The organism is Azotobacter chroococcum (assembly GCF_004339665.1).
In the GTDB taxonomy this organism is placed as follows: domain Bacteria; phylum Pseudomonadota; class Gammaproteobacteria; order Pseudomonadales; family Pseudomonadaceae; genus Azotobacter; species Azotobacter chroococcum.
Genome location: NZ_SMMU01000001.1, coordinates 272192 through 326891, shown reverse-complemented (window position 1 = coordinate 326891; position 54700 = coordinate 272192). Strand labels below are relative to the sequence as shown.

Annotated in this window: 58 protein-coding genes and 4 pseudogenes (1 of these 62 only partly in view); 39 read left to right on the top strand and 23 right to left on the bottom strand. The window is 64.3% G+C overall.

Annotated features, from left to right (window positions below; all coding sequences use genetic code 11):
• Together EV691_RS01530 and EV691_RS01525 are read right to left on the bottom strand one after the other, a co-directional pair.
• Positions 1-430: the start of a vWA domain-containing protein gene (locus EV691_RS01530; RefSeq protein WP_131297828.1), read on the bottom strand. 749 nt of this gene lie to the left of the window's left edge; 430 of the gene's 1179 nt are visible here — the first part of the coding sequence; its start codon is at positions 428-430; its stop codon lies beyond the left edge, outside the window.
• A 26-nt stretch (positions 431-456) separates the two neighbouring features.
• Positions 457-1302: an AAA family ATPase gene (locus EV691_RS01525; protein WP_039803479.1), complete on the bottom strand. Its 846-nt coding sequence runs from the start codon at positions 1300-1302 to the stop codon at positions 457-459.
• A 168-nt stretch (positions 1303-1470) separates the two neighbouring features.
• Between EV691_RS01525 and cysK the strand changes: the two genes are divergently transcribed.
• From cysK to EV691_RS01515, 3 genes are all read left to right on the top strand, one after another.
• Positions 1471-2448 carry a cysteine synthase A gene (gene cysK / locus EV691_RS01520; RefSeq protein WP_131297829.1) on the top strand — a complete coding sequence of 326 codons (978 nt, stop codon included), beginning with the start codon at positions 1471-1473 and terminating at the stop codon, positions 2446-2448.
• Positions 2449-2642: 194 nt separating this feature from the next.
• On the top strand, positions 2643-2780 hold the full coding sequence (locus EV691_RS23220) for a PA1414 family protein (protein WP_165493812.1): 138 nt from the start codon (positions 2643-2645) through the stop codon (positions 2778-2780).
• 80 nt (positions 2781-2860) lie between these two features.
• On the top strand, positions 2861-3466 hold the full coding sequence (locus EV691_RS01515) for a tRNA-uridine aminocarboxypropyltransferase (protein WP_131297830.1): 606 nt from the start codon (positions 2861-2863) through the stop codon (positions 3464-3466).
• A gap of 1 nt (position 3467) precedes the next feature.
• Here EV691_RS01515 and EV691_RS01510 read toward each other — a convergent pair whose 3' ends face one another.
• Together EV691_RS01510 and EV691_RS01505 are read right to left on the bottom strand one after the other, a co-directional pair.
• On the bottom strand, positions 3468-3872 hold the full coding sequence (locus EV691_RS01510; RefSeq protein ID WP_131297831.1) for a YbaN family protein: 405 nt from the start codon (positions 3870-3872) through the stop codon (positions 3468-3470).
• 9 nt (positions 3873-3881) lie between these two features.
• Positions 3882-4469, bottom strand: coding sequence for a UPF0149 family protein (locus EV691_RS01505; protein WP_131297832.1), 588 nt, complete (start codon positions 4467-4469; stop codon positions 3882-3884).
• A 238-nt stretch (positions 4470-4707) separates the two neighbouring features.
• Here EV691_RS01505 and recQ point away from each other — a divergent pair, with 238 nt between their 5' ends.
• The 5 genes from recQ (at position 4708) to EV691_RS01480 (ending at position 9765) form a co-directional block, all read left to right on the top strand.
• Complete coding sequence (recQ, locus tag EV691_RS01500; RefSeq protein ID WP_131297833.1) at positions 4708-6831, top strand: DNA helicase RecQ; 2124 nt, start codon at positions 4708-4710, stop codon at positions 6829-6831.
• A gap of 127 nt (positions 6832-6958) precedes the next feature.
• Positions 6959-7405 (top strand): MarR family transcriptional regulator, encoded by a 447-nt coding sequence (locus EV691_RS01495; RefSeq protein ID WP_089168513.1) that lies wholly within the window; start codon positions 6959-6961, stop codon positions 7403-7405.
• Positions 7406-7502: 97 nt separating this feature from the next.
• Positions 7503-7787, top strand: a complete 285-nt coding sequence (locus EV691_RS01490; RefSeq protein WP_039803495.1) for an Rdx family protein — start codon at positions 7503-7505, stop codon at positions 7785-7787.
• A 104-nt stretch (positions 7788-7891) separates the two neighbouring features.
• Complete coding sequence (locus EV691_RS01485) at positions 7892-8713, top strand: UDP-2,3-diacylglucosamine diphosphatase (protein ID WP_131297834.1); 822 nt, start codon at positions 7892-7894, stop codon at positions 8711-8713.
• Positions 8710-9765: a glycosyltransferase family 4 protein gene (locus EV691_RS01480; protein ID WP_131297835.1), complete on the top strand. Its 1056-nt coding sequence runs from the start codon at positions 8710-8712 to the stop codon at positions 9763-9765. Before EV691_RS01485 ends, EV691_RS01480 begins: the two co-directional genes overlap by 4 nt.
• A 265-nt stretch (positions 9766-10030) precedes the next feature.
• On the opposite strand, the gene EV691_RS01475 is transcribed toward EV691_RS01480, so the two are convergent.
• Together EV691_RS01475 and EV691_RS01470 are read right to left on the bottom strand one after the other, a co-directional pair.
• On the bottom strand, positions 10031-11425 hold the full coding sequence (locus EV691_RS01475) for an adenylate/guanylate cyclase domain-containing protein (RefSeq protein WP_131297836.1): 1395 nt from the start codon (positions 11423-11425) through the stop codon (positions 10031-10033).
• A gap of 166 nt (positions 11426-11591) precedes the next feature.
• The gene (locus EV691_RS01470; RefSeq protein ID WP_039803504.1) at positions 11592-11855 is read right to left on the bottom strand and encodes a DUF4404 family protein; all 264 of its coding nucleotides are present in this window, start codon (positions 11853-11855) and stop codon (positions 11592-11594) included.
• Positions 11856-12315: 460 nt separating this feature from the next.
• Here EV691_RS01470 and EV691_RS01465 point away from each other — a divergent pair, with 460 nt between their 5' ends.
• From EV691_RS01465 to rssC, 3 genes are all read left to right on the top strand, one after another.
• The gene (locus EV691_RS01465; protein WP_131297837.1) at positions 12316-13020 is read left to right on the top strand and encodes an MlaA family lipoprotein; all 705 of its coding nucleotides are present in this window, start codon (positions 12316-12318) and stop codon (positions 13018-13020) included.
• A 281-nt stretch (positions 13021-13301) separates the two neighbouring features.
• On the top strand, positions 13302-14486 hold the full coding sequence (rssB, locus tag EV691_RS01460; protein WP_131297838.1) for a two-component system response regulator RssB: 1185 nt from the start codon (positions 13302-13304) through the stop codon (positions 14484-14486).
• On the top strand, positions 14483-14965 hold the full coding sequence (rssC, locus tag EV691_RS01455) for an anti-sigma factor antagonist RssC (RefSeq protein WP_039803507.1): 483 nt from the start codon (positions 14483-14485) through the stop codon (positions 14963-14965). The genes rssB and rssC overlap by 4 nt, the downstream gene beginning before the upstream one ends.
• A gap of 55 nt (positions 14966-15020) precedes the next feature.
• On the opposite strand, the gene tal is transcribed toward rssC, so the two are convergent.
• Both tal and dusA read right to left on the bottom strand, forming a co-directional pair.
• Positions 15021-15947 (bottom strand): transaldolase, encoded by a 927-nt coding sequence (tal, locus tag EV691_RS01450; RefSeq protein ID WP_131297839.1) that lies wholly within the window; start codon positions 15945-15947, stop codon positions 15021-15023.
• 142 nt (positions 15948-16089) lie between these two features.
• The gene (dusA, locus tag EV691_RS01445) at positions 16090-17115 is read right to left on the bottom strand and encodes a tRNA dihydrouridine(20/20a) synthase DusA (RefSeq protein ID WP_131297840.1); all 1026 of its coding nucleotides are present in this window, start codon (positions 17113-17115) and stop codon (positions 16090-16092) included.
• A gap of 103 nt (positions 17116-17218) precedes the next feature.
• Between dusA and EV691_RS01440 the strand changes: the two genes are divergently transcribed.
• Positions 17219-18373, top strand: coding sequence for a site-specific integrase (locus tag EV691_RS01440; RefSeq protein WP_207390165.1), 1155 nt, complete (start codon positions 17219-17221; stop codon positions 18371-18373).
• Here EV691_RS01440 and EV691_RS01435 read toward each other — a convergent pair.
• The 3 genes from EV691_RS01435 to EV691_RS01425 all read right to left on the bottom strand — a co-directional run bounded on the left by EV691_RS01435 (position 18353) and on the right by EV691_RS01425 (position 19491).
• Positions 18353-18619 (bottom strand): pyocin activator PrtN family protein, encoded by a 267-nt coding sequence (locus EV691_RS01435; protein ID WP_131297841.1) that lies wholly within the window; start codon positions 18617-18619, stop codon positions 18353-18355. The two genes, EV691_RS01440 and EV691_RS01435, sit on opposite strands and share 21 nt — an antisense overlap.
• 85 nt (positions 18620-18704) lie before the next feature.
• Positions 18705-19058, bottom strand: coding sequence for a hypothetical protein (locus tag EV691_RS01430; protein ID WP_131297842.1), 354 nt, complete (start codon positions 19056-19058; stop codon positions 18705-18707).
• A 244-nt stretch (positions 19059-19302) separates the two neighbouring features.
• Positions 19303-19491 (bottom strand): hypothetical protein, encoded by a 189-nt coding sequence (locus EV691_RS01425; protein ID WP_131297843.1) that lies wholly within the window; start codon positions 19489-19491, stop codon positions 19303-19305.
• A 53-nt stretch (positions 19492-19544) separates the two neighbouring features.
• Between EV691_RS01425 and EV691_RS01420 the strand changes: the two genes are divergently transcribed.
• Positions 19545-19889 carry a hypothetical protein gene (locus EV691_RS01420; protein ID WP_131297844.1) on the top strand — a complete coding sequence of 115 codons (345 nt, stop codon included), beginning with the start codon at positions 19545-19547 and terminating at the stop codon, positions 19887-19889.
• 16 nt (positions 19890-19905) lie between these two features.
• Here EV691_RS01420 and EV691_RS01415 read toward each other — a convergent pair whose 3' ends face one another.
• Positions 19906-20235, bottom strand: coding sequence for a BrnA antitoxin family protein (locus EV691_RS01415; protein ID WP_131297845.1), 330 nt, complete (start codon positions 20233-20235; stop codon positions 19906-19908).
• Positions 20195-20467 (bottom strand): BrnT family toxin, encoded by a 273-nt coding sequence (locus EV691_RS01410; protein WP_131297846.1) that lies wholly within the window; start codon positions 20465-20467, stop codon positions 20195-20197. Before EV691_RS01410 ends, EV691_RS01415 begins: the two co-directional genes overlap by 41 nt.
• A gap of 381 nt (positions 20468-20848) precedes the next feature.
• Here EV691_RS01410 and EV691_RS23215 point away from each other — a divergent pair, with 381 nt between their 5' ends.
• Together EV691_RS23215 and EV691_RS01400 are read left to right on the top strand one after the other, a co-directional pair.
• Positions 20849-21139: a DUF3077 domain-containing protein gene (locus tag EV691_RS23215; RefSeq protein ID WP_165496528.1), complete on the top strand. Its 291-nt coding sequence runs from the start codon at positions 20849-20851 to the stop codon at positions 21137-21139.
• A complete protein-coding gene (locus EV691_RS01400) occupies positions 21136-21942 on the top strand; it encodes a BRO-N domain-containing protein (RefSeq protein WP_131297848.1) in 807 nt (268 codons plus the stop codon). The genes EV691_RS23215 and EV691_RS01400 overlap by 4 nt, the downstream gene beginning before the upstream one ends.
• A gap of 571 nt (positions 21943-22513) precedes the next feature.
• On the opposite strand, the gene EV691_RS01395 is transcribed toward EV691_RS01400, so the two are convergent.
• Positions 22514-23401 (bottom strand): EamA family transporter, encoded by an 888-nt coding sequence (locus EV691_RS01395; protein ID WP_131297849.1) that lies wholly within the window; start codon positions 23399-23401, stop codon positions 22514-22516.
• A 147-nt stretch (positions 23402-23548) separates the two neighbouring features.
• On the opposite strand from EV691_RS01395, the gene EV691_RS01390 reads away from it, so the two are divergent.
• The 13 genes and pseudogenes from EV691_RS01390 (at position 23549) to EV691_RS01325 (ending at position 34984) form a co-directional block, all read left to right on the top strand.
• Positions 23549-23887: a phage holin family protein gene (locus EV691_RS01390; RefSeq protein WP_131297850.1), complete on the top strand. Its 339-nt coding sequence runs from the start codon at positions 23549-23551 to the stop codon at positions 23885-23887.
• Between the two features lie 3 nt (positions 23888-23890).
• A complete protein-coding gene (locus EV691_RS01385) occupies positions 23891-24664 on the top strand; it encodes a hypothetical protein (RefSeq protein WP_131297851.1) in 774 nt (257 codons plus the stop codon).
• Positions 24665-24797: 133 nt separating this feature from the next.
• Positions 24798-25379: pseudogene (locus EV691_RS01380) on the top strand (terminase small subunit).
• A gap of 4 nt (positions 25380-25383) precedes the next feature.
• Entirely contained in the window at positions 25384-27360 is a 1977-nt protein-coding gene (locus tag EV691_RS01375; protein ID WP_131297852.1) for a phage terminase large subunit family protein, read from the top strand.
• A 238-nt stretch (positions 27361-27598) separates the two neighbouring features.
• A pseudogene (locus EV691_RS01365) lies at positions 27599-29054 on the top strand (phage portal protein).
• The gene (locus EV691_RS01360; RefSeq protein ID WP_131297853.1) at positions 29051-30181 is read left to right on the top strand and encodes a head maturation protease, ClpP-related; all 1131 of its coding nucleotides are present in this window, start codon (positions 29051-29053) and stop codon (positions 30179-30181) included. The pseudogene EV691_RS01365 and the gene EV691_RS01360 overlap by 4 nt, the downstream one beginning before the upstream one ends.
• On the top strand, positions 30178-30525 hold the full coding sequence (locus tag EV691_RS01355; protein ID WP_131297854.1) for a head decoration protein: 348 nt from the start codon (positions 30178-30180) through the stop codon (positions 30523-30525). The genes EV691_RS01360 and EV691_RS01355 overlap by 4 nt, the downstream gene beginning before the upstream one ends.
• A gap of 67 nt (positions 30526-30592) precedes the next feature.
• Complete coding sequence (locus tag EV691_RS01350; protein ID WP_131297855.1) at positions 30593-31594, top strand: major capsid protein; 1002 nt, start codon at positions 30593-30595, stop codon at positions 31592-31594.
• A complete protein-coding gene (locus EV691_RS01345; protein WP_131297856.1) occupies positions 31594-31911 on the top strand; it encodes a hypothetical protein in 318 nt (105 codons plus the stop codon). The genes EV691_RS01350 and EV691_RS01345 overlap by 1 nt, the downstream gene beginning before the upstream one ends.
• Before the next feature lies 1 nt (position 31912).
• Positions 31913-32371, top strand: a complete 459-nt coding sequence (locus EV691_RS01340) for a hypothetical protein (RefSeq protein ID WP_242672508.1) — start codon at positions 31913-31915, stop codon at positions 32369-32371.
• Positions 32368-33120 carry a phage tail tube protein gene (locus EV691_RS01335; RefSeq protein WP_131297857.1) on the top strand — a complete coding sequence of 251 codons (753 nt, stop codon included), beginning with the start codon at positions 32368-32370 and terminating at the stop codon, positions 33118-33120. Before EV691_RS01340 ends, EV691_RS01335 begins: the two co-directional genes overlap by 4 nt.
• Before the next feature lie 674 nt (positions 33121-33794).
• Positions 33795-34733, top strand: a complete 939-nt coding sequence (locus EV691_RS01330) for a hypothetical protein (RefSeq protein WP_131297858.1) — start codon at positions 33795-33797, stop codon at positions 34731-34733.
• Positions 34734-34768: 35 nt separating this feature from the next.
• Positions 34769-34984 carry a hypothetical protein gene (locus EV691_RS01325; protein WP_131297859.1) on the top strand — a complete coding sequence of 72 codons (216 nt, stop codon included), beginning with the start codon at positions 34769-34771 and terminating at the stop codon, positions 34982-34984.
• 198 nt (positions 34985-35182) lie between these two features.
• Here the strand turns inward: EV691_RS01325 and EV691_RS01320 are convergent, their stop codons facing one another.
• Complete coding sequence (locus EV691_RS01320; protein WP_131837550.1) at positions 35183-36136, bottom strand: IS1595 family transposase; 954 nt, start codon at positions 36134-36136, stop codon at positions 35183-35185.
• A 94-nt stretch (positions 36137-36230) separates the two neighbouring features.
• Here EV691_RS01320 and EV691_RS01315 point away from each other — a divergent pair, with 94 nt between their 5' ends.
• Together EV691_RS01315 and EV691_RS01310 are read left to right on the top strand one after the other, a co-directional pair.
• On the top strand, positions 36231-39515 hold the full coding sequence (locus EV691_RS01315) for a tape measure protein (RefSeq protein ID WP_131297861.1): 3285 nt from the start codon (positions 36231-36233) through the stop codon (positions 39513-39515).
• A complete protein-coding gene (locus tag EV691_RS01310) occupies positions 39516-39908 on the top strand; it encodes a hypothetical protein (protein ID WP_131297862.1) in 393 nt (130 codons plus the stop codon).
• Between the two features lie 24 nt (positions 39909-39932).
• Here EV691_RS01310 and EV691_RS01305 read toward each other — a convergent pair whose 3' ends face one another.
• The 5 genes from EV691_RS01305 to EV691_RS01285 all read right to left on the bottom strand — a co-directional run bounded on the left by EV691_RS01305 (position 39933) and on the right by EV691_RS01285 (position 42828).
• Positions 39933-40508 (bottom strand): PIN domain-containing protein, encoded by a 576-nt coding sequence (locus tag EV691_RS01305; protein WP_131297863.1) that lies wholly within the window; start codon positions 40506-40508, stop codon positions 39933-39935.
• The gene (locus tag EV691_RS01300) at positions 40505-40972 is read right to left on the bottom strand and encodes a helix-turn-helix domain-containing protein (RefSeq protein WP_131297864.1); all 468 of its coding nucleotides are present in this window, start codon (positions 40970-40972) and stop codon (positions 40505-40507) included. Before EV691_RS01300 ends, EV691_RS01305 begins: the two co-directional genes overlap by 4 nt.
• Positions 40973-41296: 324 nt before the next feature.
• Positions 41297-41605, bottom strand: coding sequence for a HigA family addiction module antitoxin (locus tag EV691_RS01295; RefSeq protein WP_090620111.1), 309 nt, complete (start codon positions 41603-41605; stop codon positions 41297-41299).
• Between the two features lie 10 nt (positions 41606-41615).
• A complete protein-coding gene (locus EV691_RS01290) occupies positions 41616-41897 on the bottom strand; it encodes a type II toxin-antitoxin system RelE/ParE family toxin (RefSeq protein ID WP_090620123.1) in 282 nt (93 codons plus the stop codon).
• 160 nt (positions 41898-42057) lie between these two features.
• Positions 42058-42828, bottom strand: coding sequence for a nuclease-related domain-containing protein (locus EV691_RS01285; RefSeq protein WP_131297865.1), 771 nt, complete (start codon positions 42826-42828; stop codon positions 42058-42060).
• A 127-nt stretch (positions 42829-42955) separates the two neighbouring features.
• On the opposite strand from EV691_RS01285, the gene EV691_RS01280 reads away from it, so the two are divergent.
• Positions 42956-43429 (top strand): hypothetical protein, encoded by a 474-nt coding sequence (locus tag EV691_RS01280; protein ID WP_207390166.1) that lies wholly within the window; start codon positions 42956-42958, stop codon positions 43427-43429.
• A gap of 125 nt (positions 43430-43554) precedes the next feature.
• Here EV691_RS01280 and EV691_RS01275 read toward each other — a convergent pair.
• Positions 43555-43821, bottom strand: a pseudogene (locus EV691_RS01275) (nuclease-related domain-containing protein); the annotation flags it as partial.
• A gap of 127 nt (positions 43822-43948) precedes the next feature.
• On the opposite strand from EV691_RS01275, the gene EV691_RS24090 reads away from it, so the two are divergent.
• Positions 43949-44080 carry a hypothetical protein gene (locus tag EV691_RS24090; protein ID WP_278250224.1) on the top strand — a complete coding sequence of 44 codons (132 nt, stop codon included), beginning with the start codon at positions 43949-43951 and terminating at the stop codon, positions 44078-44080.
• A gap of 94 nt (positions 44081-44174) precedes the next feature.
• On the opposite strand, the gene EV691_RS01270 is transcribed toward EV691_RS24090, so the two are convergent.
• Positions 44175-44987: a TIR domain-containing protein gene (locus EV691_RS01270; RefSeq protein ID WP_131297866.1), complete on the bottom strand. Its 813-nt coding sequence runs from the start codon at positions 44985-44987 to the stop codon at positions 44175-44177.
• Positions 44988-45539: 552 nt separating this feature from the next.
• On the opposite strand from EV691_RS01270, the pseudogene EV691_RS24175 reads away from it, so the two are divergent.
• From EV691_RS24175 to EV691_RS01240, 7 genes and pseudogenes are all read left to right on the top strand, one after another.
• A pseudogene (locus EV691_RS24175) lies at positions 45540-45869 on the top strand (Rha family transcriptional regulator); the annotation flags it as partial.
• Entirely contained in the window at positions 45852-46796 is a 945-nt protein-coding gene (locus EV691_RS01265; RefSeq protein WP_341352482.1) for a BRO family protein, read from the top strand. The pseudogene EV691_RS24175 and the gene EV691_RS01265, both read left to right, overlap by 18 nt.
• A 295-nt stretch (positions 46797-47091) precedes the next feature.
• On the top strand, positions 47092-47244 hold the full coding sequence (locus tag EV691_RS23550) for a PAAR domain-containing protein (protein ID WP_157731503.1): 153 nt from the start codon (positions 47092-47094) through the stop codon (positions 47242-47244).
• Positions 47245-47330: 86 nt separating this feature from the next.
• Positions 47331-50873, top strand: coding sequence for a hypothetical protein (locus tag EV691_RS01255; RefSeq protein WP_131297867.1), 3543 nt, complete (start codon positions 47331-47333; stop codon positions 50871-50873).
• On the top strand, positions 50873-51877 hold the full coding sequence (locus EV691_RS01250; protein ID WP_131297868.1) for a hypothetical protein: 1005 nt from the start codon (positions 50873-50875) through the stop codon (positions 51875-51877). The genes EV691_RS01255 and EV691_RS01250 overlap by 1 nt, the downstream gene beginning before the upstream one ends.
• 3 nt (positions 51878-51880) lie before the next feature.
• On the top strand, positions 51881-52618 hold the full coding sequence (locus EV691_RS01245) for a hypothetical protein (protein WP_131297869.1): 738 nt from the start codon (positions 51881-51883) through the stop codon (positions 52616-52618).
• Complete coding sequence (locus tag EV691_RS01240) at positions 52618-54366, top strand: hypothetical protein (protein ID WP_131297870.1); 1749 nt, start codon at positions 52618-52620, stop codon at positions 54364-54366. The genes EV691_RS01245 and EV691_RS01240 overlap by 1 nt, the downstream gene beginning before the upstream one ends.
• Before the next feature lie 153 nt (positions 54367-54519).
• On the opposite strand, the gene EV691_RS23545 is transcribed toward EV691_RS01240, so the two are convergent.
• Positions 54520-54700, bottom strand: a 181-nt coding sequence (locus EV691_RS23545) for a hypothetical protein (protein ID WP_207901101.1), incomplete at its 5' end; no start/stop codon positions are given.

Genomic DNA, 54700 nt, shown 5'->3' with positions numbered 1-54700 from the left:
CGCCCGAGCCGAACGGGCTGGTGCCGCCGGTGCCGATCCACTTGTTGCCGCCGGCGTGCCGCTCCTTCTGCTCCTCGAGGCGCTTCTTGAAGGTCTCGAGCAGTTGCTCGAGACCGCCCAGGGACTGGATCTGCGCCTTCTCCTCGTCGCTCAGCAGGCGCTCGAATTCCTTGCGCAGCCATTCCTCGGGGATCAGCGCCTCGAGCAGGGCGTCGAGGTTTTCCAGGCCCTGGAAATAGGCGGTGAAGGCCCGGTCGAACTTGTCGAAATGCCGTTCGTCCTTGACCAGGATGGTGCGGGCCAGGAAGTAGAAGGCGTCCATGTCGGCGAACACCAGCCGCTGCTCGAGCGCCTCGATCAGGTCGAGCAGCTCGCGCAGCGAGACCGGGACCTTGGCCGCGCGCATTTCATTGAACAGGTTGAGCAGCATGAACAGGCTCCCGTGGGGGTTCCGGGCTACCGGTTGGCGCGGCGGGTCATGAAAGCCAGGCGTTCCAGCAGCTGCGTGTCCTGCTCGTTCTTCACCAAGGCGCCGGCCAGCGGCGGAATGGCTTTGGTCGGGTCACGCTCGCGCAGCGCCGCAAGGTCGATGTCGTCGGCCAGCAGCAGCTTCAGCCAGTCGACCAGCTCGGAGGTGGAGGGTTTCTTCTTCAGCCCGGGGATCTCCCGCACCTCGAAGAACAGGTCCAGCGCCTCGGCTACCAGCTGGCCCTTGATACCGGGGAAATGCACGTCGACGATCTTCTGCAGCGTCTCGCGGTCGGGGAAGGCGATGTAATGGAAGAAGCAGCGGCGCAGGAAGGCGTCGGGTAGCTCCTTCTCGTTGTTCGAGGTGATGACCACGATCGGTCGCTGGCGGGCCCTGACGGTCTCGCCGGTCTCGTAGACGAAGAACTCCATGCGGTCGAGTTCCTGCAGCAGGTCGTTGGGGAACTCGATATCGGCCTTGTCGATCTCGTCGATCAAGAGGACCACCCGCTCGCCGGCCTCGAAGGCCTCCCACAGCTTGCCCTTGCGGATGTAGTTGCGCACGTCGTGGACCTTGTCTACGCCCAGCTGCGAGTCGCGCAGGCGGCTCACCGCGTCGTATTCGTAGAGACCCTGCTGGGCCTTGGTGGTGGACTTGATGTGCCAGGCGATCAGCCGGGTGCCGAGCGACTCCGCCAACTGCTCGGCGAGCAGGGTCTTGCCGGTGCCGGGCTCGCCCTTGACCAGCAGCGGGCGCTGCAGGGTGATGGCGGCGTTGACGGCGAGCCTGAGGCTGTCGCTGGCCACGTAGGTGGCGGTGCCCTGGAACTTCATCGTGAATCCTCGCGTGGGGTGGCGCCGGTGTGCGCCGGCCTGTCGTGGTTGGACAGGCGCCCGACTATAACGTGCAGGCGCCGGCACAGGAATGCCGGCCCTGGACGGCGTCTGCACGGCGACTTAGGCTTGCCCTTCTTTCGCGCATACACCAACAAGGAACGCGCCATGAGCCGCATCTATGCCGACAACGTACAATCCATTGGCAACACGCCGCTGGTCAAGATCAACCGCCTGGCGCCCCAGGGCGTGACCATCCTGGCCAAGATCGAGGGGCGCAACCCGGCCTATTCGGTCAAGTGCCGGATCGGCGCCAACATGGTCTGGGAGGCCGAGGCCAGCGGACGCCTGAAGCCCGGCATGACCCTGGTCGAGCCGACCTCGGGCAATACCGGCATCGGCCTGGCCTTCGTCGCCGCGGCGCGCGGCTACAAGCTGATCCTCACCATGCCGGCGTCGATGAGCCTGGAGCGGCGCAAGGTGCTCAAGGCCCTGGGCGCCGAGCTGGTGCTCACCGAGGCGGCCAAGGGCATGAAGGGCGCCATCGAGAAGGCCACCGAGATCGCCGCCTCGAACCCCGAGCTGTACTTCATGCCGCAGCAGTTCGACAACCCGGCCAACCCGGCGATCCACGAGAAGACCACCGGCCCGGAAATCTGGAACGATACCGACGGCGCGGTGGATGTGCTGGTCGCCGGGGTCGGCACCGGCGGCACCATCACCGGCGTTTCCCGCTACATCAAGCAGACCTGCGGCAAGCCGTTGCTCTCGGTGGCGGTGGAGCCGACCGGCTCGCCGGTGATCAGCCAGACCCTGGCCGGCGAGGAAGTCAAGCCGTCGCCGCACAAGATCCAGGGCATCGGTGCCGGCTTTGTGCCGAAGAACCTGGACCTGTCGCTGGTCGACCGGGTCGAGCGGGTCACCGACGACGAGGCCAAGGCCATGGCCCTGCGCCTGATGCGCGAGGAGGGCATCCTCTGCGGGATTTCCTGTGGCGCAGCCATGGCCGCCGCCGTGCGTCTGGCCGAGCACGAGCCGTCGCTGCAGGGCAAGACCATCGTGGTGATCCTGCCGGACTCCGGCGAGCGCTACCTGTCGAGCATGCTGTTCGAGGGGCTGTTCAGCGAGCAGGAATTGCTCCCGTAAAGGCCGCTGGAGCGTGGTGGGAGCCTGTTTCCGCTGCGCTTGCGGGCGCGCACTGCGCGGTTCGCCCCATGCTTTTTGATTCGGGTCAGGCCGTTGGGCGAAAACTGGGGCTATCCTGAAAACAAGGATGGTGCAGATTGCCCGTGCGACTGCTGCCTGAATGCCCCACTTGGTCGTAACCGGAGGAACTGGTCATGAACGCTTGGCTCAATCGTTTGCTCGCCGATCTCGCTACCCTGTTCGGTCTGGATGCCGCCGGGCGCCTGCAGCCCATTCCTCTGGAAAGCGACGAACGCCGTCGTCTGGCCGAGGAGCGCGCACGCCGCCGCTGACTGCTGCTCTGACAGGGCGCCCGCGGGCGCCCTGTTTCGTTTTCCGCCCCTGTGGCAGACTGCTCCGCCGAGGAGAGTCCATGTCACGTCCCTGTTGTTCCCGTTGTGCGCGTCCGCTGAGCCATTGCCTGTGCGCACTTGTCCCCCGATTAGCCAGCCGCACCCGGGTGCTGATCCTGCAGCACCCTGCCGAAGTATCCCATGCCCTGAATACCGCTCGCCTGGCCGGCCTGGCTCTGAGCAATGGCGAGCTGCGGGTCGGTGAGACCTTCTCCGAGCTGGCAGCGGAGCTGGCGCACGGCACCTGGCGCAGCTGCCTGCTGTTTCCCGGCGCAGAGGCCATGCCGCTGGCCGAGCTGGCGCAGGGCGGGCCGCCCCTGCAACTGATCGTGCCGGACGGCACCTGGCGCAAGGCGCGCCGGATACTTCATCTCAATCCGCCGCTGGCGGCCTTGCCGCGGGTCGCCCTGCCCGAGGGCCTGTCGTCGCGCTACCGGCTGCGCAAGGCGCCCATGGCCGGGGCGCTGTCGACCCTCGAGGCGATCGTCTGCGCCCTGAATATCCTCGAGGGGGCTGGGCGCTTCGATGCCATGCTGCGGCCCTTCGAGGCCTTGATCGAGGGGCAGATCGCGGCGATGGGGGAGGCGGTCTACCGGCGCAATCATGGCGGCGATCCGGCGGGATAGATCAGTCGGCCCGTATTGGCCGGGTCTTCTGCCTGAGGATGTAGACCGTGACCAGCGCGGCGCTGGCCAGCATGAGCAGGCGGACAGGGAGCAGCGGAATCAGGTAGCAGGACAGCAGGATGCTCGTCCACATCAGGCCGACGGCGTAGACCTTGCCCTTGAGGGGAATGCCTTCGCCGTCCAGATAGTCGCGGATCCAGGGGCCCAGCCAGGGGTGGCCGACCAGCCAGAGATAGAAGCGCTGCGAGCTGCGCATGAAGCAGGCGGTGGCCAGCAGCAGGAAGGGCGTGGTCGGCAGCAGCGGCAGGAAGATGCCGATCACCCCCAGCGCCAGGCTGAGTAGGCCGGCCGCCTGCAGGGCGTGGCGCACCAGGCGGGATCGGCTTTCGCGGACGGTCCGCGCCATTCCGCCCCCTCAGTGAGGACGCGGCTTGAGCAGCGCGGGTTTTTCCTCGGGGGCATGGCAGAGCAGGAACAGCGTGGTGAGCAGGTCCGGAATCTGCTGGATCATCTCGTCCACCAGCTTGCGGTCGTGGGCGATTTCCGCGAAGTCCGGCTGGTCCTCGAACAGGCCGGAGGCGATCATGATCGGCAGCAGCAGCTCGCTGACCTCTTCCTCGGAGTCCTCGAACCAGGCTTCCTCGCGCAGGAAGACTCCCTCCATGAAGCCGATGCACCAGCCGCGCAGGTCGGAGTCGTCGGGGGCCTCGCCCAGGTCGAGCTCGCAGGGCAGCTCGGGATCCTCGTCGCTGGCCAGCTGGCGGCCGATATGCGCCTTGAGCTGGAGCAGCGTGGACTCGATTTCCTCCCGCTCGAGGTCGCTGCGGTAGTGCGGCGGCTCGGCGAACAGGGCGTCGATCCATTCGTGTTCGGGCACGGGTTCCGGGCAGATCGACAGCGCGGTCAGATAGCCGTGGGCAGCGACATAGTCCAACGCCTCTTCATGCAGGTCGTCGGCGTCGAGAAAGGCTTGCAGGCGGGACAATTGCTCGGCGAAGGACATGGCGCGACTACCTTGAGGGTTCGGGAGGCTGGATTTTAGCCCGGATAACGCCCGGCGGCGTGCCGCGGCGCGGTTTTTTTCGTGGGCAGTCGCACGGGGGCATTCGGCCACGGCTGGAGCGGGACTGATAGCCGGCTTCCTCACGTATAATGCGCCGCTTCATACGGCTCCGTCCGGAGCCGTGCAGTCGATTCAACCCGACAGGCCGCCCGGTCTCGTTGTTCCGCTTGGAGTGTCCATGCTCGAACAGGCTCAGCGCATTCTCAAGGACGTCTTTGGTTACGACGCGTTCCGTGGCAACCAGGCGGCAATCATCGAGCGCGTCGCCCGCGGCGGCGACGCCCTGGTGCTGATGCCGACCGGAGGCGGCAAGTCGCTCTGCTATCAGGTTCCGGCCCTGCTGCGCGACGGGCTGGCAGTGGTGGTTTCGCCGCTGATCGCCCTGATGGAGGACCAGGTCGCCACCCTCGACGAGCTGGGGGTGCCGGCGGTGGCGCTGAACTCCACGCTGGGTGCCGACGAGCAGCGCGAGATCGCCGAGCGGATCCGTCTGGGCGAGATCAAGCTGCTCTATCTGGCCCCGGAGCGCCTGGTGCAGCCGCGCATGCTGGCCTTCCTGCAGCGCCTGCCGATCGGTCTGTTCGCCATCGACGAGGCGCATTGCGTGTCCCAGTGGGGGCACGACTTCCGCCCCGAATACCTGCAGCTGGGCCAGCTCGCCGAGCTGTTCCCGCAAGTGCCGCGCATCGCCCTGACCGCCACGGCGGACAAGCGCACCCGCGAGGAAATCGTCCAGCGCCTGCATCTGGAGAGCGCCGAGCGCTTTCTCTCCAGCTTCGACCGGCCGAACATCTTCTACCGCATCGTCGCCAAGGATCAGCCGCGCAAGCAGCTGCTGGGCTTTCTTGCCGAGCGTCGCGGCGACGCCGGAATCGTCTACTGCATGTCGCGCAAGAAGGTCGAGGAAACCGCGGCCTTCCTCTCCGAGCAGGGTTTTCCGGCGCTGCCGTACCACGCCGGACTGTCCAACGAACTGCGTGCCCTCCACCAGAAACGCTTCCTCAACGAGGAGGGCCTGATCATGGTGGCGACCATCGCCTTCGGCATGGGCATCGACAAGCCCAACGTGCGCTTCGTCGCCCACCTCGACCTGCCCAAATCGCTGGAGGCCTACTATCAGGAAACCGGCCGGGCCGGGCGCGACGGCCTGCCGGCGGACGCCTGGATGGCCTACGGTCTGCAGGACGTCATCTTTCTCAAGCAGATGCTCAGCAGTTCCGAGGGCGACGAGCGGCACAAGCGCGTCGAGCAGCACAAGCTCGACGCCATGCTGGCGCTGTGCGAGGAAACCCGCTGCCGCCGCCAGGCGCTGCTGGCCTATTTCGACGAGGAGCTGGCAAAGCCCTGCGGCCACTGCGACAACTGCGTCGACGGCGTGCAGACCTGGGATGCCACCGAGGCCGCCCGCCAGGCGCTGTCGACCATCTACCGCAGCGGCCAGCGCTATGGCGTCGGTCATCTGGTGGACATCCTGCTCGGTCGCGACAATGACAAGGTGCGCGGCCTGGGCCATCAGCACCTGTCGGTGTTCGGCGTCGGCAAGGCGCGCGGCGAAGGGGAGTGGCGCACGCTGTTCCGCCAACTGGTCGCCCGTGGCCTGGCCGATGTGGATCTGGATGGCTATGGTGGCCTGCGTCTGAACCAGAGCTGCCGGGCGCTACTGCGCGGCGAGATGAGCCTGGAGCTGCGCCGCGATCTCAAGCCACAGGCGCCGAAGCCTGCGGCCAGCGCCGCCAGCCAGCTGGTCCGCCACGACGAGCGCGAGCAATGGGAGGCGCTGCGCGCGCTGCGCCGCAAGCTGGCGGAGGAGCACGCGGTGCCGCCCTATGTGATCTTCCCCGACGCCACCTTGCTGGAAATGCTGCGCAGCCAGCCGCGCTCGCTGTCCGAGATGGCGCGGGTCAGCGGTGTCGGCGCGCGCAAGCTGGAGCGCTATGGCGAGGCCTTCCTCGAAGTGCTCAACAAGGCCGGCGAGGCGCCGAAGCCGGTGACCGACCTGCGCCACGAACTAGTCAGCCTGGCGCGTGCCGGCATGACGCCGGCGCAGATCGCCGGCCAGCTGGACTGTACCGAAAAGAACGTCTATAGCCTGCTGGCAGAGGCCATCGGCCGCCGTCAGCTCACCCTCGAGCAGGCGCTGGACCTGCCCGAGGAGCTGCTGGGCGAAATCCACGATGCCTTCCTCGACGCCGATGGCGAGCTGCCGCCGGTCGCGGCGCTGGCCGAGCAGTTCGCTGGGCGGGTGTCGCAGGGGGTGCTGCGCTGCGTGCGTGCAGCCTTGCAAGCCGAACTCGATCCTTGACCGACGGCTTGCATCCGAGCTGCTTTATTTACATCTTCTGACGAAAAGTCGCGTGGCGTATTGTTCAGCTTGCGGTTACGGTTAGCTAACTAATAATTAGTCCAAGTACTAGTGCGAGCTTTTTCCCATGTCCTACTTGAATCAGCATCGCTTTGCGATGCAACTTGCCCAGTTGTCGCGTGCCTGGCGTGCCGAGCTGGACCGCCGGCTGTCCGGAATGGGCCTGTCGCAGGCGCGCTGGCTGGTGCTGCTGCATCTGGCCCGCTTCGAGGCCCGTGTCGGGAAGTGGCCGACGCAGCGCGAGCTGGCCGAGAGCGTGGCGGTCGAGGGACCGACCCTGGCCCGGTTGCTGGATACCCTGGAGGCGCAGGGACTGGTCAGCCGCCAGGCGGTGGTCGAGGACCGGCGGGCCAAGCGGATCGTGCTGAATCCGGTGGCGGTACCGCTGATCGAGCAGATCGAGGCGATTTCCTCCCAGTTGCGCCAGGAACTCTTCGCCGGGATCGATCCGGAGGAGCTGCGTCTCTGCCAGCAGGTACATGCGCGGATCCTCGCCAACCTGGAGAAGCGCTGAAGCGCCGTGCCTGGGCTCCGGTAGTCCAGGCCGGCAGGGGCCCGTGCCCAGGCTGCAGCGCTATCATGATAGCTGGTCACCGTTTCCCGGAGGCGCCATGACTACGGCCAGGCCGGAAATTCTCATCACCTACTGCACCCAGTGCCAATGGCTGCTGCGTGCCGCCTGGCTGGCCCAGGAGCTGCTCAGCACCTTCGGCGAGGATCTCGCCCGAGTCAGCCTGGAGCCGGGCCGCGGCGGGGTGTTCCGCATCACCTGCGACGGAGTGCAGATCTGGGAGCGCAAGGCCGATGGCGGCTTTCCCGAGGCCAAGGTGCTCAAGCAGCGCGTGCGCGACTTGATCGCTCCGGGCCGCGATCTTGGTCACAACGACCGTCCCTGAGTTTTGCGGTAGCGTCAGGGCGCTGTCACTGAATCGACCCGGCGCCGTCACAGCGTCTTCATCCCCGGTGCGGAAGATCGGTTAAACCCCGCCGGAGATTGCCGATGAGCAGCGCCCACTTTCAGCCGACCGACAAGCAATCCGTCCGTACGCTCTGGATTTCCGATGTGCACCTTGGTACGCGGGACTGCAAGGCCGAGCATCTGGCGAGCTTTCTCAAGCGCTATCGCGCCGATACCCTCTATCTGGTCGGCGACATCATCGACGGCTGGCGATTGCGCAGCGGCATCTACTGGCCGCAGGCGCATACCAATGTCATCCGCCGCCTGCTGACCATGAGCAAGCGCGGCACCACGGTGATCTATGTCACCGGCAACCACGACGAGTTCCTGCGTCGCTATTCGGCATTGATACTGGGCAACATCCATCTGGTCGACGAGGCCGAGCACGTCACGGCCGATGGCCGGCGGCTGCTGGTGGTCCATGGCGACCAGTTCGACGTGGTCACCCGCTGCCACAGGTGGCTCGCCTTCCTCGGCGACTCCGCCTATGGCGTCACCCTGGTCCTCAACCGCTGGCTCAACCACTGGCGCGAGCGCTGGGGCTACGGCTACTGGTCGCTGTCGGCCTTTCTCAAGTACAAGGTGAAGACGGCGGTGAACTTCATCGGCGATTTCGAGGAGGCCATCGCCCATGAATGCCAGCGTCGCGGCTTCAATGGCGTGGTCTGCGGGCACATCCATCATGCGGAGATCCGCCGCCTGGGCGAGGTGGAGTACCTCAACTGCGGCGACTGGGTGGAGTCCTGCACGGCGCTGATCGAGCACTGGGATGGCAGCATCGAACTCTATCGCCTGGCCGAGAAGCAGGCGCTCCTGGTGCGGCAGGGTGCCGAGCTGGCGAATGTCGTAGAGACGGCCGCATGAGGGTCCTGATCGTCAGCGACGCCTGGCTGCCACAAGTCAACGGCGTGGTCACCAGCCTGCAGTCCCTGATCGGCGAGTTGCGCGAGCTGGGCCATGAGGTGCGCTTGCTGTCGCCCGGCGAATTCCGCTCCCGGCCCTGTCCGACCTATCCGGAAATTCCGCTGGTCTGGGATCTCTGGCGGGTGGGGCCGGCAATCCGCGCGTTTCGGCCGGATTGCGTGCACCTGGCCACCGAGGGCCTCCTCGGTTGGGCCGCCCGGCACTGGCTGGTGAAGCGCGGGATGGCGTTCTCCACGGCCATCCACACTCGCTTCCCGGAGTACGTCCATACCCGATGGCCATGGCTGCCGCTGAGCTGGGGTTATGCCCTGCTGCGCGCCTTCCACCGGCCGAGCCGCGCGGTACTGGTGAGCACCGCGCGTCTGCGCGAGGAGTTCAGGCATTGGCGTCTGCCGTGTCTGGTCATCTGGGGCAAGGGCGTGGACACTCGCCTGTTCTTTCCGCAGCCGGAGCGGCTGGTAGCGGAGCGGCCGGTGTTTCTCTATGTCGGGCGCATTGCTCCGGAGAAGAACCTGGAGGCTTTTCTGGCGCTCGACTTGCCGGGCGAAAAGCGGGTGGTCGGCGACGGGCCGCAGCGCGCAGAACTGCAAGCGCGTTATCCCGAGGTCCACTTTCTCGGCTATCGCCATGGCCGGGAACTGGCTGCGGCCTACGCCGAGGCCGGCGTGCTGGTATTTCCCTCGCGTACCGACACCTACGGCCTGGTGATGCTGGAGGCACTGGCTTGTGGCACTCCTGTGGCGGCATTTCCGGTGCCGGGGCCGCTGGACGTGGTGGAGGCGGGTGTGAGCGGCATGCTCGACGAGGATCTCGGCAAGGCCTGTCTGGCCGCACTGGCGCTGGATCGCGCGCATTGTGCCGAACTGGCGGGCCGGCAGTCCTGGCGTGCTTCGGCACTCGAGTTCCTGGCTCATCAGGTGCTGCTGAATGGCGAACCATGTAGCCGAGCGCAGGCGCACACGGAATTCCGGGTGGATGCCCTGGTCGATTAGCTTTGTTGCGAGCACCGCCTGCTCCGCCTGGTGCGCGCTCCCCATCACGCCATGGCGAAGATTCCGGCTCGTTCTTGGGAGAGGCTCGGGCAGGGCCGCTCCACGGGTAGAGGCAAACGGCTATCCCGATACTTCGACAGGGCTTGGGAGGGATTGAGGAGGCTTGTTGAGTTTCGCACCGGATTCGCTCCATCCGGTCGGCAGGCCATCCCTGGCCTTTCTGGCAGCGGAAGATCCGCTGGTCTGCGAGGTGCGCCGTTCTTGACTAGACGGTCACCTTGTCTCTGAGCTTTTCCGCAGCCTGGCGCAGCGCCAGGATGACCCGTTCCTTGTCGAAGTTCTGGATGTCGTTGGTATCCAGATACATCGAGAAGCCTGGCATTTCGTGTTCGATAAAGCTGGAAACGGCACCGAGGTCGCGACGGAAGTCGACGATCTGATAGATCTGCACCGGTCGGCTGAAGCCCTTGACCGTGATCTGACCCTTGTCGCGGCACATGATCACGTCCTTCACCAGGGAATAGGTCTCATGGGAGATGAGGATCTCCCCGGTATCCGACGCGCTTTCCAGGCGGCTGGCGAGATTTACCTCGCGGCCGATGATGGTGTAGTCCATCCGCGTGTCGGCGCCGAAGTTGCCGACCGTGCAATAGCCGGTGTTGATGCCCATGCGGATTTCCAGCGGCTTGGTAATGCCTTGGGCGCGCCATTGCTGGCGCAGCACCTTCATGTGCTTGCGCATGGCGATGGCCATGGACACTGCCGCGACCGCGTCATTTTTGGCGCCCTCGGTGGTAGGGTCACCGAAAAAAACCATTATCGAGTCACCAACGAATTTGTCGATGGTCCCACCATACTTCAGGGCGATTTTCGACATTTCGTTCAGGTAGTTGTTGAGCAGGTCGGTCAGCGCCTCGGCCTCGAGCTCCTCGGATAGTTCTGTAAAGCCCTTGATGTCGGAGAAGAACACAGTGAGCTTCTTGCGCTGGGTTTCCAGACGCACGCTCTTCCTGCCGGTGAAGATCGATTCCCAGACCTGAGGCGACAGATACTTGGCCAGGCTGCTGGCCAGTTGGGCAGACTTTTCCTGTTCCCGCTTGATTTCACCGCGCATCTGGATCAGCCTCTGGCTTTGCCGGTGGACGAAGCAGGCGGTGATGCAGACGTACAACATGGTGAAGGCAACGCTCACCAGGGAAACCAGATCGGGTGCGGAGCCCCTATAGGAAGGTGCGAGCAGCATGTTGGCCAGTAGCATTGTGCTCAGGGCCACCAGCACGGCAAGTGCCAGATTGCGTGTGCCGCCTGTCATGAGGGCACTGAAGCTGAGGGTCAGCAGAAGCATCAGGCTGGGCACGATCGAGAAACCTAGGAGCACTGCCGCCAACCCGACATGCATTGCATCGATAAACAGCAGGACCTGGCCGGTCTGTTGCGGATAGTCGAGGCGATAGCTCTGGCTGAGGTGATAGGCTAAGGGGGGATAGAGCAGGGCGTAGGGCACCAGCCAGAGAATGTCGTAGCTGAAATAGTGCGCATAAGTGCCAGCGGCGACGCTCGCAGCGGCGGAGATATAGGCCAGCATGCGCGAGTAGTATTGGCGCAGTGAGTACGAAGAAGCGGAAAGTCCGTCTTGACAGCTACTACTTACGTCTTTCATGGGGAGGAGCCTTCCTTGCTGCTACTGCTGGAGCTTATGCTTGTTATGGCGCAGGAGCTTATGCTTTAGCTGCAATGGTTACAATCATGCGCTGAAAGATAGGCATGAGACTTTCGGGCACGAGCAGGCACATGTGATGAGGCGTTTTTGGTTGTCGGTGCGTGGGTCAGATGCCCATGCTGGCCAGACTTTGTAGGATGTTGCGCAGGGTTGCGGCGAGCGTCGGATGCTCGACCTCGAAGCGTTCCACGGCCAGGTTGATGCCGTCCACCAGGCTGTCGTCTGGTACGCCGCCTGCATCTCGGGCCAGTTGCAGTTCGAGGTCCTGGATCAGAGAGGCCAGCCTGGCGCGCTCATCGGCGCTCATCGGCGGATTTTGTGCCAGTTGATCACGCAATTCTTGTAAATGTCGCTGCAGATTTTCGGGCATGACAAATCCCCCTTATGAAATTTCCTTGTAAAGAATAGATCAGGCAGGAAGTGCCTGCTTGATCTTGATCAAAGGGGACAGGGTTTCGGAGTTTTCCTGTCTTTGCCGGCAGGGAACTGATCCGCTGGAGCGGCAGAGCCTCGCTTCTCGGATAGATACACCGCTTCCCCCTCATCCTGGCCGAGATGCCACACGGCCGGAAAGGCCTTGTGTTGAGCCGATGTCCTACCGGCCGCCAGAAAGCCCGAAAACGCGGGGCTGGCTTCAGCGCAGCCAAGATAGTGGCGATGTGTGACATATAGATGACCGGCGAGGCTCTGGTGCCAGCCTGAATGCAAGAGCCTGTGACCGACTATGACTTTGGTTTTATCTGTAACTGCGGTTCTGCTGCTGCCTGAATGCATAGCAGACTATATACTCGGCCACTATTGAATAATTTTTCGCGGAGGAGGTACCTGCAATGCGTGTGATTGCCGCCGACCGGACCAAACGTTTGGGCCGTTCACTAGTGTGTGCCGGACTGGCCCTGCTACCCCTAATGACAGCGGTTGCCGAAGAAGACCCCTGGGAGGGTGTCAACCGGGCGATATTTCGTTTCAATGACACCCTGGACACCTATTTTCTGAAACCGGTGGCCAAGGGGTATCAAGCTATTACCCCCCAGTTTTTCGAGGATGGCGTGCACAACGCCTATCGCAACATCGGTGATGTCGGTAACCTGGCCAATGATCTGCTGCAGGCCAAGTTTCATGATGCAGGTGTCGATAGCAGCAGGCTGCTGCTCAACAGCACCATGGGGGTACTGGGGTTTTTCGACGTAGCGACCAAGATGGGGCTTGACCGTAACGACGAAGACTTCGGGCAGACTTTGGGGGCCTGGGGCGTGCAGAGTGGTCCCTATGTGGTTCTGCCGTTCTTCGGGCCAAGCACAGTGCGCGATGCCGGAGGACTGCTTGTGGACTCCTACACCAAACCCTACCCGTATATGGATGACGATATCCAGACTCGTAACATCATGTTCGGTCTCAATGTTGTAGATACCCGCGCCAGTTTGCTGTCGGCGGAGAAGCTCATCACCGGCGACAAATATGTGTTCATCCGCAACGCCTACCTGCAGAACCGCGAGTTCAAGGTGCAGGATGGCAAGGTGGAGGACGATTTCTAAGCCCTTTGTCTTGAAACGCCAATCCGATGCCAGTCTTTCCTGACTGGCATTTTTGCTTTTGCAGTTTCCCCAAACTCGTCAAGTTGAATGTGGCAAGTCGTGCTTTTTATGGTGGCTTGTCATTTCTGCGGTAATGGCAAATATGGTTACCAGTGCACGCTTGAATCGCCAAGCGGATGGGAGTACCGTCTGCGCCGTGAAGCGAACTCACTACTAGCGCTTTGGCAAGGGACGGAGGTGTGCGCGAACCCGATCCCTGGCGCAGTCAGCCCGGATACCCCATGCACAATTCCAGTGCCAAGCTGCTGATAATCGATGACGACAAAGTCGTCCGTGCCAGTCTTGCGGCCTACCTGGAGGACAGCGGTTTTCAGGTCCTGCAGGCCGGCAACGCCCTGCAGGGGCTCGAAGTCTTCGAGGCAGAGGAGCCCGACCTGGTCATCTGCGATCTGCGCATGCCGCAGATCGATGGCTTGGAGTTGATTCGACGGATGGGGGAGCAGCAGAGCGAGACCCCGGTCATCGTCATGTCCGGTGCGGGCGTCATGAACGATGTGGTCGAGGCCTTGCGCCTTGGGGCTGCCGACTATCTGATCAAGCCGCTGGAAGACCTTGCCGTACTTGAGCACTCGGTGCGCCGGGCGCTCGACCGGGCGCGTCTTCGTCTGGAAAACCGCCGCTATCGGGAAAAGCTGGAGGTCGCCAATCGGGAGCTTCAGGCTAGCTTGAGCCTCCTGCAGGAGGATCAGAATGCCGGGCGTCAGGTACAGCTGAACATGTTGCCGGAAACGCCCTGGGAAGTGGATGGATTGTGCTTTGCCCACAAGATCATCCCGTCGCTGTACCTTTCGGGCGATTTCGTCGACTACTTTCGGATCGATGAGCGCCGTCTAGGCTTTTATCTGGCCGATGTCTCCGGTCATGGTGCCTCTTCCGCCTTCGTCACCGTACTGCTCAAGTTCATGACCACACGCCTGCTTTATGAATTCCGGCGTAATGGCGCTTTCCCCGATTTCAAGCCATCCGATGTGCTCTCTCACATCAATCGCGGCCTGATCAACTGCAAGCTGGGCAAGCATGTGACCATGCTCGGTGGACTGATCGATCTGGCCGCTGACCGGCTGACCTATTGCGTGGGAGGACACCTGCCGTTGCCCGTCTTTTACAGCAATGGTGAGGCCACCTACCTGAAGGGGCGCGGACTGCCGGTCGGTTTGTTTCAGGATGCCAGCTATGAGAACTATGAGCTGCAGCTGCCGGCATCCTTCAGTCTGACGTTGGTGTCGGACGGAGTTCTGGATCTTTTGCCGGGTGAGACGCTCAAAGAAAAGGAAGCCGTCCTGCCGGAGCGTGTGAGAGCCGCAGGTGGCAGCCTGGATGGATTGCGTCAGGTATTGGGATTGGCCCAGCTGGGCGAAATGCCAGATGATATCGCCTTGCTGGTGTTGAACAGGAACCTTGCATGAGTACCGGGAAAATCCAGTTCGCCGAGCAAAGCGGCACCTTCGTCCTCAAGTTCATCGGAGAAATCCGGCTGACCCTGTGTTCGGCCTTGGATGACACCATTGAGCGGATCTTCGCTGCCCTCAATTTCTCCGCCATTGTCATCGACCTGACCGAGACGCAGAGCATCGATAGCACCACGCTGGGGCTGCTGGCCAAGCTCTCGATCCTCTCCCGACAGAAGGTCGGCATGCTGCCGACGGTGGTGACGACCCATCCGGACATTACCCGTCTGCTGCAGTCGATGGGCTTCGATCAGGTATTCAACATTGTCGACCGACCGGTTCCCTGTCCGGAATGCCTTTCCGAGCTGCCTTCCCAGGATCAGTCGGAGGAAGTGGTCAAGGCCAAGGTGCTGGAGGCACACCGCATCCTGATGGGACTCAACGAGTCCAATCGGGAGGCCTTCCATGATCTGGTCAGTGCTCTCGAGCGCCAATAACCCCTGATCTTCGGCTGGCGGGGCGGCGACCCGGTAGCGCCGCCCGCCTCGCGTGTCAGACCTTTCCGCCCAGCAGTGCCTCCAGCTTGAGCTGATCACGGGCAAACAGGCGGATGCCTTCGGCCAGCTTCTCGGTGCCCATTGCATCTTCGTTGAGCGCCCAGCGGAAGGTCTGTTCATCCAGCACCTGGCGGGCTTCCCCGCTGGTACCGGGAGCCAGCCTGCGCTCCACTGGACCTTGCTCCTCGGCCAGTTGTTGCAGCAGTTCGGGACTGATGGTCAGGCGGTCGCAGCCGGCCAGCTGTTCGATCTGCCCCAGATTGCGGAAGCTCGCGCCCATCACCACGGTTCCGTAGCCGTTGGCCTTGTAATAGTTGTAGATGCGCGTGACCGACTGCACGCCGGGATCCTCCGCTCCGGCAAAGTCACGTCCCTCCGCCTTCTTGTACCAGTCGTAGATGCGACCGACGAAGGGGGAGATCAGGAACACCCCGGCATCGGCGCAGGCGGCGGCTTGGGCGAAGGAGAACAGCAGGGTCAGGTTGGTCTGGATGCCGGCCTGCTCCAGTCGTTCGGCCGCGCGGATACCCTCCCAGGTAGCGGCGATCTTGATCAGCACGCGTTGGCGAGCGATACCGGCCTGCCCGTAGAGTTCGATCAGCCGTTCGGCCCGGTCTATGGTGGCTTGGCTGTCGAAAGACAGGCGCGCGTCCACTTCGGTGGAGATGCGCCCGGGAATTACCTTGAGAATCTCCTGGCCCACGGCGACAGCGAAGCGGTCGCAGGCCAGTCCGAGGTCGCCAGTACAGCCTGCCACCGCCTGTTCCAGCAGCCCGGCGTAGCGGGGCAGGGCAGCGGCCTTGAGCAGCAGGGAGGGGTTGGTGGTGGCATCGACCGGCTTCAGGCGGGCGATGGCGTCCAGGTCGCCGGTGTCGGCGACCACCGTGGTGTATTGCTTGAGTTGCTCCAGCTTGGATGTCATGAGCTCTGTCCTTTTGCGATTGCCTGACCTTACCCGAGCACCGGACCGCTCTCAATGGGCAAGTCGCTGGCCTGTGCGGGAGGGTCGTGGAACGGCTAGCGCTTCGATGCCTGTTGCGGCGCAACGTTCCCTGCAACTGCCTTCAGCGCCCTTCGAGCAGGGCTGCCGCCTGCTCGAACAGCTCCAGCGGATCGCTGGCCTTGTGAATGTCCACCGACAGCAACTGGCGAAAGCGGCGCGCTCCAGGAAAGCCCTGTCCCAGGCCCAGCACGTGGCGCGTGATGTGGTGCAGGGCGCCGCCTTCGTCCAGGTGGCGCTGGATATAGGGGCGCAGGCGCTCCAGCGCCTCGCGCCGACTGATCGGGGGGAGAGGACTGTCGAACAATTCCCGGTCGACTTGGGCGAGCAGATAAGGATTGTGGTAGGCCTCGCGCCCGAGCATCACGCCGTCGAAGGTCTGTAGTTGCTGCCGACACTCCTCGAGGGTCTTGATCCCCCCGTTGAGAATGATCTCCAGATCGGGAAAATCCCGCTTGAGCTGTGCAGCCACCTCGTAGCGCAATGGCGGTATCTCGCGGTTCTCCTTGGGCGACAGCCCGGCGAGGATAGCGATGCGGGCATGCACGATGAAGCTCCGGCAGCCCGCTTCACGTACCTGGCCGACGAAGTCGCAGAGCTCGGCGTAGGAGTCCCGGCCGTCGATGCCGATGCGGTGCTTGACCGTGACCGGAATGGCTACGGCATCGCGCATTGCCTTCACGCAATCGGCTACCAGCGTTGGGTGACCCATCAGGCAGGCGCCGATCAGGTTGTTCTGCACGCGGTCGCTCGGACAGCCGACATTCAGGTTGACTTCGTCGTAGCCGGCTTGCTCGGCCAGTTTCGCGCAGGCAGCCAGTTCGGCAGGTACGCTGCCGCCCAACTGCAGTGCCAGGGGATGCTCCATCTGATCATGGTGCAGGAAGCGCCGGGCATCGCTATGCAGCAGTGCGCCACTGGTGACCATCTCGGTATAAAGGAGGGCATATTGCGACAACTGCCGGAGAAAGAAGCGGCAATGCCGATCGGTCCAGTCCATCATCGGCGCCACGCAGAAGCGGCGGGACGGCTCAGGGCGCGTGGTTTCTGGGTTCTGGCTAGTTTTCGTCGGGCTTTCGGCAGTGGGCATTTACGTGGATTTTCTGGTGTTTTCGGGCGTTTCTAAAAGGTCGGTGGTAAAATTTACCACCAGGTAAATCAGATTTACCACCGACCTCGAAGGGTTTTCCACCATGGCCACCATCCGTACCCGGAAGAACAAGGACGGCTCCGTGATGTACACCGCGCAGATCAGGATCAAGCGCGATGGCGTCCAAGTCTATCAGGAGAGCGCGAGCTTCAGTCGCCGGAAGGCGGCCGAGGCTTGGGCGAAGCGACGGGAAACCGAGCTGAGCGAGCCTGGCGCATTGGAGCGCGAGCGGCGCGGTGGCAGGGTCACTCTGGCGGAGATGATCGACCGCTATATCGGTGAGCGCGACCCTAAAAATCCGCTCGGCAAGACCAAGGAGGCTACTTTGCGTGCCGTGGCTGCTAGCCACCTGGGAGGTCTGCTCGAGTGCGAGCTCACAAGTCAGGCCTTGGTCGACTATGCGCTGTGGCGCATGAGTCCGGAAGGCGGCAGTGTGAAGCCGCAGACCGCTGGAAACGACTTGTCGCACATAGGCGCTGTGCTGACCATCGCGCGGCCGGCCTGGGGCTATGAGGTTGACGCGGGTGCGATGGCCGATGCGCGGCGGGTGATCAAGAAGCTTGGCTACAACACCAAGTCGCGCGAACGCGATCGCCGCCCGACGATCGCCGAGCTGGGCTCCTTGCTGCAGCAGTTCGTGGCGGTGCAAGCGTCGCGCCCCACCAGTCTAGCCATGGCCAAGGTGGTGGTATTCGCGCTGTTCTCGACGCGGCGTCAGGAAGAGATCACCAGGATTCGCTGGGATGACTTGGACGAAGCACGGCAGCGGGTGCTGGTGCGCGACATGAAGAACCCTGGCGACAAGTGGGGAAACGACGTGTGGTGCTCGCTGCCGGACGAAGCCTGGGCAATCGTGCAGAGCATGCTACGCACCTACCCGGAGATTTTCCCGTACACGGCGGATGCCATTCAGGGGGCGTGGAGCCGGACGTGCAAGATCTGTGGCGTCGAGGATCTGCACTTCCATGATCTTCGCCACGAAGGCGTCAGCCGGCTGTTCGAGATGGGCTGGGATATTCCGAGAGCCGCGAGCGTGAGCGGGCACCGTAACTGGACGTCCCTGAGGCGATACACGCACCTGCACGAACAGGGCGACAAGTATGCTGGCTGGGAGTGGTTGCCGAAGGTCATCGCCATGTCGGTGACCTTCGGGGAGTGGGTTGATCGGCGCAAGCGGTCAGGCGCGGCGGCGGTTTAGCGTTTCGCACTCACGAACGGCGTCGGCGCGCCTGGCGTCGATGTACTGGGCCAGGTCGGTCAGGTGGACCCCTTTCGCAGCTTTCTGTCCTCCCTCCATGCGCACGATCGGCAGGGTGATCTGACCGGCCAGCGCCTTGCGCTGGAATTGATCGGCGGTCAGGTTGAAATAGTCGCGGCAGACCCATTCAAGAGGGATGATCGCCTGCCCGTTGTACTGGGCCATCAGCAGGAATGCGGTATTCACCGGCGTTTCTCTCCCTTCTTGCTCTTCTTCTTTCCGCCATGGGCGGTGGCTCGCCAGCTGACGAAGGTGGCTTCGTTGGTGCAGGTCATGCCGCCTCCCTGCCTTTGCCGCTTGGCAGGGCGATCCGGTGTCGCTTGGCGATCTTGCGCAGGGTTGTGGTGTTGAGGCCGGTCTTGCTGCGGATCATCCGTGTACTCATGCCGATTGCGGCGTAGGCGCGGATGCGGTCGGCAAGGGCCAGCTCTTGGCGGGTGATCTCGGTTTTGCTGGCTCCCGGGATTCCGGTGTCCGAGTGGTCGCGCCAGTGGGCCGGGGTGAGGCCGGCTGTGATGTCGGCCGGCTGGTCGATGGTGCCGCCGGCGGCAAGGTAGTCGGCCGTGGCCTGGGCGAGCTGCTGACGGAGCTTGTCCTGCTCGCGGATGGCGTTGAGGTTAAGCATGGCCAGCCTCCTGCCGGATGCGCTCCAGCCGGTCCAGCCGCTCGATCTCCGCCAGTATCAGCGCCCCGGCTTTCACCAGGTCGCGGCGGGCGGTGGTGGGTTTCCAGCTGTAGTCGCTCCACGGCCAGCGCGGTGGCGGCTCGCAGGTGTCGTGGCCGATGGCGTGCCAGTAGGCCGAGGTGGCGTAGCTGGCGGCGGCGCTGGCGAGTTGCCCGCGGGTGTATTGGTCGTCGTGCTCGGGGCATCACTGTTCCTGTTCGATCTGGCGGCGGCGCTCGGTGAGCACGTCGCGGGCCGCAAGGCTGGCTGCCTCGGGAAAGGGGCTGGCGTAAAGGGGCGTCAGCGACTGTTCGCCGTTGGCCGCGCCGTCGAGTTGCGAACGGTAGACGCCCGCCGCGCCGAGCCAGGCATAGGGCTGGATGCTGTCTTTCATGCTGCTACCTCCTGCCGTTCCGCCCCGAGGGCCGCAGCCAGCTCGCGCAACTGGTGGGCGACGGTACGGGCGTCGCGAGCCTTGCGCGTGGCGGTCATGGCGGCAACGTTCGCTGCACCATCGGCACCCTGATCGACAGCCAGGGGGTGGTGATTCCGGCCACCAAGCGCTCGCGCGGGCTGGACGATCCGCGCTTCCCGGTGACCGAACTGATCGTCAACGCCTTGCGGCACGACCTGAACCTGCTGGTCTACGAGCATTACCTGCGCAACCCGCTCAGCACGCCCGCCCAGAAGGCGCGGGCGCTGGGCTATTCCGGCACCAGTGCCTACTACCGGGCACTGGGGACGGCGCACGAGCACGTGCGGGCGGAGCTGGTGAAGAGGAGGGCTGCGTGATGGGCGGGGCCTCGAATCACGGCCGTTTTCCGTCCCCGCGCACGTCGTTTTTATCGACTTTGGCTGGTGGCTTGGAGTGTCCCGCTCGCGCATCGGAGACGAAAGCCTCCAGTATGTCGTTCATCCGGGTCTGCCAGCCGTCCCCGGTGCTCTTGAAGAACTCCACTACCTCAGGGTTCAAGCGGAGTGTCACCTGGGTTTTCGGGTTGGGTTTGCGCGGCCGGCCGCGGCGGATCAGTTTGTCGCCATTGAACAGATCGGCCTCGGCAATCCAGTCATCGGTGATTTCAGGCGCATCGTCCGGATCAATCCAGGAGATGGCGGACTTTTCGTTGCTCTTTTTCATGCATGTGCCTCATCGATATGATGCGGCGCGCTTCGCCGCGAGGGGTCCAGGTTACGGCGACTAGTCGGTCGTCATACCAGCCGACGGTGTTGTAGCGTTCCTCGCCGTAGTCTTCGCGGTTATCGCGTCTGGTCAGGTGTTTGCTTTCGAAGATTTGGCCGGCTCTGCTGAAGTCGAGCCCGCGCTCTTCCATGGTTTTGGCCGCTTTGGTGGGGTCGAATTCGATTTCCATGGCTTATTTTCTGTAACTACAAAAATAGTCTATAGCCATGGGGTAAGCGGAGCAAATCCGGTCGATGTAATGCCATCGGATACGCGGTGGAATATCACTGCACCGTTGACCTGTGCTGGCCTCGGGCCTATCCTCCGGCCTGTCACGGCAAAATCCGTGACCGGGTGTGGAAGCCCGAATCAGTACAGGCGCGATAGCGCCCCCAAATTCGCAGGCGCTTTTTTTGTGCCCGCGAAACGCTTTATGGCGGGCCGCGTAGGGGAGCCTTCGGGCTCGCCGGGTTCCTGTACCCCGGTCTTCCACACCCTGCGCGGTTCGTCACCAATCTCCGTGTGGAAGCGGGCGGTGGCGAACTCCTCACTCAAGTACAGGAGTTCAATCATGCTCAATCACGCCCCCAGTCCGTCCCGGACGCCCATCACTTGTTCCCAGACCTTCGCCGATTACGCCCCCGGCAACCGCAAGCTGTTTGCGGTGCAGTCCGGCGTGCCCGTGCGCGAGGCTCTGGAGTATGCCGCATCGCTACTCGATACCTCTCTGAGCAATGCCCACGAAGTAGCGCAGGAGGAAGGCGACAACAAGGCGTGGATCACGGTTTATCTGTTGGAGTCAGCTCTGGCCGTCGTGAATGCTGCTATCGGCGGTCTGCGGGATGAGGAACGCAATCAATGAGCATGCCCATGGAGTTTTCGTTCGAGGGGAAAGGCGTTCGCGTCGTGATGATCGATGGCGAGCCGTGGTGGGTAGCCATGGATGTGGCTGAAGTGCTTGGCTACAAAGATACGGAGGCCATGACTCGTCGTCTGGATGATGATGAAAAGCAGAACCTACGAAACGTAGGTTTTGGAAATCGCGGTGCCACCATCATCAATGAGCCTGGCCTTTATAACGCTATCCTTGGCAGCCATAAAGCAGAGGCAAAGCGCTTCAAGAAGTGGGTGACCAGCGAAGTGCTGCCCGCGCTGCGGCGCAACGGTATGTACATGGTGCCCTCTGCGCAGCCTGACGAAGTCCCGGCGCCGCTGTCCGCCCGTGTGGAGGCGGACGAGATCGTGAGTGCCGGCCGCGCCTTCCGGTCCTTGTTCACTACCGCTCGCTACATGGGGATGCCGCGCAAGTTGGCGGCGACACGGGCCAATCTGGCTGCCCAGCGCGCGACAGGTGTCGATCTGGCCGCCGAGCTGTCGGCATCCGGTTGGCTCGAATCCAGCGATTTACCGGCACCGCAGCAAAAGCAATATGAGATGCAGCAGCAGATACGAACCCTGCTGCAGGAGCGCGACTGGCCTCAGGATCTGACCGTCGCTCTGATCCTACAGGGCATCGGCAGGCCCGATCTGGTGAGTGACAGGGCCACGCAGATACTGGTCGGCCAGTGCATGCTGCTGCTTGGATATCGGCGTGTACGCCTGCCTGCGAGCCGTCCGAACGGCATCCGCCCTTGGGGCTATCGCATTCCGGAGGGGCGCGGCTGATGCAAAGGTGCGCCTCTGCCTGTCCCGTCTGTCCCATTGCGCCAAAGGCAATGGGACAAGTGCAGGGCGTGCCGTTAGTGGGCCTGTCCCGTGTCCCATCGCATACACAGCCCGCGCATGTATGCGCCCGAGCAAATGCGCGCAGGCGCGCAGCGTGTATTTCCCACTATCCCCCTATATATAGACTTCAGATATCAATGGGACATGGGACATTTCTATATAAATCAATAAGTTGTGGTGCCCTATCTGATTTTCTCGAATAGGACGAATGGGGTGGGAAGGGAAAAGCGAAATCCAGATAGGGAGAATTACCGACGTACAGGGGACGTTCGCCGGACGTAACAGGGATATTGAGGGTATGGCAGTGAAAAGGGCTTGCTGCCATGGGAATCGAGGGGTAGAAAGTCGCTAATTTCAAAGAGGTGCGGGCGCGGCAAGCGGCTCCACCCGATCCAGCAAACCCGGCCACCGCGCCGGGTTTTTCGTTTCTCCGGTGCTGTGGGGTTCCCCGCCCTGGTCACCAGCACCGCGCCGGCGCAAGCCGGCACCTATCGCTGCGGCCGGCCCGGGTTCAGGTCGACAGCGCCGGCAGGATGACCAGCACGGCGCTGACGACGATGAGCAGCAGCCCGAGTTTTTCCCGGTGGGAGACCTGCTCCTTGAGCCAGTGATGCGACAGCAGGAGGGTGAAGAACACCTCGATCTGGCCCAGGGTCTTCACCAGTCCGACGTCTTCCAGGTTGACCGCGGTGAACCAGCACAGGGAGGCGATGGAGCTGGACAGGCTGATGCGGAAGACCAGCGAGGGACGTTTCCACAGCTTCACCAGCGTCTGCGGGTCGCGCAGGGCCAGCCAGCCGGTCAGCGCCGCGACCTGGATGCTGATGGTCCACACCAGGGCCCAGGCGGCGGTGTGCATGAAGGGCAGCTGCAACTGGTGGCAGGCATCGCGCACCCACAGCGTGGTCAGGGCGAAGCACAAGCCGCTCGCCAGGCCCAGCAGCAGGGTCGCGAGGTCCAGCGTGCCGGGTTCGCTGCGCCCTTTCATCAGCCAGACGGCCACCGAGCCGACCATGACGCCCAGCCAGCCGACCGGGCCGAGCAGGGCGCCGAAGAAGATCGAGCCCAGTACCGCGGCCAGCAAGGCTTCGCTCTTGGCCAGGCCGACGCCCGTGGCATAGCTGCGGCGCTGGAACAGCAGCACCATGAGGGCGGTGGCGAAGATCTGCGCGAAGGCGGCGGCCGCTACGTCGAAGACGAAACGGCCGCTGAACTGCGGCAGTTCGGCGGGGGCGCTGGCGTACAGCAGCACCAGGTAGAGCACGGCCAGCGGCAAGGCCCAGATGAAGCGCGCCAGGGTCACGCCCAGCGCATTCACTTCGCGGCTGAGCTGTTTCTGCTGGGCGTTGCGCAGTGCCTGGGTGAAGGCGGCTGCCAGGGTGAAGGGGATCCAGAGCATAGAGAGACCCGCGTGCAAAAACGGCACAGGGTCTGGCCCATTCGCTCGGGCGTCAAGTCCGCTGGCAGGCCGTCTGAGCGTCCGTTGGGCCGCTGTTCCCGCTGCGGCGGGGTTTTTCTATTTCCGTCCGATCGGTAAGGAGCGCTGATGTCGACCGAGCAGCACACGCTGGCTGACATGCCTTTCTGGATGCTGGTTCTGATCTCCATGGCCGGGCTGTCCGGCGAAATGCTGCGGGCGTCCCGGGGCAACCTGACCCTGGGGCAGATCCTGCTGCGGGTGGTGCTGCGCTTCTCCGCCTCGGCGCTGCTCGGCATCGCCTCGATGCTGTTCGCCGTGGCCTTGTGGGGCAACCACCTGATCGCCGGTGGCATCGGCATTGTGGTCGGGGTGATCGGCGCGGATGTGGCCGGCGGGCTGTATGCACGCTGGCTGGCGAAGCGGGCGGGGCTGGGCGACTTGCCGCGCCCGGATCGGGAGGCGTGAGCCGTGTTCTCGATTAGGCGTTCCGGCCTCGATGAGGCGTTCGCCGCGCTGGACCGGCTGGCCGGCGATCTGCCGAAGCGGGCGCTGGCCGATGCGCTGAACCACACGGCCAACCAGGCGCGGATCGCGCTGCGGGCCGAGATGGAGAGCGTGTTCGACCGGCCGACGCCGTTCACCCTGAATGCGCTGCGCATCCTCAACGCCAGGCCCGATTCGCTGGAGGCGGCGATCTGGGTGAAGGACGACAAGGACAACAACGCCAAGGGCCAGGCGCCCGAGGATTGGGTCGCGCCGCAGGTGTTCGGCGGGCCGCGCGTCGACAAGAAGAGCGAGATGCTGCTCAGGCGGCGGGGCATCCTGCCGGCCGGGCGGTTCGTCGTTCCGGCCGAAGGGGCGCGCCTGGATGCCTACGGCAACATGAGCCGGGCGCACATGATGCAGATCCTGTCGGGGCTGCGGCTGCTGAATCGGCCGGGCTACACGGGCGATGCCTCGAACAACTGGCACTCGTTCCGCAAGGGGCACGCCAAGGCGTTCTTCGTCATGCGCCGCGGCAAGGTGCCGATCGGCATCGCGGAGCGGCGGGGCAGGACGCTGCAGATGGTCCTGGCCTTCGTCGGGCAGCCCAGCTACCGGCAGCGGCTGGACTTCCATGGGATCGTCCGGCGCATGGCGGACGAGCGGCTGGCGGTCAACGTCGACAAGGCCGTCACCGATGCCCTGGCCGGCAGGCTGCCGACCAGTTTCAGGCGAAGGCCGCAGGCCTGGCCCATGTAGCCGGGGACCCTGGAAGCCAGCCATCGGCAAGGGTAATTCGAACCACGTTCACGCAGTAGCGGCTGGGTCCGGAAGTTAGTTAACGGGGGTTAACGGGTTAACGATTGCCGGTGAACGGTTAACAGGTGTCGTCATGATTGCACTGAGCAAGTCCGAATTCGCGGCGCACAAGGGCTGGTCGAAGCCCTACGTCTCGAAGCTGGCCAAGCAGGGCCGGCTGGTCATGACGGCCGACGGCAAGGTCGACGTCGCAGCGACCGAAGCTCTGCTCCAGCGCACCGCCGACCCCAGCAAGGCCGGCGTCGCCGACCGCCACCAGCGCGAGCGCATCGAACGCGGCGTGACCGCCCACTTGACGCCCAACGCCCCGTCACTGGATCCGCCGCCCAGAGTCGACGAAAACGAAGGCATCGACTTCCAGAAGGCCCGCGCCCGCCGCGAGCACTACCTGGCGCGTCTCGCCGAGAACGAGTCCCGCAAGAGCGACGGCGACCTTGTCGAGCGTGCGGCTGTCGAGAACGCCGCCTTCGCCACCGGGCGGATGCTGCGCGACCTGCTGCTCGGCCTGCCGAAGCAGATCAGCGCCGAGCTGGCTGCCATCAGCGACCCCTAGGAACTCGAACGCCGGCTGACAGCCGGCCTGCGCCGCGTCCTCGAGGACGCCAACCGCCTGAGCGCCGCCGACCTCGAACACGCCATCAAGCCGCCGAGCTGACGCCATGAACCAACGGTATGCCGACGGTGCCGAGCAGTACCGCTCGGCCTACCTGCGAGGCCTGCAGCCCGACCCGGAACTCTGGGACGACGAATGGGCCGACGAATACATGCGCATCCCCCGCGAAACCGGCGCCGCCGAGCCCGGCCCGTACCGCACGGATCGCACCCCCTACGCCCGGGAGCCTATGCGCTGCCTCTCGCCCAGCCACCCGGCCAAGCGCGTGGTGACCATGGTCGCCTCGCAGCTGATGAAGACGCAGATCGCCCTCAACTGGATCGGCGGTTGCATCCACATGGCTCCCGCCAACATCCTCATGCTGCTGCCCAGCCTTGCCCTGGCCAAGCGGGTCAGCGGCCGCGTCGGCAAGACCATCGACGCCACCCCGGTGCTGCGCGAACGGGTCGCCTCGCCGCGCTCGCGCGACTCGCGCAACACCATGGACACCAAGGAGTTCGAGGGCGGCACCCTGTACGCCACCACCGCCGGCTCCGCCTCCAACCTGGCCGAGCTTGCCGCGCGCTACATCTACGGCGACGAGGTCGACCGCTGGGACGTCGACGTCGACAACGAAGGCGACCCGATCGAACTGGCCGAGACCCGGGCCAGCACCTTCGGCCGCAACGCCAAGATCTACTTCTCCAGCTCGCCCACCATCAAGGGCGCCTCGCGGATCGCCGACCTGTTCGCCCAGAGCGACCAGCGCCACTACTACGTGCCGTGTCCACACTGCGGCGAGATGCAGACGCTGGAGTGGGAGAACCTCAAGTACAGCGACGACTACAGCCAGGTGCAGTACCTGTGCTGCAATCCGGACTGCGGCTGCCTGATCGACGAGCACCACAAGGGCGACATGCTCGCCCGGGGCGAATGGCGTGCCCAGGCCGAGGGCGACGGCGAGACGGTCGGCTTCACCCTCAACGCCCTGTACGCGCCGCTGGGTTGGGTCAGCTGGCTCGGCCTGGCCAAGCAGTACGACAAGGCCAAAGCCGCCCAGGACAAGGGCGACCTCGAACCCATGCAGGTGTTCTACAACACCCGCCTGGCCCGGCTGTGGGACGCCGCCCAGGAGATGACCAAGGCCAGCGAGCTCAAGGCCCGCGCCGAGGACTATCGCCTCGGCAGCGTTCCCCGGGGCGCGCTGATACTCACTGCGGCCGTCGATACCCAGCACAACCGCCTGGAGCTGCTGGTGATCGGCTGGGGCGAGGGCATGGAGCGCTGGGTGGTCGACCACCAGGTGATCATGGGCGACCCGGCCGACGAGCGCACCTGGGCGCTGCTCGACGACAAGCTCAAGGCCCGCTACCGCCACGACTCGGGCGTCGAGCTGGCGATCTGCGCGACTGCCATCGACTCCGGCGGCCACCATACCGACGAGGTCTACCAGTTCACCCGCCTGCGCCGCTGGCGGAACATCCTCGCCGTCAAGGGCGCGAGCCGGGCAGGGCGTCCGGTGCTCGCCCAGCGCCCGTCGAAGGTCGACGTCACCTGGAAGGGCACCACCCACAAGGAAGGCGCTGAACTCTGGATGATCGGCACCGACACCGCCAAGGACTGGATCTACAACCGCTATGGCCTGGGCGAAGGGCCCGGCGCGATCCACTTCTCCAAGGATCTGCCGGACGACTTCTACGACCAGGCTGTCGCCGAGCGCAAGATCGCCCGCTACGTGAAGGGCCACAAGCGCATCGAGTGGGTCAAGGGCAAGGCCGACCGCAACGAAGCGCTCGACCTGCTGGTTTACAACCTGGCCATGGCCCACCTGCTGGGCCTCAACCGTTACCGCGAACCCGAATGGGCGAAGCTCCGCCAGAACGTTGGCCAGGGCAACCTGTTCACCGAGTCCGCCACGGACACTGCCCCGGCGGCCACGCCTGCGGCATCGCAACCCGCCAGCCCGGCGCCCGCTACAACAGCGGCAGCGCCGGCGCCGGCTCGCCGCCGATCTATCAGCGGCTACCTCAACGCACGCCGATAACCCGAGGCCACCCATGACTACAGCTGCCCAACGCCTGGCCGAAGTGCGGGCCGCGGATCCAGGACATCCTCGACAACGGCCAGGAAGTGCGCCGCGGCGACCGCAGCCTCAAGCGCGGCGAGCTCGACAGCCTGCGCGCCCTCGAGGCCCGGTACGCCGAAGAGGCCGCCGCCGAGGCCCGCGCAGTAGCGCCTCGCTCCCGAATTTCCCGACTCTACAGCAGAGGCAAGGGCATCTGATGGGCCGGATCAAGCTCACCCCCAGGCGCATCAAGGCCAGCTACGACGGCGCCGGTACCGGCCGTCGCGCTGCCGGCTGGGATGCGCCCGACGCTGCGTTAAACAGCCTGGCGGTGCCTGCGCTGCGCAACCTGCGCAAGCGTGCCCGCGCCGCCGTGCGCAACGACCCCTACGCCTACAGCGCGATCGACCGGCGCGTCAGCAACCTGATCGGCACCGGCATCACCCCGCGCGCGCACCAAGGACGAAGCCCTGCGCAGCGCCCTGCACGAACTGTGGGAAGACTGGGTCGCCGAAGCCGACGCCGACGGCCTGCTCGACTTCTACGGCCTGCAGGCCCTGGTCGCCCGGATGGTGGAGGAGAGCGGCGAATGCTTCGTCCGCCTGCGCCCGCGCCGCCCGGAGGACGGGCTCGCCGTCCCGCTGCAACTGCAGGTGCTGGCCCCCGAGTTCGTCCCCCTGGACAAGACCGAGATCACCCGCACCGGCAACCGCATCAAGGCCGGCATCGAGTTCGACCGCCTCGGCCGGCGCGTCGCCTACTGGATGCACCGTCAGCACCCCGGCGATGCCTTCGAGGCTGGCCAGTACCACCAGCTGGTGCGCGTCCCGGCCAGCGAGATCCTGCACATCTTCGAGCCGACCGAGGCCGGCCAGCTGCGCGGCGTCCCGCGCCTGGCCCCGATCCTGCTGCGGCTCAAGTCCCTGGACAACTACGACGACGCCGTCCTGTTCCGCCAGGAGGTCGCCAATCTGTTCGCCGGTTTCATTCGCAAGCCCGCGGCGGACAGCACCTTCCAGCAGGTCGACCCGATCACCGGCGCCGCTCCGCAGCTCGACAGCGACGGCTTCACCCCCATGGTCGGTCTCGAGCCCGGCTCAATGCAGGAGCTGCTGCCCGGCGAGGAAGTCGAGTTCAGCGACCCGCCGGACGCCGGCAACACCTACGTCGACTTCATGCGGCAACAGCTGCAGGCCGCCGCCGCCGGCGTGGGCCTGCCCTACGAACTGCTCACCGGCGACATGCGCGAGGTCAACGATCGCGTTATGCGCGTGATCCTCAACGAGTTCCGTCGGCGTATCGAGCAGCTGCAGTTCGGCCTCTACGTCCACCAGCTGTGCCGCCCGGTGCGTGCCGCCTGGCTCGACATGGCCTACCTGTCCGGCGCGCTGTACCTGCCCGACTATGGCAAGCGCCGTCGCGAATACCTGCGCACCCGCTGGGTACCGCAGGGCTGGGCCTACATCCACCCCGTCCAAGACGTCCAGTCCCGGCAGATGGAGGTCGCCGCCGGCTTCACCAGCCGCAGCGAAGTGGTCCTGCGCAGCGGCTACGACGCCGAGCAGATCGACCAGGAGAACGCCGAAGACAACGCCCGGGCCGAGCAGCTCGGGCTGCACTACGGCAGCACCGCTACCGTCGCCCCAGACGACAGAGAGGAATCCACCCCATGAAGCACCAACGGCACCACCCGCGCATCCTCAACAAGGGGCCGGGCGCCGCCGGCCCGCAGGACCAGCACTGGTACCGCATCCAGGCAGCCGGCGAGGGCGAGCAGCGCACCATCGAGGTCTACATCTACGGCGAGATCGGCGGCTGGGGCATCACCGCCGCCCAGTTCATCCAGGCGCTGAAGGACGCCGACGATGGCAACGCCCCCGTGATCGTCCGCTTCAATACCATCGGCGGCGACCTGTTCGACGGCATCGCCATCCACAACGCCCTGCAGCGCTTGGGCGAGCGCGCCACCGCCAGCATCGAGGGTGCCTGCTACAGCTCTGGCACCGTCGCCGCTGCGGGGGCCCACCGCGTCACCATGGCCGACAACGCCCTGTTCATGATCCACAACCCCTGGACCTGGGCGGCCGGTGACAGCGAGGAACTGCGCAAGCTGGCCGACATGCTCGACCAGGCGCTTGAGGGCATCGTCGCCAGCTACCAGCACCGCCCGCTGACCATCGACGACGCCGAGCTGCGTCGCCTGATCGACGCCGAAACCTGGCTCACCGCCGCCGAGGCCAAGGCGCTGGGCTTCGTCGACGAGGTCAGCGCCGGCGGCAGCGTCAAGGCCTGCATCGGCCAGAGCCGCATCCTCAACCGCTACCAGCACCCGCCCAAGGAGCTGCTGGCCCAGCAGGACCTGCCACCGGTACCGGAACCCGACCCGGCCCCCGAGCCCGATCCAGCACCCCAGCCCGAACCCGACGCTGCGGCCCTTGCCGCCGAACTGGCCGCCGGCTGCCAGCAGGCCGGCATCGCCGACCTGACCGAGGTGCTGATCAAGGCCAGCGGCCTCAAGAGCCGCGCTGCCGTGCAGGCCGAGCTGGCCCGTGCCAAGGCCGTGCGCGAACTGTGCAACGCCGCCCGCCTGCCCGACGAAGCCCGCGGCCTGATCACCGCCGGCCTCGATGCCGAAGGCGCCCGCGCCAAGCTGTTCGACAAGCTGGTCGGCAGCGGGCTCGGCGAAATCGACAACACCCCACCGGCTCCCGAGCCGAACCCCACCGGCGCGAAAGCCGTCGACCCCGGTGCGATCTACGCCCGCCGCAACCAACGAGCCTCGAAAGGAGCGCATAAATGACCATCAAGACCGAAGGCGTCCATGCCGGCGAAGTCCTCCTCTCGGAGGCCAACGGCACTCGCTCGCGCGAAGACATCACCCTGGCCGCCACCGCCGCCGTGCTACCCGCCGGCCAGCTGCTCGGCAAGGTAACCGCCACCGGCCTCTACGCGCCCTATGCGCCGGCAGCTGCCGACGGCACCGAAGTAGTAGCTGCCGTGCTCTACGCCCCGGTCGGCATCTCTGCCTCGCCCCAGCGCAGCGTCGGCATCGTCCGCGACGCCGAGGTCAAGCGCGCCCTGCTCACCGGCCTGGACACCGCCGGCGAGACCGACTTGCTGGCCCTCGGCATCCTCGCCCGCTGATCTCGACCACCACCCCTACACCCACAACCCCGCCGCGGCGGGGTTCATCATTTCCGGAGTCCATCCCATGGCAGAAATCAGCGTCTTCGAAGACGAAGCCTTCGGCGTGCAGAACCTGATCGCCGGCCTCAACGACGACCCCCACGTCCCCGGCCAGATCAGCAACCACGGCCTGTTCGTCGAAGAGGGCAGCACCACCGTCACCCAGCAGATCGAGAAGAACGGCAGCACCCTCGAACTGGTGCCCGCCGCTCCCCGAGGAGCGCCGGCCCTGGTGGTCAACGGCAGCAAACGCCAGCTGGTCCCCTTCAACTGCGTGCACCTGCCGCAGCAGTTCACCATCCTCGCCGACGAGATCCAGGGCATCCGCGCCTTCGGCTCGCGCACCGAGCTGCAGGCCGTGCAGGACGTGGTCAACGCCCGCTTCACCCCGGTGATCAACCAGTTGGCCGCCACCCACGAGTACCAGCGCGTCGGCGCCCTCAAGGGCCAGATCGTCGACGCCGACGGCGTGACCGTGCTGCACAACCTGTTCACCGCCTTCGGCCTGGTGCAGCAGAGCCAGGCCATCGGCTTCAACCCCGATGCCGCGCTGTCGACCGTCGACGCCGACATCGTCGAGGCGCTGGACAAACAGGAGGACGCCCTCGGCAACGCCACCTCCACCGGCGCCGTCGCCTGGTGCGGCAAGACCTTCTGGGCCGAGCTGATCGCCGACGGCCGCGCCCGCGAGGCCTACCTCAACCACGAGGCCGCCGCCGCCCTGCGTGGCGATCGCCGCCAGGCCTTCGAGTACGGCGGCGTCCTCTGGGTCCGCTACCGCGGCAAGATCGGCGGCAGCGCCTTCATCGCCGACAACGAGGCCTACCTGGTGCCCGAGGGCGTACCGGACCTGTTCCGCACCATCTTCGCCCCGGCCAACTACATGGAGACCGTCAACACCCTCGGCGTGCCGTACTACGGCAAGCTCGAGCGCATGGCCTTCGACAAGGGCGTGATGGGCGAGGCGCAGTCCAACCCGCTGCACATCTGCACCAAGCCCACCGCCAGCATCAAGCTGACCAGTTGATGACGGCGCCCTTCGGCAGCCTGACCGCTGCGCTCGACGCGGCCGTCATGGGCTCGCTCAGCGACGGCCAGGGCGACTACCTGTCCGCGTCCGGCGTCGTGCTGGCCAGCGGCCTGGAGCTGATCCTCGACCGCGACGTCGAACGCCTCGACCTCGCCAGCGGCGCCCTCGACCGCAGCGTCACCCTCACCGTCCGCAAAGCCCTGCTGCAGCCCCTCGACCGCCAGGGCGCCTTCCGGCTCGACGGCAAGACCTGGCACATCGACGGCATCGCCAGCGACGACGGCCACCTGATCACCTTCTACGTGGTGCCCTGACATGCCCATCGACCTGCAATCCGCCATCGTTGCGGAGCTGATCGCGCGCCTGGCCGACGTGCCCGAGTTCGGTGCCCTGGTCCTCGAGGACAGCGTGCTGCGCATCCTCGACGCAGAGGATGACGGCCTACCGGACGACCTCATCGTCGTCCAGCCGGGCCAGACCGAGGAAGTCGAACGGATCGGCCAGGGCAGCGTGCGCGAGCGCGTCACCCTCAACCTCACCGCCATGACCCGCCGCCGTTCAGTTCGCCCCGGCCCTGCGCGCCGCCCGGCTGGCGATCAAGGTCGCGCTGCCCGGCCCCAGGGCCGGCCTGACCATCATCGGCGTGCAAGCAGGCCGCCTTCCAGCCGGAAAGCCCCATGCCGCCCGGCGAGGGGCGGCGCTGGGCCGCTCACGTCATGCCGCTGCAGATCACCTACATCCAACCGCTCAAATAACCCCCGGAGCCTTCCATGAGCCAGATCGACCGTTCCTTCGTGGGCGAGGGCATCGTCTACGCCCGCGCCTACCAGTCCGCCGACCCGCTGCTGGACATCGGCAACTGCGACACCTTCAACCTGTCGTTCGCCACCAACCGCACCACGCTGCCCAACTACCGCGGCGGTGGCGGCAACCGCAACGTGCGCGAACAGGTGACCGACGTCACCGCGACCATCGGCATGTTCGACATCACCGCCACCAACCTGGCCCGCGTTACCAAGGCGACGATCACCGAGATCGCCGCCGGCACCGTGACCGCCGAGGTGCTGGGCTGCGCCGGGGTCGAGGGCGAACTGGTCCCGTTCAAGAACCTGCCGGACATGAGCCAGCCGGTCACCGTCGTCACCGCCGCCGATGCCGCGCTGGCCGCCGGTACCGACTACCTGCTGACCCCGCACGGCATCGTCGTCCTGGCCGACAGCCTGATCACCTCCGCCGGAATCAAGGCCACCTACACCAGGCTGGAGTCCAGCGCCGTGCAGATGCTCGCTGGCTCCCAGGTCGAGCTGGAGCTCTACATCGCCGGCCTCAACGACGCCCAGTCCGGCGAGCCGTTCGCCCTGCGCCCGCGCCGGGTGAAGTTCGGCATCGCCAGCGAACTGCCGGTGTTCGGCACCGAATACCTGCGCCTGGAGGCACCGGCCGAGCTGCTGGCCGACGATCTGATCACCGCGACCGGTATCTCCAAATTCTGCGAGATGCAGCTGGTGAAGAAGATTAATTGAGGAAAGTAAGCCAAGGATAATCATGCAATATCCCAAATTTAATACAGCTCCAAGTTTTGAATATTGGCGTTTGGGCGATCTTAGGGCTGGATAGTTTCCTTCGAGACCTCGACCTTCATGGCAACCATAGGCAACTACCTGACTGACGACGAGTACCACCAGCTACAAGGCAGCCATGGTGGCCAACCTGCTCGCCAAGGCGGTTTGCCCAGAGCCGGCAGCTTTGCTGGTCGGATGGATGCAGAGGAAAGGCGAAGCGGTTTGTGGGTCATTCACTACTGGCTGTCAAAAGACGACCGAGTTTGAATGTTTGTCATCTACGAAGAAGATGAGCATGAAAGCCTAGGTGTTTGGTTCCAATCAGAAGCGGGGACTGTCTCGTAAAGATAGTCAGCTGATATTAAATATCGAACTGGCGAGTGAAATTAGCATGGTCTAATCTTGAGCCCCAGCTACAGGGAGTTGCTCATCCCCAGCACTGTGTGGCTTTCGGGGTGCTTTTTCGAGCCGTTGGAATGGATACATATGCCGACGTATGTGCATGAGCACTCGAGATGCCGAAATCAACTAATGCGTTCTCTTCTTATGCAGTACGTCTGTATAGCTAGTAGTTAGGCGTTGTAAAGAGGACTTCACCCCCAGGATGAGCCTTCTGAGTGAAGGAGGGAAATGGTATGGCAATTCCATTGATTCAAAACATCGCTCTAATTTCGGAATCGAAGCGAGTCTCTATGCGAGAACTTGCTATTGCAAGCGCAGCACTTCAGAGACAGGTCATGCGCGATCTTGAGCCAATTTGGGAAGTCAACGCGACGGTTGATCCCTTTGAGAGGCTTGAGGATATGCCGTTAGGCTATTGGCCGATGATCGTTATGGATGACATTCCTTACGATGCTGCTGGTATCCATCTTGACCGCGACGGTCAGCCGTTTGCGCTCATTACTGCAACAGATAGCAATGATGTTTGGTCGCTGACTGCAAGTCATGAGTGTCTTGAGATGCTTGTCGATCCATTTGGGGACCGTCTTGTGCCGGGCGACTCTCCCAAATCCGATCAAGGCCGCGTACTTTTCTTGGTGGAGGTTGCTGATCCATCCGAGGCGGCAGAATTTGCCTATTCTGTTAATGGCGTGTTGGTATCTGATTTTTATACGCCGCGCTTTTTTGATCCGGTTATGTCTAGTGGGGTTAGATATTCTTTTACGAATGCAATTTCAGAGCCAAGGGGTGTACTTCGAGGCGGCTATTTGAGCTGGTTGGATCCCGAGACAGACCATTGGTGGCAGGAGATATGGTTTGCTGGTAACCAATCTACCTTTCGAGATCTTGGTCCACTATCAGCTGCAAATGGAAGTATTAGAAGCCAGATTGATCGTTTGACAGGGCAGTATAGACAGCAAGCGATGCAACCCGGACGAACGGTAGCCATGGCGGCTGGAGTAACCAGGGAGGTGGCTTATCAGTCTTCGGAAGCGAAAGCAAACTCTCTGCACAAATGCATTGAGGAGATTGTAAGGCAAGCGACTCCCTTAGAGTCTGCTGCTTCCCAACTGTCTAGAGTAACCCCTATCCAACTCCGTCGGCCTGGTCGCGTCTATAATAGGGTAAGTTGAATGAGGCTGCGCTTCTGGGGTAAGTGAGTATGAGTATGAACGAAGAAGATGCTCGGAAAGCCAGAGCAGAGCGTTTACGTAAGCAAATCAAACAGATTGTTACCCCAGATACTGGTGAGGCGGGCGAGCAACCAGCAAGTAGGGATCCGTCTAGTAACCAGGTTACTCCTCGTGAGTTTATTCATCGACGTATGCATGAGCTTGATCGTGATACCAAGCCGACTAGTGAGGAGTCAAAGGACAAATCGTGACGCTTCGACTAAACCTAGTGCGGGCATTCAGCTGCTGCCCGCTAGCCTGCGCTTCGGCGTTGCTCACTGACGCCGAATCTTCAGGTAAGCACCTTGCCAGGGTTTCACCGGTCGTTCTGCTTATAGAAATCGTAGCTATCTGATCGACTGACGACACTCTGAACACTAGAACCCCGCCCCGGCGGGGTTTTTTATTGGCTATGTCTGAGTTAGCTGTTGCATGGCTGCTCGCCCCAGCGCCTCCCTCAAGCAAATCAATGGATTGAGCTGCGCCTTGTAGCGCTCGAGCAGGCGCCGCCATCCCAGATAATGGGTCAGGTACTTGGTGGCCACCCCATGAAAGGGAGTCATCCAGCCCTTCAGCCGGCTGTCGTAGGCGTTCACGTTCTGGATGTGAAAAGGCCCATCGACCCTGCGCCTCTGGCTAGGATTGACCGGCTGATGGGTGATGCCTTCTGCCTTGGCAAAGTGGGCATAGACGGCGGCACTGTCAGAGCAAAGAATCGCATCAGCATCGATCAGGGGGCGTAGTCGCTCCCCGACATGCACGGCATCGAGCTTCTCCAGCTGAAAGTCGGCATGCTGGCCGCTGCGATCCCGCACCACCAGGACAGGAATCTGCTCGGCAGACAACCCGCGTCGCTTCGCACTGCCTCCGCGCTTGCGAGGTAGGCGCGGCAAGTCTCGCTGCCCCTTGAAAGACTCCAGAAAGAAGGTTTCATCGGCCTCGACAATCCCGGACTCATGCTGGGCCTGGTGATCGGCGATCTGGGTCAGGAACCGGTGTCGCCACAGGAAGGCTGTGTTCTTGCTGACGCCACAGTGTTTCGCCGCCCTGCGTACCGTCAGGCTCTGGGTCAACGCCTCGGCATAGCCTTGCCAGAGATGGCGCTTTCGCAGGCGCGCCATCGGTGTACCCGTCAATGGGTTGCTGGTTTTGCCGTAAAACTTGCAGCGATACCGTGGCAGGCCGCCACTGGAGCCCCACGGCTGTAATTCGCTGGACTGACAGTGCGGGCAGTTGCTGGGCGTGGCGATCATCTCCTGCGGAAGGCTGCCTGGTGCCGACAGGCATGCCTTCAGCTGCTCACGCTGTTCTGGGCTGAGGCTGGAGAGCTGAGCGATCCATCGCGTGAACTGACTCGCTTTCATGATCCACCTCCCGCATGCGGAAACGTCATGATCAGCTTAGCTTGCTGCAACAGCTAACTCAGACATAGCCTTTTTATTCCCCGGAGAAAACCCCATGGCCGGCATCAAGGACCGCCTGATCCAGTTCGTCCTGCGCGGGCGCGACGAACTCTCGCCCGCAGCGGAGCAGGGCGCCGACGCCCTGGAAGCGCTGCGCCGGGAAGGCGAGCGTCTCGGTACAGCGCTGGACAAGGCCAGGGAGGCCCGTGGTCTGGCCGCCAGCCTGGCTGCCGCCGGGCGTGCCGCCGAGCAGGCCCGTGGCAGCCTGGTGCGGGCCGAGCAGCGCGCGGACGACCTGCGCAAGGCGCTGGACAAGGACCCGGAGAGCGAGGGGCTGGTCGTTGCCCTGCGCGAAGCGGAGCGCGAGGCCGCCCGCGCCACTCGCGAACTGAACCGGGCCACCACTCAGCTGGGCGATCTGGAGCAGGCCGCCAAGGCTGCCGGTATCGACACGGACAGGCTTGCTGACGAGCAGCAGCGTCTTGCCCAGGCGGTGGGCGACAGCCGGCAGGCCCTGGATCAGCACACCCAGCAGTTGCGCGAGCTGGAGCGCCAAGAGGCAGCGGCGGCCCGGGGCGCCGCCGAGCACGCCTCCCGCCTGGCTGCCGTGCGCGAAGCGCTGGACGGCGCAACCCGCCAGGTGCTGGCCTTCGCCGGCGCCTTCGTCGGTATCGATGCGGCCATCGGCCTGGTCAACCGCGGCATCGGCCTGTTGCGCACCGGCATTGCCGACATGCTCAAGACCGGCGACCAGATGGAAGGCCTTGAGCTTCGCATCAACTCACTGATGGGCAGCATGGAGTCGGGCGAGAAGGCCATTGCCTGGATAAAGGACTTCACCAAGACCGCGCCGATGACCATTGCGGAGGTGACCGATGCCTTTGCGCTGCTCAAGGGCTTCGGACTCGACCCGATGGATGGCAGCCTGCAGGCGCTGGTCGACAAGAATGCCCAGCTGGGCGGCGAGATGGACCGCCTGCAGGGCATCGTGATCGCGCTCGGGCAGGCCTGGGGCAAGGAGAAACTGCAGGCGGAGGAAATCACGCAGCTGGTCGAGCGCGGCATCCCGGCCTGGCAGCTGCTGTCACAGGCCACCGGCAAGACGGTCGCGCAGCTTCAGGAACTGTCCTCCGAGGGGCGGCTCGGCCGCGACGTGATCGCCGCCCTGATCGCCGAGCTGGGCAAGAGCGCCGAGGGTCAGGCACTCTCAGCCATGTCCCGGTTGTCCGGCCAGCTCAGCCAGCTGAAAAATGCCGCTCAGGACTTCTACGACCGCATCGCCCAGGCCGGGGCCCTGGACTACGTCAAGGGCAAGTTCGACGAACTGCTCACCACGATCCGCGAGATGGACAGCGATGGCCGGCTGGACAAGCTGGCCAAGTCGCTCAGCACGGCATTCATCGACGGCGCCAGGCGGGTCGAGGAGTTCGGCAGGAAGCTGCTCGGGACCGACTTCAAGAAGCTGTCCGACGACAGCGCGAAATGGCTGAACGACTTCGGGACCAAACTCGACCAGACGACGACCAGCGTCCAACTGTTCGTGGCGCCGTTCCGTACCCTGTTCAATGGCATTACTTCCGGGTTCTCGGTTGCCGCCTTGGCCGCCACCTCCTTCGGCGACCTGCTGCTCAGCCACTTGGGACGTGTCGCCAACTTTGTGCCGGATATGCTTGGTGGCGACAAGCTCCGCGCGGGGATCGCCGAGGCCCGCGGCGCGCTCAACGGCCTGACCGAGGGTTTCGCCGCGCAGATCGAGCAGGACGGCAAGGACATCCGGGCGGCCTGGGACGTGACCACCCGGCATGCCGCCGAGAGCGCCGCCGCCCAGACCGCCGCCGTCAAGTCCAAGATCGATCAGCAGCGCATGCTCGATCAGGCCTACGCCGACGAGTTGATCGCCAACCAGAAGAAGACCAAGGATGCTGCCGTGGCCGCCGCAGCCGAGGGCACGGCCGCCATTGGCGGCATGGCCGAAGCGCTCAAGCTGATCGACGCCGGCAGCACGACTGTCCAGATCGACGGGCTGCGCGATGCCCTGCGCGAGGCCTACCAGTCCGGGGCCATCAGCCAGCAGGACTACGCCCGTGCCTCCGGTGTGCTCAACGAGAAGCTGCGGCAGCTCCAGCGCGGGGCCGGTGCCACGGCCGGCGAGTTCGCCGGCCTCGAGGACAAGTTCGCCAGCCTCGAGTCGATCATGGGGCAGATCGCCCGAGCGGCCAACGAGGTGGATTTCAGCCAGATCCGCACGGGCCTGCGCAAGGCCTACAGCGACGGGGCGATCAGCGCCGAGGACTTCGCCAAGGCTCAGGCCGCCCTGGCCGAACGGATGAACGAGGTGAAGAAGGCCGCTGCCTCGACTGGCCGCAGCTTCGAGAAAGCCTCCGCCGATATGGCCGATGCTTCCGCCGAGACGGAAGGCTCGCTGCGCCAGATCGGCGGCGCCGCCGAGGACGCCGGGGCGGGGCTGGACTTCTTCGGCAGCATCCTCAGCCAGGCCCGCGAACCGCTGGCCGGCATGACCGATGCGGCGCTCAAGGCCTTCGATGCCCTGCAAGGCATCAACAACGTGGATTGGGGGATCGACACCGGCAGCCTGGACGCCACCCGGGAATCCCTGCGCGGCGCCAATGAGCAGCTGGCCTTCCTCAAGACCGAGCTGGCCAAGCCCCTGCCGCACACCAACGCCGGCATCTGGGCCATGGAAACCCTCATCCGCAGCCACGAGCTGCAGGTGTCGTACCTGGGCCAGAAGAAGGCCCTGCAATCGCTGATGGAGGGCTACGAAGACGGCTCGATCAGCCTGGAGTCCTTCATCCGCCGCGCCGAGCGTGCCCAGCGCGGCCTGAGCCTGCTGGACAGCTCCGACCTGTCCAGCCTGAAAAGCGCCTTGGCTGCCGCCGAGCAGCAGATGCGGGCGCTCGGCGACTCCAGCCGCAACACCCTCGACGGCCTGCAGAGCGAACTGGCCCAGCTGCGCGGCGATCAGGAGGAGGTCGATCGGCGTGCCTTCGCCAACCGCCGCCGCGAGCTGGAAGCCCAGCGTGCCGAGGCTCAGTCGGCCGGCAACGGCCAGGCGGTGTCCGACCTCAACCGGGCCATCGCCACCCTGCAGGAGATCGAGGCGGAAACTGCCAACCGGCGCCTGCGCGAGCAGCAGCAAGCCCAGGCCCAGGCGCAGCAGCAGGCCGCCGAGCCGGCACCGGCCACGACCGAGGCTCAGCCCGCCACCGTCATCCGCCTGGAAAGCCCCCGTGGGCGGCGGGTCGACGTGCAGGTGCCGGTGGGCCAGCAGACCCAACTGCTCGACATACTGGCCGACGCCGGCCTGAGGACGCTGTGAATGATGCTCGACTCGGTGGAACTGGACGACCAGTTCGAATGGGTGGACGAGTTCGAATGGGATGCCGTGGCCCAGGAGCAGGAGCGCTCGGTCAGCGGCGCGCTGCTGATTCAGGAGGGGATCAAGCTGTACGGCCGCCCGATCACCCTGAAAAGCAACGGCGGCGTGTGGACCCCGCTGTCGGTGGTGCGCTCGCTGAAAGTGCTGCGCGACATCCCCAACAAGATCATGGCCCTGACCCTGCCGGACGGGCGCAGCTTCAGCGTGGTGTTCAACCGCGCCGACGGCGCCGCGCTGGAGGCCGTGCCGCTCGAACGGCGGGTCGCCCCGCCGGACGACTGGCCCTATGAAGTCAACCTGCGCTTGATCACCGTTGCTCCGCCGGTGGAGTGATCCTCTCGGGTAGAAGCTGTCCCGTCAGATCAGCCGCTCATAGCCCGAGAGCAGCTTGACGCTCTGCGTCAGCCCCTGACGCGCCAGTCGCTCCAGGAACTCGCGGGCGGTGTGTGGTGGGTTCTTCAGCGATGCGCGCTGCTCCTGAGCCGCCTGCAACACCGCTGCCTGATCCAGATCGAACAGATCCGCGATGAAGTCATCCGGGTGCATGGCCTCGATCTCGAACGGCTCCAGCAACTCAGGTGGGAAGTCCTTCAGATTGAAGGTCACGATGACCGATGCTCCGCACTTGATCGCGGCGGCCAGCACATGCCGGTCATTCGGGTCTGGAAGATCGAGGGAGTGACACAGAGGCTCGTATCCGGTCACCAAGGCATCCGGCACGGCCCGATCCATCGCTGCGGAGGTCCTATCCAGCTGCTCGCGAGTGAGATCCGCCCGGTTGAGCAGCAGATTGCGCTTCCACTCCTCATGGATCTCAGTTGTCCAGCGCGCTCGATAAACCCCCGTCAGAGCCAGACGCATCAGCAAGTCGCGCAGCGGGGCCGGGTAAAGAACATTGGCGTCGTAGACAGCGGTGAACGGAGAATGCCTCATTCATACCCCATGCCCAGTTCCTGAGCCTGCGCGGCCAGTTCATCCAGCGCTTGACGGCTTTCCGCGTCCCGCCGCTGCTTGTACGCCATGAGGTCTGCGAACTTCACCCGGCGGTGGCGGCCGACCTTGGTGTGCGGGATGACGTTCTCATCCAGCAGCTTCACCAGATAAGGCCGGGAAACATTCAACAGATCGGCAGCCTCCTGAGTAGTCAGCTCCGCATGGATCGGCACGATTTTCACCGCATTCCCCATCGCCAGCTCGCCCAGGAGCTCATCGAGCAGGCGCAGAGCGAAGACAGGCACCTGCAACTCATGCGGACGCTGCTCGTCGTCCATGATCTCGATACGCCGGGTTTCCAGCTTCGTCGACAGAAAGGCCGCAAGCTGGCGGCGCGACTCCACGGCCGCCGCCACCTCCTTGTCGCCGGGCAACATAGTGCGATCGAAGTCTGCGAGGGTCATGAGCATCTCCAGAAAGGTATTGGGTAAAGCATCGAAGCATGCTCGACTTCTAAACGAAATAAACGAAAATCGCAATAAGCGAAATATTCGAAACAGCGGATGGCACCAAGCGCCGCCCCGGCAGGATCGGCGAGTCCGGCGGGGCGGCCAAGCCCGCGCAGCGATTGCCCGTTGTTTGTACCGGTAGCGGGTCATCCAGATTCACCGGCACGGGCGTTTCGTGGAGGCTGGAGCAGGCTGGTAGGGTGGGTAACTCGCGTAGCGATTACTCACCGTTGGCATCGGTAGACAAGGCCGCCGTTGTCTACCCTATGCGCTACAGCTTCATGCGTGCGCCGGATGCGTCTCGGCCCACGGGCGGATCTTCGCCAGCGTTTCGGCAATGGCGTCCTTGGTCATCTCGCGGTCGTAGTCCGACTGCAGGCCGATCCAGAAGTCTTCCGACATCCCGAAGAACCGCGCCAGACGCAGGCCCGTGTCGGCCGTCACGGCGCGCTTGCCGGCCACGATCTCGCCGATACGCCGCTGCGGCACGCCGATCTCCTTGGCCAGCCGGTACTGGGTGATCCCCATGGGCTTGAGGAACTCTTCGAGCAGAATCTCGCCCGGATGTGGGTAGGCTACTTCGCGCATGCTCACCTCCTCAGTGGTAGTCCACGATTTCAACATCGTCCGCGCCGGCATCCGACCAGCGGAAACACACCCGCCACTGGTCGTTGATGCGAATGCTGTACTGCCCGAGCCGGTCGCCCTTGAGCGCCTCCAGCCGGTTGCCGGGCGGCACTCGCAGATCGTCCAGACGCCCGGCGCGGTTCAGCATCGCCAGCTTGCGCATGGCGACGGCCTCGATGTTCACGAAACGCCGCACGCGATCACCGTCGAACAGGCTTTCGGTGTCGCGGCACTTGAATGAATTGATCGCCATGGCAGGCATGGTAACGCCGCGCGTTACTAACGAGCAATGTTAGCCAGCCGAACGGCGCCCGCCACCCTGGCTCGCCGCCCTGTACCATGCCTGCAGGCTGGGCGATCAGTCCGGTAGGGCAGACAAGGCCGCGCCGCTGCCTACCCTACACGCTCAGCCATCAGAGACTTTGCACAGTCCTGCACTTGGGAAAGCCAGAACAGCCCCAGAACTGCTGCCCGGCCTTCGCGCCGGACTTCACCGTGCGAATCACCAGCAGGCTGCCGCACTTGGGGCATTTGCGCTCGGCGGTGGGGTCGCTGCGGCGCTTGAGGTTTTGCACGTGCTCGCGGTGGGTGGCCAGCGTCGGCGCCCAGCGGCTTTCCTGCAGGGCGCGCAGCAGCGCATACACCTCGGCCTCGCTGAATACCGGCTGGCGGAACGACTTGATGTAACGGATGAACCCGGCACCCTCGGTCACGTTGACCGGCATCTCCGTTTTGAAGGTACTGCCGCCGACGAAGGTGATGACCGAGTGCAGGTGCTCCGGCGCAATGCCGAGCGTGGCCTCCAGCGCCTTGAGGTGCTTGTAGTTCTGCCGCAGCGGGTTCTGGAACTTGAAGCTCTTCTTGTAGAACTTCTGCGTCCACTGCGCCTGGTGCTCGCCGCCGAAGATCCAGCCGCCCATGTTCTTGGTTTCCAGCACGAAGATGCCGAAGCGCGAGAGGAACACATGGTCGATCTGCGTCGTACCGTCCGGGGTCGGGAGCGTCACGTTGTGCAGGCGGCGATAGGTCTGCTTGTCCAGTTGCCAGTGCGCGAACAGGCGAACCAGCAACTCGCCGATATGCCCCTTTGCCCAGGGCGACTTCAGGAGGCCGAGCAAGAACATCAGCGGCACGAGCCAGATGGCCACTTTCAAGACCTGGGCGATGATTGGTGTGAAATCCACTTTCTAATTCTCCAACTGCGATGGGGTTGGGCTTTGGGGTGGTGGGTGAGGGGACCGTTGAAATTGGTAGACAAGGCTGCGCCGTTGTCTACGCTACGCACTGGTTTATAAAACTTCAGGTTATGGAATGACAATCAACGATTACTTGCTTTTTGTAACCCCGGCAGTGGGGTTGACTGGCGTACTCGCAGGTGCCTTGATTCAGGCGCGCCTTGCTCGTAGGAATAAGGAAAAAGAGCATCTTCATGATCTGCAGAGTAAAGCCTATGTCGATTTCCTAAGCTCAGTGTCAAACGTTGCTGTAGCCCAGAGGCTTGGTGATAGAGCTGTTGTCTCCAGTAGTCTGGCTGCATTGGCGGATGCGAAGTCGAGAATTTGCGTATATGGCTCTGCTGAGGTTGTTAAACAGCTTGCGATATTCATTCGGGCTGGGGCAACGCTACAGACAGAGAGCGAGATACTGGCATTTACGAGGCTATGTTTGGCCATGCGCCTCGCTGCAGGGATGAAGCGATTTGATGTGCAGTCTACGGATATATCGCAGGTGCTATTTAGTCTAGAAGTTAAAGACTGTCCGACTCCACGAAGGGAGATGGCCTAAGAGCGGTCAGTAGGGTGAGTAGCTCGCGTAGCGATTACCCACTGTTGGCATCGGTAGACAAGGCTGCGCCGTTGTCTACCCTACTTGCTGGGGCAGTTCCCACGCGGGAGCGTGGGAACCATCAAAATGTTCTTGGTTTCCAGCACGAAGATGCCGAAGCGCGAGAGGAACACATGGTCGATCTGCGTCGTGCCGTCCGGGGTCGGCAGCGTCACGTTGTGCAGGCGGCGATAGGTCTGCTTGTCCAGTTGCCAGTGTGCGAACAGGCGAACCAGCAGTTCGCCGATATACCCCTTTGCCCAGGGCGACTTCAGGAGGCCGAGCAAGAACATCAGCGGCACGAGCCAGATGGCTGCTTTCCAGACCTGGGCGATGATGGGTGTGAAATCCAATTTCTAATTCTCCAACTGCGATGGGGTGGGGCTTTGGGGTGGTGGGTGAGGGGACCGTTGAAATTGGTAGACAAGGCTGCGCCGTTGTCTACGCTACGCGCTGGTTTATAAAATTTCAGGTTATGGAATGACGATCAACGATTACTTGCTTTTTGTAACCCCGGCAGTGGGGTTGACTGGCGTACTCGCAGGAGCATTGATTCAGGCGCGCCTTGCTCGTAGGAACAAGGAAAAAGAGCATCTTCATGAAATGGCCTAAGAGCGGTCAGTGGTAACTTGCGCAGCGATTACCCACTGTTGGTATCGGTAGACAAGGCTGCGCCGTTGTCTACCCTGCTTGCTGCAATGCTTCGTTATGTGGTCAGCTTTCTAAGCTGTGTATCAACCATCTCAATAAATTCCGCTCTGCTGTCAAAGTAATTAGGAGCATCTATTTTGCTTTCAACATAATCATATAGGTGGCCGCTGCCAAATAGGTCATTCAGTTTGCAGTCTTGTTCTTTTGCAAAGTCTTTAATTGCTCTTCTTATGTGGAATGATGCTGGGAATCTTTCTAAGGCTGGACTTTGTGTATGTAGGCTTCTCTTTACGTCAGATATCTGACTTTGCAGCTCTGACATCATGGTTAGTATCATTTTGTCTGTGGAGACTATGTCTTCGCTAAGATTGGCGACTTGAAACTTTCCGAAGTTTTTAAGGAAGGTTGAGTGCTCTGGATCATCTACCGACTTCTGGTAGGTCGCCTTAACCTTCTCGGCCAGCTTTTCTTTGAATAGGACAATTTTAGAAAATCTCAGGTCTCTTGGGTATCCGACATGCTCAATTATTCCTGTATCGAATGAATAATCTGTTTTGTCATCTTTGACAATTACTGTGGGCTTGTCAAATGCTAATCGCATTCCCAGCTCAAACATAACATTTGGATTTTTACCACTGACATCGCATACAACGATGTCGGCGCTGTATACGTTTTGAACTATCCTCTTCTGGATTACGCCCGACTCATCAGAGTCACTGACTAGGCTAACAGTGAAACTATGTTCTTGAATGGACTCTACTGCCTCGGTGATGACTGCCTTAACTTCTCCCCAGTGCTCGGCAGAGCAACCATCGATTGATGATATGGGCATAATTAATCCGCATTTTAGTTTTTCTTTGTTTGGCACTTAAATACTCTCCAATATCAATTGTGTGTGACTATTTGTATTAGTAATACAATAGGGGTGCCTCTAAAAACTTCGTTTTTCAGCGCTGGATGATGTCTAACTTATTGATTTGTTATGGTCGATGCAGGTCGGCATCTCAATTTTTTGGGGTTTTTAGAGGTGCCCTCTAGCCCGTGGGTTTCGCGGTCATGTCGAATGTGGTGGAGCGTTATAACCACGGGCAGCAGGCTCAGGCAAGTCCAATGTGCTATCACTCCAACGATCCCAGCTGAAGCCGTGATTGACTGCCCGCGTTCTTATCTCTAAGGTTCCCCTGCTGCCGCCAAATCGGCAGCCTGGGCTTGGCGGCCCGGTTATCTCGGGCGGACACGACCGCCGTTAGAGCGGTTTTTTTATGTCCGCAGCATGGCTACACCCGTTATGGGCGGGCCGTGTGTGGGGAGCCTTTGTGCTCCGCCTGCCCTGAGACAGGTCCGCCAACCCGCACGGTTCCGCTCACCCATCTTGGCGGATGGGCGAGTGGATCGACTGACAACTCTCAGGATCCACACCATGAAAGCCATCGCACCTGCTGTAACCCCGGTCCTTGTCGAACTGGCCAACGGCCAACCGACCACCACCAGCCTCGATATCGCTGCCCGCTTCGGCAAGCTGCACAAAGACGTGCTGCGGCGGATCAAAAGCCTGGATTGCTCGCCTGAGTTCGCACAGCGCAATTTTGCGCCGTGTACTCGTCCCGGCGCGAACAACAAGCCGGAACCGTACTTCCGCCTGACCCGCGATGGTTTCACCTTCCTGTGCATGGGCTTCACCGGCAAGGAAGCGGCGAAGTGGAAGGAGGCGTACATCAATGCCTTCAACGAGATGGAGCGCGCCTTGATCGGTGCGGCGGTGAATCCGGGCACGGTGGCCACCTCCGCCGAACCCATCCACCTCACCTACAACGACCGCCCGTTCCGCATCGTCCCCGAGGGCGCGGCGCTGTGGTTCGTCGCCGTCGATGTGGCCCGCGCCCTGGACATGCGCGACGGCCACTGCCTCACCCGCCATCTGCGCAGCGAGCACAAGGCGCAGCGGCAGGTCGGCCACCGTCGCCTCGGCCTGATCGACCGGCCCGGACTGGAGCTGGCCCTGCATCACGCCAGCCCGGCGCGGGCCGAACCGTTGCGGCTGTGGCTGGAGGCGGCGCTGGAGCAGTTCGTGTCCGGCGCACCGGCACCGCGTGCGTTGCCGGGCGGGTTGTCCGGCGAGCAGCAGGGCGCGCTCAAGGCGCTGGTGGCGGCGCGCATCGAGGCGTTGCCCGAACTGGAACGGGGCAGGGCGGCGACGCGCTGCTGGTCGGCGCTCAAGTCCAGGTTCGGCTGCGGCTACAAGGAGATCGCCCCGGAGCGGTTCACCGAGGCGGTGAGTCTGGTGGCGCGTATCGTACTGGAGGGCGAGCTGCTGGAGCCGGAGGCGCCGAAGGTGGTGGGCCGCCTCGACATCGATTACCCCATCGAGGACTGGAAGGCCCGTAACCCACAGCAGTTCCGCCACGACAACCCGAACAGCCCGGATCTGGTGGTCGGCTATGGGGATCTGCTGTCGAGCGACTATTCCCCCTGCTGCGACCTGCTGGACAAGCTGCACAACGCCGGATACTGCGTCGATGGCGCCTTCTACGAGCTGCGCTCCTATCAGAACCTGATGCTCCAGATGGACATGGCCATCCGGCTGATGGTCGGCAATGCGCGCCAGGCAATAGAAGGCTTCGAGCAGGATCGTCGGCGCCTCCAGAAATTCGTTGGCGTAAAGGGGCACAAGATATGATTTCCCCGCGCACGCGGGGATGAACCGGTCAGGTCGGCCTCCGTCGCCGGCAGCGAGGGAATTTCCCCGCGTACGCGGGGATGAACCGACGCCCTGGCCGAATTCGCCGCCGGCCGCCTGCCGTTCCCCGCACCCGCGGGGATGCTCCTTTGAGAACATTTCCATGCCCGCCGTCACCCGCCTGGGCGATCGGTGCACCGGGCACGGAGCCTTTCCACCGCGCCCGTCCGTCGCTGCCAGCCCGAACGTATTCGTCAGCGGTATCGCCGCCCACCGCTAGGGCGATGCCTGTGACATCCATTGCGACCTGTCGTCCTGTCATGCCGGCGTGCTGGCCCAGAGCAGCATGACGGTCTTCGCCAACGGCTTGCCGCTCGGCCGCATCGGCGATCCGGTCGACTGCGGATCGACCGTGGCTGAAAGTTTGCCCGACGTCTTCGCCGGATGATCGATTCATGGCCAGCCCATGGGCCCATCGACGACTTCGACCCACCAGCCCGCCCCGTGCGGGCTTTTTCATGCCCGGAGTTCCGCATGACCATCAATGCCAGCGACGTGAAGTTGCTCAAATCCCAGCGCCTGACCGACGAGGCCGACGGCGGCGGGCGCGCCACCGGCACCCCCGTGGTCGACGGCGAGGTCAACAACCTGTTCCCCGACATCAGCCGCCTCGACCGCACCCTGGGCCGGATCAACCTGCGCAAGGGCTTCGCCGGGGTTCTGACCGACAACGCCGACGCCTACCTGGGCGCCCACTGCATCCTCACCCAGGCCCCGGCCGATCCGCGTGTCTCGGTGCTGCTGTTCAATTCCGGCAGCCAGACCGACGAGCGCGACGACGCCCGGAGCGCCATCGAGAACTACGTGGTGCCGGCCACCGCCGCGTCCTTCGAGCTGCTCGGCAACCAGCTCGCCGGCCAGCGCTCGATCGCCGGCGTGCAGCGCGAGGAGCACCGCCTCCCGGAAATCGGCGAGGTCTACCAGCTGGTCAACGGCACTACCAGCAGCCAGTACGTGCGCCTCGTCAGCGTCGAGGCCACGCTGGAGAACTTCATCTACGAATACTCGTCCGGCCAGTTCCTGACTCTGCCGCGCCGGCGCCTGCAGCTGGGCATCGGCTCGGCGCTGCTGGCCACCTATCCGGGCGGCAGCGTCAACCCGGCCGGCACCACCGCCACCAACGCCGCCAGCCAGGCCAAGGCCACGGTGCTGTCCACCCAGGTGGCCGATGCGGCGAAGTACTACGGCATCAGCCCGCTGGCCGAGGCCGTGGCCCAGGGCGACCTGACCCTCAGGGTCGAGTCGGTCTACGCCGCCCTGGTGCCCAGCACCAACAAGGAAACCGCGCTGCTCGACCAGCTGGCCGGCTACAGCCGCCGCCAGTACCTGGCCTGCGGCGCCGCCCGTTCGCCGTCGCTGACTTTCGCCCAGGTGGTCAGCGGCCAGTCGCGCTCCTTCCTCGGCACCGGCGCGCTGCCCGGCTCGATCACCCTGACCATCAACGGCGGGGTCTATGCCGACGACAAGAAAGGCGGCTTCGCCTTCGTCAGCGGCAGCAACACCTTCAGCAAGATCGCCATCGACTACGCCACCGGGCAGATCGACGCCTACAAGACCACCGCCTACACCGGCTCGGCCAGCGTCACCTACACCCCGGCCGCCGCGGTGACCGGCGAAACCGTCACCGGCGAGATCCCCGTCGACCTGTCCAGTCGCGGCTACGTCTACACCCTGGACCTGGCCAACGCCAAGCCCAAGCCCGGCACCCTGACGGTCAGCTTCCTGGCCCTCGGCAACTGGCAGGAGCTGAGCGACGCCGGCAACGGCGAGCTGAGCGGGCAGGGCAGCGGCAGCATCGACTTCGCCAGCGGCAGCGTGTCGATCACCCTGGCGGCGCTGCCGGACGTCGGCTCGTCGGTCCTCTACAGCTACGTCGGCGACAACGCCGAGGCCTACACCCAGCGCACCGGGGCCAGCGTGGCGGCCAAGGCGCGCATCCGCCACCGTCTGCCCCACGACGGCATCCAGCCGGGCAGCCTGACCGCCACCTATCTGGTCGGCGGAGTGACCAAGACCATCACCGACACCGGCGCCGGCACCCTGAGCGGGCAGGCCAGCGGCACCATCGTCTACGCCACCGGCGAGCTGGACATGGAGCTGACCGCCACCCCGGACAGCGGCAGCGCCATCAGCTACAGCTACCAGCAGGGCAGCGTCGCCGATAACGTGCTCAGCGTGACCCCGGATGCCGCCGGCACCGTGTCCGGCACCATCCCCGGCGCGCCGCTGCAGCCGGGCAGTGTGCAGATGAGCTGGTCGGTGCTGCAGCGCCAGGCCGTGCCCTCGTCGGCCACCGAGTCGACCTACGAGGAAACCCTGGTCCTCGACCGCGCGGTGGCCGACAACGGCAGCGGCGGCTGGGTCGGCGTGACCGGCACCCTCGACTACGCCACCGGCGCCTTCACCCTGCGCGTCGAGGAGAGCTACGACTACAAGGAGTACACCTACAAGCAGACCGGTGGCTGGCCCTTCACCTCGACCGAGCTGGAGAGCACCACCACCAGCCTGCAGGAGCAGTACGGCGGCACCCTGGTGACCCGCGCCCAGCCGGCCGGGGTCAGCTACGGCGCGCAGACCGACAGCCAGACCGCACCGCAGCTGGCCTTCGACCTGCTGCCCGAGATCGCCGAGCCCATCGTGCCGGGCTCCTTGATCCTGGCCTGGGGCGGTGACACCTACGTCGACCGCGACGGTGTGCTCTACAAGGGCATCAGCAGCAGCACCAACGCCGGCAGCGCGGTCGGCGCCGTCGACTACGCCGGCGGCACCGCCACCCTGAGCAGCTACCCGAGCGGCAAGACGGCGAGCATCGACGTGCAGGGCTGCCTGACCAGCAACTCGGGCTTTGCCGTGGTCGACGCCACCTTCCGCACCCCCGGCGCGCCGCTGCGCCCGGCCAGCCTGCAGCTGACCGCGGTGCGCACCGACACCGCCGAAGTGGTCACCGCCACCGCGGACACCAACGGCACCTTCGCCGGCCCGGTGATCTGGGGCTCGGTGGACGTGGAAACCGGCATCGTCCGCCTGAAGTTCACCGCGGACCCGGACGACACCAGCGGGGCGAGCGACATTCCGGTGATCCCGGCGCTGCTGCGCTACAACGCCGTGCTCTACAGCAGCCTGCCGCTGAATGCCGAGCTGATCGGCCTGGACCCGGTGCGCCTGCCGGCCGACGGCCGGGTGCCGATCTACCGCGAGGGCGACGTGCTGGTGATCCAGCACACGGCCGAGACGGTGATCGCCAGCCCGGTGGCCGGCGCCACGGAAACCCTGGCGAGAGCGCAGCAGGCCGCCATCGAGGTGGTGGATGCCGCCGGCATCGCCCTGGACCCGGCGCAGTACACGGCCGACCGCGAGCTGGGCACCGTCACCTGGGCCAACCCGCTGATCCTGCAGGACGTGGACACCAACCCGCTCGCCCTGCCGCTGACCATCCGCGACCGGGTCGAGCACATGGCGGTATGCAGCGAGGTGCAGATTTCCGGTGCGCTGAGCATCGGCGCGCCGCTGCCCTGGGACCTGCCGGCCGGCGAGACGCAGGTGTCCAGCGCGGTGGCCTGGGGCGACCTGCAGGCCCGCCTGCACACCTGGTACACCCAGAAGACCTGGAACAGCGGCGCCCCGAACTGGACCGACAGCCCCAGCGGCGACAGCACCACCAGCAACTACAACAGCCTCAACTACCCGCCGGTGGCGACCAACAAGGGCGCCATCGCCGGCAAGTGGGCCATCGTCTTCACCTCGGCCACGGCGTTCAACGTGGTCGAGGAAAAGCTCGGGGTGATCACCACCGGCAGCACCGGCAGCGACTGCGCGCCAACCAACCCGGCGACCAACGCGCCGTACTTCACCATCCTCGCCGCCGGCTGGGGTTCGGGCTGGGCGGCCGGCAACGCCGTGCGCTTCGACACCGATTCATGCCTCGGCCCGCTGTGGATCGTGCGCACCGTGCTGAGCGGGCAGGGCTCGGTCGAGGATGACCAATTTCGGATTCAGATCAGGGGGGATGCGGACTGATGGCAATCACGGTCTATTCGAGTCTGGACACCGGCGCCCCGGCGCTTCCGAGCACCGCCGGCCAGCGCTTCATCGACAACCTGAAGCTGATCTTCAAGGCCTGCCTGGTCGATGGCTACGGCAGCAAGCCGGCGGCTGGCTGGACGGTCGGGCACGATCATGCCGACGGTTTCAGCCTGAGCAACGGCGAGGGGTACATCAACTTCGTCAGCGTGTCGAACAATGCGGTTGCCATCTATCTGATGGAAACCCTCACCAGTGGTAGCGCGGCGCTGGGGGTCGGCGACAACCGGCGTTCTGGTCCCTGGTACGAGGGGCAAGCTGATACGGGGCGGCACTATCACTCCAGTTCCTATTTCACCTCGACGACAGTCAACAAGCATTGGTGCCTGGTGGCCGACAATCGGACAGTCACCTTTCAATGGTTCGGTAGCCAGGCGAATGTTGATCAGGGCACGTCCTACGGCGGCCTGCTGCATTTCGGCGCCTACCTCCCGGCCTTCGGCGGGAGCGGCTTCTGTGCGCTCGGGGGGAGCACGGGCAGTGGCGGCACCGCGCAGATGTTTGCTTCGACTGGCGCCACGCCGGGCACCATGCTGCGCAACCCCTTCGATGGCACCGTGGCACAGGGGGCTGCGCCGGGATACCGGGGCGGCGTGGTGGTTGAGACCGCCAATGCCTCCCTGCTGAACAAGTCCCGTCTGTCTCCCCTGGTGCTGCGCCCGATACGGGCTTCCCTGATGGGGCGGGGGGCAGGTATCAGCGGGAGTACCGCTGCCAACAGTGACGCACATTGCGGCCTGTTGCGCGGCCTGATCGCCGAACCCAGCCTGTCCGATGTCTACCTGTCGAAAGTGCTGGCTGTGCTGGGCATCGGCAGCCCCGTCTGGCAAGACAAGCTCCGCCCGCTCACCTTGCCGAACGGCAAGCAGTGGGTGCCAGCGTACTATTCAGCGGCCGATCTGGGTGCCTTCGTCTCCCTGGATTCGGCCGATTGGGAGTAGCCGATGATCGTCGCCCCGCAAGTCCTGATTGCCTTGCCGCAGACCGCGGCGCGGCGAATCGTGACGGTCCGGCTCACCCGCGACGGTGAGCAGACGACAACCCTGAAAGTCTGCCGGCTGCTGGGCACGGACATGACCCTGCTGGCCGTGTTCGGCACTGCTTACCAGAGCAGCCAGACGTTTCTCGCTTCGGCCGTCGACGGCGAGCGATTTCTGTTCGCCCTCGACGAGGTTTCTCCCAAACGTGCGGCGGCCCGCTATCCGGTGATCAGTGAGGACGCCACCTTCAATATCGACCTCAACGACGGCAGCGGCAGCGCGGCCGGCAGTCCGGCCACGCTGCAGGCCCGCGTGCGGGTCGACGGGCTCGACGCCGCACGCGAAGTCCTCGCCGTCGAGCGGCAGACCGACGGCGTCTGGCGCATCGCCGGCAACCTGCGCACGGCCGAGGGCGCGCTGGACCTGCGCGTCACCGGCGGCGCCGTCTACGCCCTGGCCATCGACGACTACGGCACCCTCTACCAGCCGAACCTCGCCGTGGCGGTGGACGACGTGATCCGCCCGACCCTGTTCAAGGGCTGGCTCTACCGCATCACCCAGGCCGGCACTCTGCCGGCGACCGAACCGGCCTGGTGGGACGGCAACACCGCCGGCCCGCAGGACCTCGGCAGCGCCCGCGCCGAGGTGGTGCGCTACCACCGGCCCCTGGCCCACGGGCCGATTACCGTCGAGACGACCTGATGCTCATAGCCGATATCGGCGCCGGATGGCGCCGCGCCCGCGCGTCCGGCGATCCCGTGACCGAAACGCCCTGGAGCCGGACGCCGGTGCGCAATCGGGCGCTGACCGGCGCCTGGCAAGCCGGCCAGCCCCGCGAGCGGGACAGCGCCACGCCCTGGAGCGCCATCCCGGCCCGCGATCCGTCCGCCTGGCTGCCCTGGGGCGAGGCGCCGCCGGCCGAAAGCCGGTCGGCCAGCGCCTGGAATGCCGTACCGCCACGCGACCACGCCGCCGCCGGCGGCTGGGACAGAAGCATCCGCCCGCACGAGGTGCGCCTGCGCCTGCTCTACAACCCGAAGCCGGCCCGCAAGGATCTAGGCACGGCCCAGGCCTTCCAGCGCTGCGACGAGTTCGGCCCGCGCGTCGATGCCGCCGAGGCGCTGCGCCGCAGCGTCTACCTGCCCGGCACGCGGCCGCTGGCCTTCGACTTCGCCAGCGAGCGCTACAGCCCGGGCAGCGCGCCCGAGGTGTTTTTCGACTTCCTCTACGTCGCGCCGACGCGGGCCATCCAGCCGGTGGACAGCGATAGCGCCGACCGCTGGCAGTCGGCCCGCCGCCTGGACCTACGCCGTGCCCTGCGCTGGGGGCCGGGCCAGCCGCAAGACCCGACCGGCGTCGGCATCGCCTACCCGGACTATGGCGGCCCGGTGATCGCCATCGACCCGGCCGTCGAGCCCGACATCCTGGAGACCTACATGATCGCCAATAGCGTGCAGCTGGTGGTGCTGCCCGAGCGCACCCCGCTGGAGGCCACCGGCCTCAGCGTCGGCCGCGACATCGACGCCTACAGCTGGCAATTCAGCGCCCAGCTGCTCGGCCGCACCTCGCTCAATCTGGTGCGCCCGGACGCCGGCGGCCCGAAGAGCGTCGAGCTGACCATCAACGGCCACGTCTGGGTGTTCCTGATCGAGCGCTACAGCAGCCAGGGCAAGTTCCCGGCCGAGCGCTTCACCATCGGCGGCGTGTCCCGCACCCAACTGCTCGCCGAACCCTATGCACCCAGGCGCTCGGCGGTCAACGCCGTGGACATCAACGCCCAGCAGGTCGCCGCCGACCAGCTGACCGACACCGGCTTCACCCTGAGCTGGGACAGTGCCAACCAGTACCCGCCGGACTGGACGATTCCGGCCGGCGCCTTCAGCTATCAGGAACAGACCGCCCTGCAGGTGATCGCCCGCGTCGCCGAGGCGGTCGGCGCCGTGGTCAGGCCGGCCCGCGACAGCGACGCCCTGAGCGTGATCCCGCGCTACCGGGCCGCGCCCTGGGCCTGGGCCGGCGAAGTGATGGAGCGGATCATCCCGGCCGAGATCGTCGGCGAGTGGGGCAGCGAATGGAGCCCGCAGCCGGTGTGGAACAGCTGCTACGTCAGCGGCACCACCCATGGTGTGGCCGTCGACGTGCGCCGCGCCGGAACCGCCGGCGACGCACCGGCGCCGGACGTCTACGACGAGCTGATCACCGGCACCGAGGCGGCTCGCGCCCGCGGCATCGCCGAACTGGCGAAAGGCGGCAACCAGGAGATCGTCACCCTCGATCTGCCTCTGTTCCCCGAGGCGACCGCTCCGTGCCTGATCGAGCCGGCCATGCTCTGCGAGGTACGCGACATCGACGGCACCTGGCGCGGCTTGTGCCTGGCCACCGAGATCGGCGCCGAAGGCGTGGGCGCGGCCCGCGTCACCCAGACCGTGCGCTTGGAGCGGCACCACTGAGAAGCGACATGGACATCACCAGCCCCCGAAAGGAGTTTATCGGTCTGCTGCTTGGCGGTATTAATCCGGCAATACGAAAGCACAAATAAGGCCGATACCAGTATCGGCATATATCCTTGATTTTCAAGGAGAAACTAAAATACAGAAAGTGCCCTATTGTATTGCCGGATTAATATCTGCGCCGTCGGTAACGGATTCCGAGTGATCTGCGTTAGCCGTTTCCTGTTCGGTGGTGTCCGCGCCGTCGGTAACGGATTCCGAGTGATCTGCGTTAGCCGTTTCCTGTTCGGTGGTGTCCGCGCCGTCGGTAACGGATTCCGAGTGATCTGCGTTA

Coding starts and splice junctions, on each gene's coding strand:
- EV691_RS01250 (WP_131297868.1), top strand. CDS start 50,873: ATGGCAATCACGGTCTATTCGAGTCTGGACACCGGCGCCCCGGCGCTT.
- EV691_RS01300 (WP_131297864.1), bottom strand. CDS start 40,972: ATGACCCTCGCAGACTTCGATCGCACTATGTTGCCCGGCGACAAGGAG.
- EV691_RS01480 (WP_131297835.1), top strand. CDS start 8,710: ATGAGGGTCCTGATCGTCAGCGACGCCTGGCTGCCACAAGTCAACGGC.
- EV691_RS01345 (WP_131297856.1), top strand. CDS start 31,594: ATGACGGCGCCCTTCGGCAGCCTGACCGCTGCGCTCGACGCGGCCGTC.
- recQ (WP_131297833.1), top strand. CDS start 4,708: ATGCTCGAACAGGCTCAGCGCATTCTCAAGGACGTCTTTGGTTACGAC.
- EV691_RS01280 (WP_207390166.1), top strand. CDS start 42,956: ATGACAATCAACGATTACTTGCTTTTTGTAACCCCGGCAGTGGGGTTG.
- EV691_RS01245 (WP_131297869.1), top strand. CDS start 51,881: ATGATCGTCGCCCCGCAAGTCCTGATTGCCTTGCCGCAGACCGCGGCG.
- EV691_RS01265 (WP_341352482.1), top strand. CDS start 45,852: ATGGAGCGCGCCTTGATCGGTGCGGCGGTGAATCCGGGCACGGTGGCC.
- EV691_RS01330 (WP_131297858.1), top strand. CDS start 33,795: ATGGCAATTCCATTGATTCAAAACATCGCTCTAATTTCGGAATCGAAG.
- EV691_RS01515 (WP_131297830.1), top strand. CDS start 2,861: ATGTCACGTCCCTGTTGTTCCCGTTGTGCGCGTCCGCTGAGCCATTGC.
- dusA (WP_131297840.1), bottom strand. CDS start 17,115: ATGCCCACTGCCGAAAGCCCGACGAAAACTAGCCAGAACCCAGAAACC.
- EV691_RS01410 (WP_131297846.1), bottom strand. CDS start 20,467: ATGGAAATCGAATTCGACCCCACCAAAGCGGCCAAAACCATGGAAGAG.
- EV691_RS01425 (WP_131297843.1), bottom strand. CDS start 19,491: ATGAAAGACAGCATCCAGCCCTATGCCTGGCTCGGCGCGGCGGGCGTC.
- EV691_RS01335 (WP_131297857.1), top strand. CDS start 32,368: ATGAGCCAGATCGACCGTTCCTTCGTGGGCGAGGGCATCGTCTACGCC.
- EV691_RS01440 (WP_207390165.1), top strand. CDS start 17,219: ATGGCCACCATCCGTACCCGGAAGAACAAGGACGGCTCCGTGATGTAC.
- EV691_RS01240 (WP_131297870.1), top strand. CDS start 52,618: ATGCTCATAGCCGATATCGGCGCCGGATGGCGCCGCGCCCGCGCGTCC.
- EV691_RS01310 (WP_131297862.1), top strand. CDS start 39,516: ATGATGCTCGACTCGGTGGAACTGGACGACCAGTTCGAATGGGTGGAC.
- EV691_RS01510 (WP_131297831.1), bottom strand. CDS start 3,872: ATGGCGCGGACCGTCCGCGAAAGCCGATCCCGCCTGGTGCGCCACGCC.
- EV691_RS01325 (WP_131297859.1), top strand. CDS start 34,769: ATGAACGAAGAAGATGCTCGGAAAGCCAGAGCAGAGCGTTTACGTAAG.
- EV691_RS01340 (WP_242672508.1), top strand. CDS start 31,913: ATGCCCATCGACCTGCAATCCGCCATCGTTGCGGAGCTGATCGCGCGC.
- EV691_RS01395 (WP_131297849.1), bottom strand. CDS start 23,401: ATGCTCTGGATCCCCTTCACCCTGGCAGCCGCCTTCACCCAGGCACTG.
- EV691_RS01305 (WP_131297863.1), bottom strand. CDS start 40,508: ATGAGGCATTCTCCGTTCACCGCTGTCTACGACGCCAATGTTCTTTAC.
- EV691_RS01290 (WP_090620123.1), bottom strand. CDS start 41,897: ATGGCGATCAATTCATTCAAGTGCCGCGACACCGAAAGCCTGTTCGAC.
- EV691_RS01485 (WP_131297834.1), top strand. CDS start 7,892: ATGAGCAGCGCCCACTTTCAGCCGACCGACAAGCAATCCGTCCGTACG.
- EV691_RS01505 (WP_131297832.1), bottom strand. CDS start 4,469: ATGTCCTTCGCCGAGCAATTGTCCCGCCTGCAAGCCTTTCTCGACGCC.
- rssB (WP_131297838.1), top strand. CDS start 13,302: ATGCACAATTCCAGTGCCAAGCTGCTGATAATCGATGACGACAAAGTC.
- EV691_RS01390 (WP_131297850.1), top strand. CDS start 23,549: ATGTCGACCGAGCAGCACACGCTGGCTGACATGCCTTTCTGGATGCTG.
- EV691_RS24090 (WP_278250224.1), top strand. CDS start 43,949: ATGACGATCAACGATTACTTGCTTTTTGTAACCCCGGCAGTGGGGTTG.
- EV691_RS01430 (WP_131297842.1), bottom strand. CDS start 19,058: ATGCTTAACCTCAACGCCATCCGCGAGCAGGACAAGCTCCGTCAGCAG.
- EV691_RS01320 (WP_131837550.1), bottom strand. CDS start 36,136: ATGAAAGCGAGTCAGTTCACGCGATGGATCGCTCAGCTCTCCAGCCTC.
- EV691_RS01350 (WP_131297855.1), top strand. CDS start 30,593: ATGGCAGAAATCAGCGTCTTCGAAGACGAAGCCTTCGGCGTGCAGAAC.
- EV691_RS01525 (WP_039803479.1), bottom strand. CDS start 1,302: ATGAAGTTCCAGGGCACCGCCACCTACGTGGCCAGCGACAGCCTCAGG.
- EV691_RS01255 (WP_131297867.1), top strand. CDS start 47,331: ATGACCATCAATGCCAGCGACGTGAAGTTGCTCAAATCCCAGCGCCTG.
- EV691_RS01465 (WP_131297837.1), top strand. CDS start 12,316: ATGCGTGTGATTGCCGCCGACCGGACCAAACGTTTGGGCCGTTCACTA.
- EV691_RS01360 (WP_131297853.1), top strand. CDS start 29,051: ATGAAGCACCAACGGCACCACCCGCGCATCCTCAACAAGGGGCCGGGC.
- EV691_RS01470 (WP_039803504.1), bottom strand. CDS start 11,855: ATGCCCGAAAATCTGCAGCGACATTTACAAGAATTGCGTGATCAACTG.
- EV691_RS01315 (WP_131297861.1), top strand. CDS start 36,231: ATGGCCGGCATCAAGGACCGCCTGATCCAGTTCGTCCTGCGCGGGCGC.
- EV691_RS01400 (WP_131297848.1), top strand. CDS start 21,136: ATGAGCATGCCCATGGAGTTTTCGTTCGAGGGGAAAGGCGTTCGCGTC.
- EV691_RS23215 (WP_165496528.1), top strand. CDS start 20,849: ATGCTCAATCACGCCCCCAGTCCGTCCCGGACGCCCATCACTTGTTCC.
- EV691_RS01295 (WP_090620111.1), bottom strand. CDS start 41,605: ATGCGCGAAGTAGCCTACCCACATCCGGGCGAGATTCTGCTCGAAGAG.
- tal (WP_131297839.1), bottom strand. CDS start 15,947: ATGACATCCAAGCTGGAGCAACTCAAGCAATACACCACGGTGGTCGCC.
- EV691_RS23220 (WP_165493812.1), top strand. CDS start 2,643: ATGAACGCTTGGCTCAATCGTTTGCTCGCCGATCTCGCTACCCTGTTC.
- EV691_RS01415 (WP_131297845.1), bottom strand. CDS start 20,235: ATGAAAAAGAGCAACGAAAAGTCCGCCATCTCCTGGATTGATCCGGAC.
- rssC (WP_039803507.1), top strand. CDS start 14,483: ATGAGTACCGGGAAAATCCAGTTCGCCGAGCAAAGCGGCACCTTCGTC.
- EV691_RS01355 (WP_131297854.1), top strand. CDS start 30,178: ATGACCATCAAGACCGAAGGCGTCCATGCCGGCGAAGTCCTCCTCTCG.
- EV691_RS01375 (WP_131297852.1), top strand. CDS start 25,384: ATGAACCAACGGTATGCCGACGGTGCCGAGCAGTACCGCTCGGCCTAC.
- EV691_RS01490 (WP_039803495.1), top strand. CDS start 7,503: ATGACTACGGCCAGGCCGGAAATTCTCATCACCTACTGCACCCAGTGC.
- EV691_RS01475 (WP_131297836.1), bottom strand. CDS start 11,425: ATGAAAGACGTAAGTAGTAGCTGTCAAGACGGACTTTCCGCTTCTTCG.
- EV691_RS01495 (WP_089168513.1), top strand. CDS start 6,959: ATGTCCTACTTGAATCAGCATCGCTTTGCGATGCAACTTGCCCAGTTG.
- cysK (WP_131297829.1), top strand. CDS start 1,471: ATGAGCCGCATCTATGCCGACAACGTACAATCCATTGGCAACACGCCG.